At 70.6% G+C, this 55,102-nt stretch carries 60 protein-coding genes and 2 pseudogenes; 27 read left to right on the forward strand and 35 right to left on the reverse strand.

Going from position 1 to position 55,102, the window contains the following annotated elements; translation table 11 throughout:
- From AB0J64_RS39565 to AB0J64_RS39575, 3 genes are all read right to left on the reverse strand, one after another.
- Window positions 1-446 (reverse strand): polyketide synthase (locus AB0J64_RS39565; RefSeq protein WP_364039351.1); only part of this gene is annotated, 446 nt, incomplete at its 3' end.
- A 147-nt stretch (window positions 447-593) separates the two neighbouring features.
- Entirely contained in the window at window positions 594-794 is a 201-nt protein-coding gene (locus tag AB0J64_RS39570; RefSeq protein WP_364039525.1) for a 3-oxoacyl-[acyl-carrier-protein] synthase III C-terminal domain-containing protein, read from the reverse strand.
- Window positions 795-835: 41 nt separating this feature from the next.
- On the reverse strand, window positions 836-1,765 hold the full coding sequence (locus AB0J64_RS39575) for a hypothetical protein (RefSeq protein ID WP_364039354.1): 930 nt from the start codon (window positions 1,763-1,765) through the stop codon (window positions 836-838).
- A 163-nt stretch (window positions 1,766-1,928) separates the two neighbouring features.
- On the opposite strand from AB0J64_RS39575, the gene AB0J64_RS39580 reads away from it, so the two are divergent.
- Complete coding sequence (locus AB0J64_RS39580) at window positions 1,929-2,291, forward strand: SPW repeat protein (protein ID WP_364039357.1); 363 nt, start codon at window positions 1,929-1,931, stop codon at window positions 2,289-2,291.
- A 66-nt stretch (window positions 2,292-2,357) separates the two neighbouring features.
- Here the strand turns inward: AB0J64_RS39580 and AB0J64_RS39585 are convergent, their stop codons facing one another.
- Entirely contained in the window at window positions 2,358-2,789 is a 432-nt protein-coding gene (locus AB0J64_RS39585; protein ID WP_364039360.1) for a hypothetical protein, read from the reverse strand.
- Window positions 2,790-2,966: 177 nt separating this feature from the next.
- Here AB0J64_RS39585 and AB0J64_RS39590 point away from each other — a divergent pair, with 177 nt between their 5' ends.
- Both AB0J64_RS39590 and AB0J64_RS39595 read left to right on the forward strand, forming a co-directional pair.
- The gene (locus AB0J64_RS39590) at window positions 2,967-3,413 is read left to right on the forward strand and encodes a hypothetical protein (RefSeq protein ID WP_364039362.1); all 447 of its coding nucleotides are present in this window, start codon (window positions 2,967-2,969) and stop codon (window positions 3,411-3,413) included.
- A gap of 18 nt (window positions 3,414-3,431) precedes the next feature.
- Window positions 3,432-4,661, forward strand: a complete 1,230-nt coding sequence (locus tag AB0J64_RS39595; protein ID WP_364039365.1) for a hypothetical protein — start codon at window positions 3,432-3,434, stop codon at window positions 4,659-4,661.
- Window positions 4,662-4,669: 8 nt separating this feature from the next.
- On the opposite strand, the gene AB0J64_RS39600 is transcribed toward AB0J64_RS39595, so the two are convergent.
- Genes AB0J64_RS39600 through AB0J64_RS39615 form a run of 4 tightly spaced genes read right to left on the reverse strand, consistent with a single transcriptional unit; the run spans window position 4,670 to window position 8,124 of the window.
- The gene (locus AB0J64_RS39600; protein ID WP_364039368.1) at window positions 4,670-5,266 is read right to left on the reverse strand and encodes a hypothetical protein; all 597 of its coding nucleotides are present in this window, start codon (window positions 5,264-5,266) and stop codon (window positions 4,670-4,672) included.
- Window positions 5,257-6,648 (reverse strand): hypothetical protein, encoded by a 1,392-nt coding sequence (locus AB0J64_RS39605; protein ID WP_364039371.1) that lies wholly within the window; start codon window positions 6,646-6,648, stop codon window positions 5,257-5,259. Before AB0J64_RS39605 ends, AB0J64_RS39600 begins: the two co-directional genes overlap by 10 nt.
- A 43-nt stretch (window positions 6,649-6,691) precedes the next feature.
- On the reverse strand, window positions 6,692-7,546 hold the full coding sequence (locus AB0J64_RS39610) for a zf-HC2 domain-containing protein (protein ID WP_364039374.1): 855 nt from the start codon (window positions 7,544-7,546) through the stop codon (window positions 6,692-6,694).
- Window positions 7,543-8,124 carry a sigma-70 family RNA polymerase sigma factor gene (locus AB0J64_RS39615; protein ID WP_364039377.1) on the reverse strand — a complete coding sequence of 194 codons (582 nt, stop codon included), beginning with the start codon at window positions 8,122-8,124 and terminating at the stop codon, window positions 7,543-7,545. The genes AB0J64_RS39610 and AB0J64_RS39615 overlap by 4 nt, the downstream gene beginning before the upstream one ends.
- A gap of 119 nt (window positions 8,125-8,243) precedes the next feature.
- Here AB0J64_RS39615 and AB0J64_RS39620 point away from each other — a divergent pair, with 119 nt between their 5' ends.
- From AB0J64_RS39620 to AB0J64_RS39640, 5 genes are all read left to right on the forward strand, one after another.
- Window positions 8,244-9,527 (forward strand): PA domain-containing protein, encoded by a 1,284-nt coding sequence (locus AB0J64_RS39620; RefSeq protein WP_364039380.1) that lies wholly within the window; start codon window positions 8,244-8,246, stop codon window positions 9,525-9,527.
- Window positions 9,528-10,164: 637 nt separating this feature from the next.
- Window positions 10,165-10,443 (forward strand): hypothetical protein, encoded by a 279-nt coding sequence (locus AB0J64_RS39625; RefSeq protein WP_364039383.1) that lies wholly within the window; start codon window positions 10,165-10,167, stop codon window positions 10,441-10,443.
- Window positions 10,440-10,562 carry a hypothetical protein gene (locus AB0J64_RS39630; RefSeq protein WP_364039386.1) on the forward strand — a complete coding sequence of 41 codons (123 nt, stop codon included), beginning with the start codon at window positions 10,440-10,442 and terminating at the stop codon, window positions 10,560-10,562. The genes AB0J64_RS39625 and AB0J64_RS39630 overlap by 4 nt, the downstream gene beginning before the upstream one ends.
- Window positions 10,552-11,070 (forward strand): TIGR04222 domain-containing membrane protein, encoded by a 519-nt coding sequence (locus AB0J64_RS39635; protein ID WP_364039389.1) that lies wholly within the window; start codon window positions 10,552-10,554, stop codon window positions 11,068-11,070. The genes AB0J64_RS39630 and AB0J64_RS39635 overlap by 11 nt, the downstream gene beginning before the upstream one ends.
- A gap of 180 nt (window positions 11,071-11,250) precedes the next feature.
- Complete coding sequence (locus AB0J64_RS39640; RefSeq protein ID WP_364039392.1) at window positions 11,251-11,964, forward strand: class F sortase; 714 nt, start codon at window positions 11,251-11,253, stop codon at window positions 11,962-11,964.
- Between the two features lie 170 nt (window positions 11,965-12,134).
- Here AB0J64_RS39640 and AB0J64_RS39645 read toward each other — a convergent pair whose 3' ends face one another.
- From AB0J64_RS39645 to AB0J64_RS39670, 6 genes are all read right to left on the reverse strand, one after another.
- Entirely contained in the window at window positions 12,135-13,739 is a 1,605-nt protein-coding gene (locus AB0J64_RS39645) for an NAD(P)/FAD-dependent oxidoreductase (protein ID WP_364039395.1), read from the reverse strand.
- 652 nt (window positions 13,740-14,391) lie between these two features.
- Window positions 14,392-15,324 (reverse strand): DnaB-like helicase C-terminal domain-containing protein, encoded by a 933-nt coding sequence (locus AB0J64_RS39650; protein ID WP_364039398.1) that lies wholly within the window; start codon window positions 15,322-15,324, stop codon window positions 14,392-14,394.
- Between the two features lie 119 nt (window positions 15,325-15,443).
- Window positions 15,444-16,925 carry a PQQ-binding-like beta-propeller repeat protein gene (locus AB0J64_RS39655; RefSeq protein ID WP_364039401.1) on the reverse strand — a complete coding sequence of 494 codons (1,482 nt, stop codon included), beginning with the start codon at window positions 16,923-16,925 and terminating at the stop codon, window positions 15,444-15,446.
- A 14-nt stretch (window positions 16,926-16,939) separates the two neighbouring features.
- Window positions 16,940-18,295, reverse strand: a complete 1,356-nt coding sequence (locus tag AB0J64_RS39660; RefSeq protein WP_364039404.1) for a hypothetical protein — start codon at window positions 18,293-18,295, stop codon at window positions 16,940-16,942.
- A gap of 228 nt (window positions 18,296-18,523) precedes the next feature.
- Entirely contained in the window at window positions 18,524-18,823 is a 300-nt protein-coding gene (locus tag AB0J64_RS39665) for a hypothetical protein (protein ID WP_364039406.1), read from the reverse strand.
- A gap of 111 nt (window positions 18,824-18,934) precedes the next feature.
- Entirely contained in the window at window positions 18,935-19,741 is an 807-nt protein-coding gene (locus tag AB0J64_RS39670; protein WP_364039409.1) for an SAM-dependent methyltransferase, read from the reverse strand.
- A gap of 169 nt (window positions 19,742-19,910) precedes the next feature.
- Between AB0J64_RS39670 and AB0J64_RS39675 the strand changes: the two genes are divergently transcribed.
- From AB0J64_RS39675 to AB0J64_RS39725, 11 genes are all read left to right on the forward strand, one after another.
- The gene (locus AB0J64_RS39675; protein WP_364039412.1) at window positions 19,911-20,525 is read left to right on the forward strand and encodes a TetR family transcriptional regulator; all 615 of its coding nucleotides are present in this window, start codon (window positions 19,911-19,913) and stop codon (window positions 20,523-20,525) included.
- A gap of 64 nt (window positions 20,526-20,589) precedes the next feature.
- Window positions 20,590-21,000, forward strand: a complete 411-nt coding sequence (locus AB0J64_RS39680; protein WP_364039415.1) for a hypothetical protein — start codon at window positions 20,590-20,592, stop codon at window positions 20,998-21,000.
- Entirely contained in the window at window positions 20,997-21,296 is a 300-nt protein-coding gene (locus AB0J64_RS39685; protein WP_364039418.1) for a transcriptional regulator, read from the forward strand. Before AB0J64_RS39680 ends, AB0J64_RS39685 begins: the two co-directional genes overlap by 4 nt.
- A gap of 229 nt (window positions 21,297-21,525) precedes the next feature.
- Window positions 21,526-22,089: an RNA polymerase sigma factor gene (locus tag AB0J64_RS39690; RefSeq protein WP_364039421.1), complete on the forward strand. Its 564-nt coding sequence runs from the start codon at window positions 21,526-21,528 to the stop codon at window positions 22,087-22,089.
- 2 nt (window positions 22,090-22,091) lie between these two features.
- Window positions 22,092-23,189, forward strand: coding sequence for a CU044_5270 family protein (locus AB0J64_RS39695; protein WP_364039424.1), 1,098 nt, complete (start codon window positions 22,092-22,094; stop codon window positions 23,187-23,189).
- 35 nt (window positions 23,190-23,224) lie between these two features.
- A complete protein-coding gene (locus AB0J64_RS39700; RefSeq protein WP_364039427.1) occupies window positions 23,225-23,557 on the forward strand; it encodes a hypothetical protein in 333 nt (110 codons plus the stop codon).
- Between the two features lie 257 nt (window positions 23,558-23,814).
- Complete coding sequence (locus tag AB0J64_RS39705) at window positions 23,815-23,937, forward strand: hypothetical protein (RefSeq protein ID WP_364039430.1); 123 nt, start codon at window positions 23,815-23,817, stop codon at window positions 23,935-23,937.
- Window positions 23,937-24,221: a YbaB/EbfC family nucleoid-associated protein gene (locus AB0J64_RS39710; protein ID WP_364039433.1), complete on the forward strand. Its 285-nt coding sequence runs from the start codon at window positions 23,937-23,939 to the stop codon at window positions 24,219-24,221. The genes AB0J64_RS39705 and AB0J64_RS39710 overlap by 1 nt, the downstream gene beginning before the upstream one ends.
- A gap of 8 nt (window positions 24,222-24,229) precedes the next feature.
- Window positions 24,230-24,748, forward strand: coding sequence for a CPCC family cysteine-rich protein (locus AB0J64_RS39715; protein WP_364039436.1), 519 nt, complete (start codon window positions 24,230-24,232; stop codon window positions 24,746-24,748).
- Between the two features lie 112 nt (window positions 24,749-24,860).
- On the forward strand, window positions 24,861-26,027 hold the full coding sequence (locus AB0J64_RS39720) for a hypothetical protein (protein ID WP_364039439.1): 1,167 nt from the start codon (window positions 24,861-24,863) through the stop codon (window positions 26,025-26,027).
- Window positions 26,028-26,201: 174 nt separating this feature from the next.
- Window positions 26,202-28,322 (forward strand): molybdopterin-dependent oxidoreductase, encoded by a 2,121-nt coding sequence (locus AB0J64_RS39725; protein ID WP_364039442.1) that lies wholly within the window; start codon window positions 26,202-26,204, stop codon window positions 28,320-28,322.
- Window positions 28,323-28,340: 18 nt separating this feature from the next.
- Here AB0J64_RS39725 and AB0J64_RS39730 read toward each other — a convergent pair whose 3' ends face one another.
- On the reverse strand, window positions 28,341-28,946 hold the full coding sequence (locus AB0J64_RS39730) for a TetR family transcriptional regulator (protein WP_364039445.1): 606 nt from the start codon (window positions 28,944-28,946) through the stop codon (window positions 28,341-28,343).
- An 81-nt stretch (window positions 28,947-29,027) separates the two neighbouring features.
- Here AB0J64_RS39730 and AB0J64_RS39735 point away from each other — a divergent pair, with 81 nt between their 5' ends.
- Window positions 29,028-30,203, forward strand: coding sequence for an FAD-dependent oxidoreductase (locus AB0J64_RS39735; RefSeq protein ID WP_364039448.1), 1,176 nt, complete (start codon window positions 29,028-29,030; stop codon window positions 30,201-30,203).
- Window positions 30,204-30,302: 99 nt separating this feature from the next.
- Here AB0J64_RS39735 and AB0J64_RS39740 read toward each other — a convergent pair whose 3' ends face one another.
- The gene (locus AB0J64_RS39740; RefSeq protein WP_364039528.1) at window positions 30,303-31,421 is read right to left on the reverse strand and encodes an NADH:flavin oxidoreductase; all 1,119 of its coding nucleotides are present in this window, start codon (window positions 31,419-31,421) and stop codon (window positions 30,303-30,305) included.
- A gap of 305 nt (window positions 31,422-31,726) precedes the next feature.
- Between AB0J64_RS39740 and AB0J64_RS39745 the strand changes: the two genes are divergently transcribed.
- Window positions 31,727-32,530, forward strand: coding sequence for an enoyl-CoA hydratase-related protein (locus tag AB0J64_RS39745; protein WP_364039451.1), 804 nt, complete (start codon window positions 31,727-31,729; stop codon window positions 32,528-32,530).
- On the opposite strand, the gene AB0J64_RS39750 is transcribed toward AB0J64_RS39745, so the two are convergent.
- Window positions 32,517-33,377: an SAM-dependent methyltransferase gene (locus tag AB0J64_RS39750; RefSeq protein ID WP_364039454.1), complete on the reverse strand. Its 861-nt coding sequence runs from the start codon at window positions 33,375-33,377 to the stop codon at window positions 32,517-32,519. The two genes, AB0J64_RS39745 and AB0J64_RS39750, sit on opposite strands and share 14 nt — an antisense overlap.
- Before the next feature lie 116 nt (window positions 33,378-33,493).
- Window positions 33,494-33,757, reverse strand: coding sequence for a hypothetical protein (locus AB0J64_RS39755; RefSeq protein ID WP_364039457.1), 264 nt, complete (start codon window positions 33,755-33,757; stop codon window positions 33,494-33,496).
- On the opposite strand from AB0J64_RS39755, the gene AB0J64_RS39760 reads away from it, so the two are divergent.
- The gene (locus tag AB0J64_RS39760; RefSeq protein ID WP_364039460.1) at window positions 33,750-34,445 is read left to right on the forward strand and encodes a TetR/AcrR family transcriptional regulator; all 696 of its coding nucleotides are present in this window, start codon (window positions 33,750-33,752) and stop codon (window positions 34,443-34,445) included. The two genes, AB0J64_RS39755 and AB0J64_RS39760, sit on opposite strands and share 8 nt — an antisense overlap.
- A 287-nt stretch (window positions 34,446-34,732) precedes the next feature.
- Here the strand turns inward: AB0J64_RS39760 and AB0J64_RS39765 are convergent, their stop codons facing one another.
- Both AB0J64_RS39765 and AB0J64_RS39770 read right to left on the reverse strand, forming a co-directional pair.
- On the reverse strand, window positions 34,733-36,079 hold the full coding sequence (locus tag AB0J64_RS39765) for a fumarylacetoacetate hydrolase family protein (RefSeq protein ID WP_364039463.1): 1,347 nt from the start codon (window positions 36,077-36,079) through the stop codon (window positions 34,733-34,735).
- A complete protein-coding gene (locus AB0J64_RS39770; RefSeq protein WP_364039466.1) occupies window positions 36,076-37,257 on the reverse strand; it encodes an epoxide hydrolase family protein in 1,182 nt (393 codons plus the stop codon). Before AB0J64_RS39770 ends, AB0J64_RS39765 begins: the two co-directional genes overlap by 4 nt.
- A 171-nt stretch (window positions 37,258-37,428) precedes the next feature.
- On the opposite strand from AB0J64_RS39770, the gene AB0J64_RS39775 reads away from it, so the two are divergent.
- Complete coding sequence (locus tag AB0J64_RS39775; protein ID WP_364039469.1) at window positions 37,429-38,367, forward strand: LysR family transcriptional regulator; 939 nt, start codon at window positions 37,429-37,431, stop codon at window positions 38,365-38,367.
- 142 nt (window positions 38,368-38,509) lie between these two features.
- On the opposite strand, the gene AB0J64_RS39780 is transcribed toward AB0J64_RS39775, so the two are convergent.
- From AB0J64_RS39780 to AB0J64_RS39805, 6 genes are all read right to left on the reverse strand, one after another.
- Window positions 38,510-39,325: a GNAT family N-acetyltransferase gene (locus tag AB0J64_RS39780; RefSeq protein ID WP_364039472.1), complete on the reverse strand. Its 816-nt coding sequence runs from the start codon at window positions 39,323-39,325 to the stop codon at window positions 38,510-38,512.
- A 23-nt stretch (window positions 39,326-39,348) separates the two neighbouring features.
- A complete protein-coding gene (locus tag AB0J64_RS39785) occupies window positions 39,349-40,860 on the reverse strand; it encodes an alpha/beta fold hydrolase (protein WP_364039475.1) in 1,512 nt (503 codons plus the stop codon).
- 130 nt (window positions 40,861-40,990) lie between these two features.
- Complete coding sequence (locus tag AB0J64_RS39790; protein WP_364039478.1) at window positions 40,991-41,722, reverse strand: GNAT family N-acetyltransferase; 732 nt, start codon at window positions 41,720-41,722, stop codon at window positions 40,991-40,993.
- Between the two features lie 305 nt (window positions 41,723-42,027).
- The gene (locus AB0J64_RS39795; RefSeq protein ID WP_364039481.1) at window positions 42,028-43,185 is read right to left on the reverse strand and encodes an alpha/beta fold hydrolase; all 1,158 of its coding nucleotides are present in this window, start codon (window positions 43,183-43,185) and stop codon (window positions 42,028-42,030) included.
- A gap of 65 nt (window positions 43,186-43,250) precedes the next feature.
- Complete coding sequence (locus AB0J64_RS39800) at window positions 43,251-44,246, reverse strand: AraC family transcriptional regulator ligand-binding domain-containing protein (RefSeq protein ID WP_364039484.1); 996 nt, start codon at window positions 44,244-44,246, stop codon at window positions 43,251-43,253.
- Window positions 44,247-44,642: 396 nt separating this feature from the next.
- Window positions 44,643-44,930, reverse strand: a complete 288-nt coding sequence (locus tag AB0J64_RS39805) for a GNAT family protein (RefSeq protein ID WP_364039531.1) — start codon at window positions 44,928-44,930, stop codon at window positions 44,643-44,645.
- 11 nt (window positions 44,931-44,941) lie between these two features.
- Between AB0J64_RS39805 and AB0J64_RS39810 the strand changes: the two genes are divergently transcribed.
- Both AB0J64_RS39810 and AB0J64_RS39815 read left to right on the forward strand, forming a co-directional pair.
- Window positions 44,942-45,193, forward strand: a complete 252-nt coding sequence (locus AB0J64_RS39810) for a hypothetical protein (RefSeq protein WP_364039487.1) — start codon at window positions 44,942-44,944, stop codon at window positions 45,191-45,193.
- A gap of 310 nt (window positions 45,194-45,503) precedes the next feature.
- A complete protein-coding gene (locus AB0J64_RS39815; protein WP_364039490.1) occupies window positions 45,504-46,460 on the forward strand; it encodes an aminoglycoside phosphotransferase family protein in 957 nt (318 codons plus the stop codon).
- A 52-nt stretch (window positions 46,461-46,512) separates the two neighbouring features.
- Here the strand turns inward: AB0J64_RS39815 and AB0J64_RS39820 are convergent, their stop codons facing one another.
- A complete protein-coding gene (locus tag AB0J64_RS39820; RefSeq protein WP_364039493.1) occupies window positions 46,513-47,088 on the reverse strand; it encodes a TetR/AcrR family transcriptional regulator in 576 nt (191 codons plus the stop codon).
- 222 nt (window positions 47,089-47,310) lie between these two features.
- Between AB0J64_RS39820 and AB0J64_RS39825 the strand changes: the two genes are divergently transcribed.
- Window positions 47,311-47,718 carry a nitroreductase/quinone reductase family protein gene (locus AB0J64_RS39825; RefSeq protein ID WP_364039496.1) on the forward strand — a complete coding sequence of 136 codons (408 nt, stop codon included), beginning with the start codon at window positions 47,311-47,313 and terminating at the stop codon, window positions 47,716-47,718.
- 104 nt (window positions 47,719-47,822) lie between these two features.
- Here the strand turns inward: AB0J64_RS39825 and AB0J64_RS39830 are convergent, their stop codons facing one another.
- From AB0J64_RS39830 to AB0J64_RS39850, 5 genes and pseudogenes are all read right to left on the reverse strand, one after another.
- A complete protein-coding gene (locus tag AB0J64_RS39830) occupies window positions 47,823-48,548 on the reverse strand; it encodes a transposase family protein (protein ID WP_364039534.1) in 726 nt (241 codons plus the stop codon).
- A 7-nt stretch (window positions 48,549-48,555) separates the two neighbouring features.
- Window positions 48,556-49,482 (reverse strand): annotated as a pseudogene (locus AB0J64_RS39835) (IS3 family transposase); the annotation flags it as partial.
- 46 nt (window positions 49,483-49,528) lie between these two features.
- The gene (locus tag AB0J64_RS39840; protein WP_364039537.1) at window positions 49,529-50,035 is read right to left on the reverse strand and encodes an IS30 family transposase; all 507 of its coding nucleotides are present in this window, start codon (window positions 50,033-50,035) and stop codon (window positions 49,529-49,531) included.
- Between the two features lie 12 nt (window positions 50,036-50,047).
- Complete coding sequence (locus AB0J64_RS39845; protein WP_364039499.1) at window positions 50,048-50,593, reverse strand: helix-turn-helix domain-containing protein; 546 nt, start codon at window positions 50,591-50,593, stop codon at window positions 50,048-50,050.
- Window positions 50,594-50,806: 213 nt separating this feature from the next.
- Window positions 50,807-51,133: a hypothetical protein gene (locus tag AB0J64_RS39850; protein ID WP_364039501.1), complete on the reverse strand. Its 327-nt coding sequence runs from the start codon at window positions 51,131-51,133 to the stop codon at window positions 50,807-50,809.
- A gap of 94 nt (window positions 51,134-51,227) precedes the next feature.
- Between AB0J64_RS39850 and AB0J64_RS39855 the strand changes: the two genes are divergently transcribed.
- Entirely contained in the window at window positions 51,228-51,671 is a 444-nt protein-coding gene (locus tag AB0J64_RS39855) for a hypothetical protein (protein WP_364039504.1), read from the forward strand.
- An 89-nt stretch (window positions 51,672-51,760) separates the two neighbouring features.
- Here the strand turns inward: AB0J64_RS39855 and istB are convergent, their stop codons facing one another.
- The 3 genes and pseudogenes from istB to AB0J64_RS39870 form a co-directional block, all read right to left on the reverse strand.
- Window positions 51,761-52,552, reverse strand: a complete 792-nt coding sequence (istB, locus tag AB0J64_RS39860) for an IS21-like element helper ATPase IstB (RefSeq protein ID WP_364039507.1) — start codon at window positions 52,550-52,552, stop codon at window positions 51,761-51,763.
- Window positions 52,553-52,563: 11 nt separating this feature from the next.
- Window positions 52,564-54,201: an IS21 family transposase gene (gene istA / locus AB0J64_RS39865; RefSeq protein WP_364039540.1), complete on the reverse strand. Its 1,638-nt coding sequence runs from the start codon at window positions 54,199-54,201 to the stop codon at window positions 52,564-52,566.
- 265 nt (window positions 54,202-54,466) lie between these two features.
- Window positions 54,467-54,751, reverse strand: a pseudogene (locus AB0J64_RS39870) (transposase); the annotation flags it as partial.
- Between the last annotated feature and the right edge of the window lie 351 nt (window positions 54,752-55,102).

Consider the following 55,102-nt stretch of genomic DNA (forward strand, 5'->3'; position numbering starts at 1 on the left):
CCGGTCCACGCCTCGATGTCGGGCAGGTCCTCCAGCAGCCGATGCCCGTAGTCGCCGGTGCAGACTCCCACGTACACGCCCGTGTCCGTGCCGGCCAGCGCGCCGGCCGGTATCCCGGCGTGTTCCAGCGCCTCCCACGCGGTCTCCATCACCAGGCGTTGCTGCGGGTCCATGAGCTCCGCCTCGCGCGGCGAGAGCCCGAAGAACTCCGCGTCGAAGCCCGCCACGTCGCCGAGGAAGTGCCCGCGCGACAGCGTGCGGCGGACGGCCGCCGCGTAGGACGGGCCGCGATCGGCGTAGTCGCGCCAGCGCTCGGCGGGAGCCGGCCCGCTCGTGTCCCGCCCTTGGCACAGCAGATTCCAATAGTCGTCCGCCGAGTCGGCGCCGCCGGGAAGCCGGCAGCCGATCCCTGGCACGGCGATCGCTTCAGACCGTCGATCCCTCACGTTTCTTCTCCCTCGTTCGCGGCCGCGCGGGCGACCCGGAGGTCTCCACGCAGCGGCCGGGATGATCACGCCGGGGCCGCGGGCGAGCATCAGGGGATGGTCGCCGGGCTCTGGACCGCCGTCGCGGACCCCAGGCCGGTCCGGCCCTCAGGCGGCGTACTCCGCGGGAACGTCCAGAATCCGCAGCACGGCGCAGGCCAGGGTGGTGCCGGCGCCGAACCCGAGCAGCAGCACGTGGTCGCCGGGGGCCAGCGCTCCGGTGCCGAGCAGGTGGTCGAGGGCGACGAACTGGTCGCTGACGCCGAGGTGCCCGATGCCGGCAGGCGGACGCCCGTACGACCAGTCGATCGACGGAGTTCACAAGGCGCTCTGACTCGGCCTCCGGTCGATCAGGGAGCGGTGCGGTCCAGCCCGGCGGGCGGGCCGTCGAGGGCCAGGAGGCCCGCCTCCCGCAGGGCGGTCGTGACGGTCTCAACGTCCTGGCCGTGGACGGCGAGATGGCGCCCCGCCAGCTCGGCGTGCGACACGGCGTGAATCGCGGTACGGCCGTCCTCGGCGATCCAGATCTCCTCGTAGAAGAGATCGTCCATGCGTGGGGCGACCTCGATGAGCCAGTCGTGATCATAGACGAACGCCGGAAGGGGATCGGTGACACCCGCGGGGACCTGCCACCAGGCCACGGGGCGGGGAACCTCCCTCCCGGGGACGCCCGGCCGGACCGTGACCCAGTCCTCCTCGCCGTAGACGGGCCGCGCCGGACGCATCACCTCCGCCAGTTCCCGCTCGTCCTGCGCGGTTCCCATGACCATCGGGTCGTGACGGAGCTCCCTGGCCACCTCTTCGGCGTATGAGGCGGCGGCTCGTACGTCTTCGTTCTCGTGCCGCAGCGCCTCCTGGAGCAGCTCCGCCGTCCCGGGCTCCAGCTCCGCGCCTCCGGCGGCCATCACCAGCGGCACCAGGATCCACGGCTGCCCGGCGAGGTCCTGCCGCGCCTGGGCGCGCAGCTCCTGTTCCGTCCACACGCGGTACCGCTCGCCGATGACGGTCCGGGCCGCGACGGCCCGTTCCTCGGAGTCCGCGCGTACGAGCAGCGCCTTCGCCCCGGTGTCGGGGTCGGCCGCCTCGATCAGGACGAGGCCTCGGGACTCGTCGGCGTAGACGTCGGCCACCGGCCCGCCGCCGAACCCGCCGTGGCCGATGCCGGTCAAGGTCGTGCCCGTCCGGGTGGCGACCTCGGCCAGCAGCCCGTCGTCCACCGAGTCGTTCTTCCCGACGGCCAGCGCGCACCAGAACGGCCCGCTTCGCACCACAGTGATCATGGACGCCACCCTTCCACGCATTGCGGGGGACACGACAACCAGTCACGTTTTTGTGCGGCGACAGATTCGTCGGATGAACGGGCCAACCTACCGTGAGACATGGCGAAGCCTCCCACCCAAGAGGCTTGGCCGACAATCGGCTTCACCCCAAAAGGAGAATCACATGAAGCCTTGGACACGGTGGCAGGACTGGACGAACCTGGTGGCCGGCCTGTACCTCGCACTCGCCCCGATCTGGACGGCCAGCGACACCGGCGCCGCGACGACGCTGATCGTGCTCGGCGCCCTGATCGTGTGCACGGCCCTCTGGGCCCTGATTCAGCCCGCCTCGGCGGCCGGCCAGTGGACCAACGCCACCTGGGCGGTGCTGCTGATCATCGCTCCCTGGGCCATCTCCTACAGCGGGCTCGGCGGCGCGGCGTGGACGTCGTGGATCGGCGGCATCGTCGTCGCGTGCCTGGCCCTGTGGGCCCTGCCCGCCGCGAAGAGCGCCGCGGGCGGCACGGCCGTCTCCGCCGGGCGGTGATCCCACCGCCGCGGGAAACTGTGACAGCGAACGGCCCTGCCGTTCGCTGTCCGTGTGTTCGCGTTCTCAGCCGCAGTGCTTGTGGGTCACCGTCCGGGTGACCGTCGCCATGACCCCGTAGACGTCGATGCACTTGCCGGGCGCCTTAACGAAGACAGGGCCCGCGTAGTACTTGTACATGGCCTGGTCGAGCTCCGCCCAGTTGTCGCCCTTCGTCGTCCCGGACACGCGAATGCCGACGCCCTTGTAGTTGCTCCTTCCGTAGAAGTCGCCGACCCCTACGGCGACGGCGCAGTTCTTCTGCGTCCTGGAGCTGTAGTACACCTCGATGGACCCGCGGTGCTTGCCGCCATACATGATCTTGTAGACGCCCACCCGCGCATAACTGGCGTCCTTGCAGAGGTTGCTCGCGGCCTGCGCCGGCGCGGCGCCGAGGGGCATCCCGGCGAAGGCCACCAACGCGCCTGCCACCACTCCGAACGTCCTGCGAAACCTCACGAGTCTTCTCCCTGTGCCACGCGACATAACCGGCCAGAGACGCTACGGGCGCGGCGGGCCGGAGCGAATCTGTCACGTGACTGGAGCTGAAGGTCCTCGACACCCAGTCGAATGACAGATTCGGCTCCCTGAAGGGCGCGCCTAGGGTGTCGATCTCGGAGTTCAGAGGGAGGCAGTATGGGCATCCAGCTCGACCGGAACTGGCCGGGAGCGTCGGACGACGACGAGAACGCGGACCTGTACACCGAACGCCCTGAGGTGCGGCGCATCGCGGGAGAGCTGCAGGAGCTGCTCAAGCGGCTCACCGTCTCCTCCACCGCCGCGACGAGCGGCGGCTACACGCCCGGCGCGCCGGGCGTGGGCGGGTCGCTGCCGGACCTTCAGCGGAACGGCGCGCTCAACCAGGAGCAGATGGGCCAGTGGCCCGCCGCCGTGCAGTACGGCATGGCCACCTCCTCGGCCTACTCGGTGCTGGTCGGCGAGCCCGGCAGCACGTCCGGCCTGTACGCGGCCCTGACCGGGCAGGCCGAAGCCGTGCTCGACACCCTGCTGGACATCGCGCGTACCTCGCACAAGGCCGAGCAGGCGAGCGAGGAAGCGTCCCAGCGCTGGGCCGGGGCCTGAGGCGGAGGAGGAGAACCCATGGCTGAGCCCGAGATCCAGACCACGAACCTGCAGACCGGCGGCCAGAAGATCAACACCTTCGTGCACCAGTCCGACCTCATGGATAGCATGGTCCACGACCAGCTCGGCGAGATCAGGAAACAGATCGACGCCACGGATCCGGTCTCGGTCCGGCGCGCTGGCCGCTGCTACGAGGCCGCCGAGCCGCTGATCAACGACTTCGCCGCCGGGCTGAGAACAAAGGCGGCCGAGCTGGCCGAGCACTACCAGGGACCGTCGGCGTACCAGACGCAGCTCCAGCTGCGCAGCCTGCACGCCAGCGCGCTGGAGCTGGCCGCCAAGCTCGGGAAGATGGGCAGGTCGCTCACCGCGTACGGCAGGACACTCGAATGGGCGCAGGCCAACGTGGTCGAGAAGAGGGGACAGGACTCCCGCTCCGACCACGACACCGACTGGGCCGACCACATTCCGTTCTTCGGCATCAAGCGGGCCGACAACCGCGCCGCCGACCACCTGCGGGAGGTCAACAAGCGGATCGCACAGCACTACGAAGAGCTGCCCGTGGAGGTGCAGCAGGCGTTGCCGATCCCGCTCGACGTCCCGATGCCGGACTTCGACAACGGCGGGCCGAAGATGCCGGGACTGCCCGCCGGACCCGGGACGGGCTACGGGAACGCCTCGCTGAACACGAGCCCGGCACCCGGCCTGCCTGGTGGCTTCCCGGCGGACGGGTCGTACCCGGGTGCGCAGTACCCCGGCGGGCCCGGCACCGCGACCACGGGCGGCGGCACGAACACGGGTTCAAGCGGCAGCGGCGCCTACGGCGACCTCGACCCCGGCACCCTCACGGGGCCCACGCTCGGAGCCCAGAACGGCATCCCGCCGGCGACCTTCGACGCCGGTGGCTCATCGGGGCAGCGCGGCGCCACGGACCTGGCCGGCTACGACCCCCTCACCGCGTCCGCCACCCCGAACGGCGCGGCCTCCACAGTCCCGGGGGCCGGTGGCTCCGCGACCGGCATCGGCGGCGGCAATGCCTACGGTGCCGGCATGCCGCCCAACGTCACGATGCCTTCCGGTGCGAAGAGCGCGGGCGGCACGAGCGGCATGCCGTACCTGCCGGCCGCGTCGGGCAAGGCGAGCCGCGACGAGGAGCGCGATCTCGAGCGGACCACGTACCTCCTCGCCGACGATGACGACTGGGGAGCCGACGTCCGCAACAGCACCACACCGCCCGTGATCCGCTGAGCACCGAACTACCTCCGCGACTCCCGGTTGGAGAGAGCGAGACAGCCCAGCCACAGCGGTACGCAGGCCAGCCGGCCGGACAGGGCGGCGTCTCCTGCGGCGAGGCCGGGCAGGGTCCGCGCCAGGACGTCCGGAAGGACGCCGAGGAGCGGGATGGTGGCGGCGATGACGATGAGCAACGCGGCCCCTCCGGCCAGGCCGGCCGCACGGTGGCGGACGGCGAACCCGGTGACCACCAGGCCGATGAGGAGCAGGACGGCGGCCTCGACCACCACCTCGCGCAGCGGCATGCCGCGAGCGGTGATCACATGGACGGCGGCCCACGCCAGGGTGGCCGGGATGACGGTCATCGCCGTCCGTAGCCATTGCCGCAGCCGGCGTGGCACGGGTGCCGCCGCCGTGTCCGGGTCCATGGCGTCCGCCAGGCCGAAGGCCGCCGCGCCGCCCAGGAGCAGTGCGGACATCCGCTGGACTCCCAGCGCGATCTCGGGGAACAGCAGGCCCAGTGGCGCCATCAGCCCCACGGTGACGGGGACGGTCAGGGCCAGGGGTTTCCAGTCGATGGCCCGGGTCAGTGGCCGGATCAGGAGGAGGCTCACCCGCACGTCCGCCTCCCGGGCTGTCCGGCGGTGACCGTCCGCTCCGGCTGGAGACCGAGCAGCGGCAGGGCCTGCCGCGTGGTGGTTCCCGGATCGACGAGGGTCGCCCAGTGGGCCCGGATCCGCTTTCCGGCCTCGAGGAGGCCGAGCAGGCGCCGGGCGAGGGCGAGGTCGCTCGTACCGGCCTGGACGGCGTCGCCGAGCTGGGCCGGCGGGTCCAGGCGGACCGTCTGACCCATGAGCCAGAGTGCCACCACCGCGCGGGCCTGCCCGCTCGCGTCACAGACCGGCTCGCCGCCGGCGGGCTGCCGTTGGGCCGGCCCGTCCACGAGCGCGGCGGGCCGCCGGGGGGTGAGCCCGGTCATGAGCGCGGCGGCCTCCCCCGCGAGCCGCCGCTGGGAGGCCTTCCCCCAGACCGTACCCGCGTGGACGGTTCCAGGCGCGGCGGGTACGGAGTCGGATTGGCGTACCTCGGTGAGCCGGGCCCTGGCGGCGGGCGGCGCGGCGGCGAGCACCGGACGCAGGGTGCGGGCCCATTCCGGGATCCAGGCGAGGTAATCCTCGTAGGCGCAGTACCGTACGCCGTCGAGGTCCCGGCAGTGGCCGGGCGGCGGCGCACCGCCGATACGTCCTCCGGTCCGCGTCATGACGACCGCCGACGGCACGGCGACGGCCAGCGCGGCGACGGCCGCGACGAGCTGCCACCGGCTGGTCCCGTGCTTGCGCAGGGCCAGCGCGCCGAGCGCCACGGCCAGGCCCGCCAGGTAGGCCAGATGCCAGCCCGTCGGCCGGGACGCGGGCCGCAGGGGCAGGTCGATCAGCGGGTTGACCGGAGCGAGCCATTCGCCGCCCGGCAGGTAGTTCCAGAGGATGTTGCCCATGACCTGGAGTCCGGCCCCGAACGTGATCGTCAGCGGGCCGGCGAACAGGCTCGGCACCCACCGGCCCGCGGCGGTCCCCAGCGCGGCGGCGAACGCCGCCACGCCCACTCCCGTGAGCGCGTCGAACAGGTCGGGCCGCCCTGCCGCCGTCCCGCTCGCGGCCCACCGGCCCAGCAGGCAGGTCACGGTCACCAGGGCCGCCGTCGCCGCCGCGACGGTGGAGGCCGCCAGCAGCACGGCGAGCGTACGTCCGCCGGCCTGGACGGGCAGCGCCCCGAGCGTCACCGGCATGCCGTGCCGCTGGTCTCGCGAGACGGCCAGGCAGGCGGCGTACGCCGTCCCGGCGGCCAGCAGCAGCATGACGGTGGGCAACTCGGCCGTCTCCCGGCCGGCGTCGAAGGCGAGATCCTGGTTCCAGAGCAGGCACACGAGCAGGGCCGGCACCGCCGTACCCCACAGCAAGGGGCTGCGCACCAGGCGCCGCGACTCGAAGAGGAACAGCGCCATCAGAGCTCCGCACCAGAATTCAGCCGATCGAGTACGGTGACGATCATCGGGGTCCCCCCGGGTCGAGGCGGCGCAGCCGGACGAACACGATCGCTGCGAGGATCAGAGTGGCGCAGCCGTACAGGGCTTGCGCGGCGGGCCGGAAGACGGTGAACGCATCCCCGGCGGACCCGCGGGCGAACAGCACCGCGGCGAGCCAGGCCCCGGCGGGTACGGCCGCCGCGACCGGCATCGGCACGCGGCCCGACAGAGCCAGGCAGCAGGCGGCCAGGAACAGCGCGGGCAGCAGCCAGGTGACCGTCATGCCGGGGATCAGCGGCGTCGCGGCCCCGGTCAGGACGACCGCCGCCGCCAGGACGGCGCACGCCCGGACGAGCAGCAGCCGCGGCCCGGCGGCGGGGGTGGCGGCCAGCAGTTCGTACGCGGGATCGACGTGCCTGCCGTACGCGAGGGCGATGCCCGCCAGCGGCAGCACCGGGGCGACGACGAGGAACACCAGCAGGCCCTCCCCGTGCGCGGACCACAGCCGGGCCACCGTGACGGCGAAGACCAGGACGAAGATCACGGACAGCAGCCAGGAACGGCTGAGCGTGGGGGTGGCGGCGAGCAGCCTGGACACGTGCTCCGGGACGCCCATCCGGACGAGGGCGCGTTCGAGCAGCGTCAGTTCCTGGCGGCCGACGACGGCGGCGATCGCCTCCCGGCTCTCGGCCAGCCACACGGGGTCGGCCGGGACCGCCGCCCGGCAGTGAGCGCACGTGGCCAGGTGCGCGTCCACGAAGGTCGCGCGGGCCGGGTCCAGGCCGCCGCTCAGGTAGCGGGCGAGCAGGTGCCCGGGAACGTGCCGGCTCGTCCGGCCTGGCCGGTTCGCGGGCGCGCTGCCCGGCAAGTCGTTCATGCCAGCTCCTCTCTCAACCGGGCCTTGGCCCGCATGACGCGGGTCTTGACGGTGCCCTCGGGAATGCCGATGAGCCGGGCGGCCTCCTTGACGGTCAGGCCGTCGATCACCGTTGCCACGATGGCCTCGCGCAGCTCCGGGGGAATCCTGGCCAGGGCGTCGCCGAGGTCGCCGTGCTCGATGCCGAGCAGGGCCGGCTCCTCCGCCGAGCCGGCGGCGGCCAGGACGTCGGCCGACCGGCTGCCGCCGTCGATCCAGCGGCTCTCCTTGCCGCGCAGCGCGGAGACCAGCCGTCTCATGGCGATGGTCCAGATCCAGCCGGCGGCGTCCGCCCCTTGGGGCCGGTAGCGCCTGGCCGACTGCCAGATCGCGACGAAGGTGTCCTGGATCGCGGTGCTGACGACGTCCGGATCGCCGCAGCGCCGCGACAGGCGGCCCCTGAGTGTGGGCGCGTACCGGTCGTGCAGGATCCACAGCGCCTCGATCCGCCCGGCGGCGATGGCCGTGATCAGCACCGCGTCGGTGCTGTCCGGGTCCGTCACCGGAGGCGGTTCACGCCGCCCGAAGAGTACGCGCATGGTCCGGTGATCGCATCGCGGCCCGTTCCGGGTTCACTCCTGGCCGGGAGAACCGGAGCGGCATGGTTCGGCGATGAGAGGAGGTGTCCTTCAGGTACACATCCGATTCGAGGTATTTCGTGGGAGTTCGTACCACTTTGGCGCCCACCGGGCTGACCGCGGTGCTGCTCGCCTGCTGCACGACCATGCCCGCCACCGCATCCACCACCACGCCCGCCGTCGCACGAGCGGGCGTGGTGGATGTGCAGGCTGTGCAAGGCCACCTGAGACAGCTTCAGAAGATCGCCGACGCCAACGGCGGCCATTGCGGGTCGTTGTCCGCCGGGGCGGAGCAAACGGCCGAGTACATCGCCGCGCGGCTGCGCGAGTCCGGCTACGAGCCGGTGATCCAGCGCTTCCCTTATGTGCGGCTCGAAGAGCGCAGCGCGTCCGTACTCGAGCAGACGGCACCAGAGACGCGGCAGTACACGCGCGGCACGGACTTCGGCACCCTGCCCGTCGCGGGAACAGGCGACGTGACCGCCCCGCTGACGGTGGTGAAACCGGGCCCGGCGGACTGCCGGGACGACTGGACGGCATTCCCCAAGGGGACGGTCGCCCTGGTCGAGGTCGGGAGCGGCTGCGATCCGGTGCGCAAGGCGCGCGACGCCGAGACGGCGGGCGCGGCGGCGGTCCTCGTGCACCGTACGGGGATCACCGCCGCCCGGGAGCGATCCGACCCGGGCGACGGCACCGACACCCCGGAGATCGCCATCCCCGCCCTCGTGGTGTCGCCGCAGGTCGCCTCCGCATTCACCGGAGCGGGACCGCTGACCTTGCGGGTCAAGGCCGATCAGAGGTGGTTCCAGCGGGGCACGGCGGTCAACGTGCTCGCCGACACCGGGCAGGGCAGCGCGGACTCCACGGTGATGGCCGGCGCGCACCTCGACTCCGTCGAGGGCACCGATCCGCCGGCAGGGTCCGAGCAGATCGAGCGGGTCCTGACCGGCTACTTCGCCCGCGAGGGGTTGCCGACCACGCCGGTACGCATTCACGGCGGCTCCGATCACCGGCCCTTCGCCGCGGCGGCCATCCCGTGGGCGGGATGGAGACCGGTACGGACGAGCTCAAGACCGCGGAACAAGCCGCGATCTTCGGCGGGAAGGCCGGCGAACCCTACGACGCCTGCTACCACCGCGGTTGCGATGATCTGCGGAACGTCAACGCCGGGCTCCTGGGCGAGATGGCCGGTGGCGCCGCGTACGCCGTCCGGCATTTCGCGACCACCACGCCGGTGCTGCACCCCTGAGGGCCGTCGCGGAGGGCGGGGTCTGGCGGTGACGCCGACCGGGCGGGAGAAGGACACGGGATGTCCGGCCGTCGTCCGGCCCCCGCCCTCCGCGATTACACGATCGACGCCTTGAACCGTCCGACGTCTCTCGCGGCCAATCCGAGATTTCAGTCGCTTCAGTCGCTGCGGCTGTCTCACGGACGTCCATGGGAACGACTCGCCGCAGGTCACAGACCTCGGCCAGCCACCAGGAGACCCGACCAGCGACCAAAGCGACCCACGCTCGCGGGTCCCGCAGCTTCCTCTCTCAGAGAGGCGGCATGCCGAGCCATACGAGGACGTGAGTCGCTCCGATCACCTGAGCGAACGACTTGCTCTGCCGTTATTCGGTCCCAGTCGCTTACTTTAGGGCCGCACCCCCGGTCGGCGAATCCGTCACCTGACTGGCCACATCGGACCGGTCAGGACCCGTACCGGATGAAAGCCCTCAGATCTGGCAGCGATATCGCGTTCTGTGGCAGCTTTACCGCTCGCCGCACGGGCCTGACCTGCGCCATGCTGTCGCTGTCGAACGAGTCGGCCGCTTCACGCGCTACGGGGGATCGCGGTGCGTACGGCGGTGAAGCATCGGGGTTCGTGGCCGCCCTTGCCTCCACCGGTTCCGCTGTCGTGCCTCGCGGCCGATGGACCGGCCGGCTGCACGTCATGTCCGCCATCCGCGATCCGAACGGGCGGCATCCGGCTGCCACGGTGATCGGGAATGGAGAGGCATGTACGCATTACGCCGCATTGTCACGGCGGTGACCTTGGCGGCCGGAGCCCTGGCGGTTCCGGCCGTGCCGGCTTCGGCGCACATACTGGACACGGATCCGGTGGCGGCCTACGGGCTCGAGGAGGGCGCGGGCGGCACCGTTCACGACGTGTCGGGCAACGGCCACGACGGTACCGTCCAGGACGATGTGCGCACCTACAACGCCGCTCTGACCCCGCGGCAGATCAAGAGCATCGTCGGCACCCCCGTGAGCCCAGCGACGGAAAGAGTGCGATGATGCGCGAGCACGCGCCGGTGGCCACGCTCGCCACCGGCCCGACGTTCACCGCGGTCCGCGCCTCGGCGACCGCGTACCAGGCAGGGGAAGGCGAGAAGGCGGTGCGCTGTGGACCGTAACGAGCTGGCCTGCCTCAGCGGTGGTCCCCGCCGCGTGGCTCTGGCCGCCCTGGCGACCCTCCTGCTGGAAGGCCGGATGCGCCTGTCCCACGCGGGGAAGCTCTACGCTGTCGCGGGAGCCACCGGCGACGACCCCGTCGAGGAGGTCGCGATGGGGCAACGTTCCACCCTCCCTGAGGCGCTCGCGACGGTGGCGGAGCATGAGGTCGTACGGGCGGTGGAGGAGGATCTGGTACGCCGAGGGCTGCTCACGCGCGGATGGCTCGGCCGTTTCCGCCGCGCGACCCCGGCCGGCCGGGCGCTGATCGAGCAGGCCGGGACCGCTCGCCGGGGCAGCGGGCTGAGGATCGCGCTCGACGGCCTGGCCGGGATCTCCGACGAACGGGTCGGACGGCAGTTCGGTGGGAGCGGCAGGGCGCCGGGCTCCCTGCGTGGCCAGGGCACGGGGGGCTGGGACGCTTCCGGCAACGCGCACTCCAGCGACGGAAGCGGGGGGAATCCCTGGTAGGAGGCACTGGCCAAGGATGATCCACTGACGAGAAGTCCCGGGGTGGGCGCCGGCGCCGGTGCCGGTGGCACGATGGGACCAGACGGGCGGTGGTTCATCCTGACCGGTGCCTGCCTGGTCGCCGCCGCCGCGATCGGCAGGCCGGCGACACGGCACCGTTCCCAGAAGAGCTGAGGCGACATGGCGAGTCATCACCCGGGCGGCGACGGCCTGAAGATCGTCCTGGTCCTGACCGCCGTCGTGGGCGCGGTGGCGGTCGCGGCGGGCCTGCTGATCGTGCTGAGGTCGCCCGGCGAGTACGGCCTGCCGAGCAACAGGGACGCCCTGGCCCTGCGTCCGCAGCCGGGCGGCCCGGAGAAGCCGGAACTCTTCCAGGCGCGGGCCGACGCGCCGCCGCCGTTGCCGCAGACCACCCCGGCGCCTGCCATGCTGCCGTCCACCCCGGTCAAGATCGTGATCAGGCGGCTGGGCATCAGTGCGCCGATCAGGTCCGTGGGCCTGGCCAAGGACGGCACGATCGAGGTCCCTCCCGCGGACAACGTCAACCTGGTCGGCTGGTACCGGAACATGTCCACCCCCGGCGAGGCGGGTCCGGCCGTGTTGCTCGGGCACAAGGACACCCGGACCCGGGACGCCGTGTTCGCCCGGTTGCCGGAGATCAGGAACGGCGACACCATCGAGGTCAAGCGCCAGGACAGGACGACCGCGGTGTTCACCGTCGGCGGGGTGGAGCAGGCGGCCAAGAAGACCTTCCCGACGCAGCGGGTGTACGGGCCCAGGGAGAACGCGCAGCTCCACCTGATCACCTGCGGCGGCGACTACGACCGCACCGTCGGGCACTACACCGACAACGTCATCGTCTACGCCACGATGACGAGCTCTTATCGCAGCTGAGCGCCTCCGCTGTGACGCGTGACCGGCCCTCCTCATCTGGGCCGGGCCACGGCGCGCTCCAACCCCGAGGACGCTCGACGCCACCGGAACCACCAGGTTGGTGACGTGCGCGAGCCGGGCCTGCCCGGTGCGGTTGGGCAGTGCCATGTGGCCGGTGCGCCGCCCCGGCGTCAGGGGCGAAGGCGGCGAAGCCTTGCCCGGACGCTGCCCGTCGAAAGGAGTTGCCGGGCCACGAGGTGTCCCGAGCCACCTCCAAGACCAGCACCGGGATGGGTGAAGGCGCCTATGTGCCAGAGTTGGGCAAGGCCCGTCCGATGGCCGGTGCCGGTTCCGGGACGCCACAAGAAGCTCTGGTCGAGCTCGGCGGCCCCGCCGTACGGGTCGCCGGCGACCGCGTTCGGGTTCGCGGCGAGCAGGGCGGGCGGCGGCAGGGCGGCGCTGCCGCGGACACTGCCGCGAAGACCGGGGGCGAACTGTCCGATCCGGTCGATCACCCGGTCCACGTACGCCGCCACGACCTCCTCGCTCCACGCCTCGGCCACGTCGATCTCGCCCGCGGCGTCGCCACGTGGAGCGAACGGCAGCTCCTGGAGCTGAATCCACAGCGTGCCGGCGCCCTCCGGAGCGCGGCCGGGGTCGAGGACCGCCTGCTGTCCCACGACGACCGTGGGCACGGCGGGCAACAACCCGGCCTCGGCCTGGGCACAGGCTATGCCGGTGCTGTCGGCGCCGTTCGAGATGTGCACCAGCGGCACCGCGTTCAGGCCGGCTTCGCTCCACCGCAGCGGCTCGTCGAGGGCGAGGTGGATCTGCATGGCGGCCCGGCCCGGCCGGTGCAGCCGCGCCGCACGCCGCCCGCTCCCGGGCACGGCGTCACGGTCCAGCAGCCGTTCGTAGAGATCGCCCGTAGAGGTGGAGGCCAGCACCGCCTTGCGGGCGGCGATCCGCCGGCCGCCGGCGTGGACGGCGACCGCCCGGCCGCCGGCGACCTCGATCCGCTCGGCGGCGACACCCGTACGGACCTCGACGCCACGGTCGGCGAGCAGGCGCTCGAAGGCCGCGACGAACTGCCGCGCTCCGCCCTTCACCACCGGAAGACCGATGCCGTGCATGGTGGCCGCCATCACCGGCAGCATCAGGCCGCCGCCGGCGTGGTCGGGGCCGAGCCCGGCATGCAGCAGCCACGGTGTCCAGAGCTGGTCGGCCTCCCATCCGGTGAAGCGCTCGCGTACGAAGCCGCGGCCGCTCTGCACGGCGACCCGGGCCAGCTCTGCCGCGCCGCTCACGCCCAGGCTCCGCAGCGCGGCCGCGCCGAGCCGCGCGAGGTCCCGGGCGCGCAGCTCCGAGCCGAGCACTCCGAACACGACGCCCGCACGCCGGTCGAACTCATCGAGCATGGTGCGGTACGCGGCCTGATCGGCGGCGTGGGCCAGCCGGGCGACGGTCGCCTCCGGGTCCCGGTCGGCGATGACGACGCCGCGCTCGGAGATCGACGCGGTCACGGCGCCGTCCGTGTTGACGTACTCCAGGCCGCGCTGGTGGAGCGCCGCGCCGAGCTCGGCGTACGCGCCGCCTCCGACGAACAGCGGATGCCACGACGAGAACGTGTCGTGGACGTGTCCCGGGACGGTGAGCTCCTCGGAGTCGATGAACCCGCCGAGACGGTCGCGCCTTTCGAGCAGCACCACCCTCCATCCCGCGCCCGCGAGCTCGGCCGCGGCCACCAGGCCGTTGATTCCCGCTCCGATCACCACAGCATCGGCTTCGTCGCTCATCGTTCACTCCCGCGTCGTCATCGTCCGGCCACATCCGAGCGGAGGCTGCACCCGCGCGGCGCGGGCGGTGTCCGGGGCCGTCTACTGCCACGAGCAGCGTACGATCGCCCCGCCCGGCCAAGGTGGATTCGACGGCGTCATGGATGGGGGCTGCAGCGATCTCTGGTTCTGCGGGCGGCTCCTGGCCGCCCCGTCGCTCACCGTCGTCCCGCAGACGGCGCGGTCACGGTCGTGTCACGGGGGGTGGCGGTGTAGGTCCGGCCGCCGACCTCGCCGTTCATGATCACACGATGGACGGCCTGGATCGTCCAGCGTCTCCCGCCAGCCAATTCCAGATTTCAGTCGCTTCAGTCGCTGCGGCTGTCTCACGGACGTTCATGGGAACGACTTGCCGCAGGTCACAGACCTCGGCCAGCCGCCAGGAGACCCGGGCAGCGACCGAAGCGACCCACGCTCGCGGGTCCCGCAGCTTCCTCTCGCGGAGAGGCGGCATGCCGAGCCATACGAGGACGTGAGTCGCTCCGGTCACCTGAGCGAACGACTTGCTCTGCCATTGTTCGGTCCAGTCGCTCAATCTAGGGCCGCACCCCGGGCCCGCGAATCCGTCACCTGACTGGCCACACCGGATCGGTCAAGGTCCGCATCGGGCCGGTCAGGACACGGACGGGTCCGCGAAGCGGCCGTAGCGTTCCTCGAAGGTCACCGTCACGGTGGCCTTGGGCCCGTGACGATGCTTGGCCACGATCAGGTCCGCCTCGCCGGCGCGAGACGACCCCGGCTCGTACGCGTCCTCCCGGTGCACCATGATGACGACGTCGGCGATGTGGCCGACGGCGTCGGGGCGCCGGAAGTCCGTCAGCGGCCCCGGGCGGCGATCGGCCCGCTCCTCCGGCCGGCCGCCGAGCTGGGCACCGGCCACCACCGGCACTTTCAGCTCCATCGCCAGCTCCTTCAGCGCGCGGGCCGCCTCGGTGACCGGCGGGTCCCGCGACTCGTCGGAAGGCCACGGCCGGACGTCGTCGAGCCCGTCCACGACGACCAGCTCGAACTTCTCGTCGGTGGACAGATCGGCGATGTACGACGTCAGGTGCGTGGCCGTCCAGCCCGCGGGCGTGATGACGGACAGGGGCGCGCCGGCCAGCTCCGCCGTCCGGCGTACGACGCGGGCGGAGTCGTCCAGGCCCATCGTCCCCGCGCGCAGCTCACCGAGGGGGACGCTCGTCTCGGCGGACAGCAACCGCAGAGCCAGCTCGTGGCCGGGCATCTGATATCCGGCCAGCACGACCGGCCTGCGGCGGCGGAACGCGGTGACGCGGCACAGGTGCAGGAGCAGGGACGAGGTGCCCATCGACGGGCGGGAGGCCACCACGGTCAGGGTGCCGGGGCTCAGGCCGCCGCCGAGGAGGGTGTCGAGCTCCTGGAAGCCGGTAGGGGTGCTGAAGGTGTTCTCCGCGCGGGCGTACATCGTGGCGAGGGCGGCGGGGAGCAGCACGCCCATCGGGACGGCTTCGTCCAGCGGGTCGCGTCTCTGGGCGTCGATCAGGTCCGGCGCGGGTGTCCGGCCGTCCTCATCGGGCACTGGCATGAGGTTTCCTGGTGGGTGTGCGGGGTGGTCCCCTGCGTCGGGGCTGGTGAGAACGTCCGTCTCGCCGACGATAGGCAACCCCGGCGGCACGGCGAATCTGTCATCAGACCGGCGAGTGGTCAGCTTCCGCGTGTGTCGACGTAGGTGACGGCGTTCTTGGCTCCCGCCGTGGTCCACGGGACGATGACGACCGCGCCGTCGTACTCGAAGACCTGGGCCTTGTCGGCCTCCGTGCCGTACTTCTGCGGCAGTACGGCCACCGGCGAAGCCCTGCCGGTGGCGGCGTCCAGCCGGACCAGGCGGGGAGCCAGGGCGCGCCAGTCGCCGGTCTCGAGCGCGAGCAGCCCTTCGCCGTCGGCCCTGATGTAGGTGAGGATCGTGTCGTGGGTGCCGGACGACTCCCACACCCGCTCGCCGGTCCGCAGGTCGAAGGCCAGGGCCCTGTTGCGGGAGCGCAGGCGGCGCGGCACCTCCTGCGGGAACGTGGCCAGATACAGGCGGTCCCCGTGGACGGCGTACCGGCGCCGGGGAAGCATGCCCCGGACGAACGCCACCGAGTTCATCGCCAGCAGGTCGATCCGGTCCGTCGTGAACGCGCTCACCTTCGCACCGTCGCCGTCGAAGACGGTGAAGGCGTTGCGGTCGCCCACGTCCCTGTGCACGATGATCGGCTCGGCCGAGAGCAGGCCGTCCATCAGGCGGAGCTTCGCCACGGCGACCCTGACGCGGGTCCGGCCGGTTTCCGGGTCGAGCAGGCGGAGCTCGTCCCGGCCGCCGCCGGAGCAGTCCAGCAGCACGGCCAGGCGTCCCGGCGCCGCCGCCGCGTCCTGGAGACGGCATTCTCCGGGCGGGGACGCCTTCCACCGCCGCCGTCCGTCGGCCAGCCCGTAGCCTGTCAGCACGTCGCCGGACCCCGTGACGACCAGGCCGTTCGTGCTCATGACGCGCGGAACGGTCAGATCGTTCGACAGTCTCGACCTCTCGGCCGGGATCTTCGTCCTCCACCTGATCCGGCCGGTGGCGGTGTCGAGTCCGGCGAGGTGGTCGCAGACGGAGGCGCTGCCGTACGCGATCGCGCCCCTGCCCTGCTGGAGCTCCTGCGTGGCGCCGCACAGCTGCGCTCCGGGCGCGGGGACGCCCCACGCGCGCCGCCCGGTGCTCAGGTCGTAGGCGAGGATGCCGTCCTTCTGCACGCGGATCACCGTGCCGCCGTTCAGCCAGCTCGCGAACGCCATCGCGGAGGTGTAGTCGGTGCTGTCGGCGTCCGGGAAGGGGACGGCCCAGTCGGAGGGCCTCGCGGCGGTGGCGCGGGGGCCGCGGCCCGGGGTGCCGCCGATCGACACGTAGTACGCGGTGGCGGCTCCGACGAGGAGGAGCACGGCGGCCACGCCCGCGATCAGCGCGACCGTCCGGGGCCGGATCGCCGGGCGCGGTGGCGGTTGTGGTGGCGGTGGCGGGGGGCCGCCGGGCGGGGGCGCGGCGGGCTCGTGCGGGTTGTGACGATGGGACGCGGTGGATCCGTTGGCCGCTGTGAACGGTTGCCGGTGCGGTGAGGAGTAGCCGTTCCGCTCGCCGGGGCCGCCTGGCCGTGGTTCGCTCATCGCATGGTCTCCGATCAGGCCAGTTGCCTGCGGACGTACGCCGCCCAGTCGCGTTCGAAACTCGTCTCGCTCACGCCGAGCGTCTCCAGCAGCGCCGCCTGGCTCTCGTCGCCCGAGACCCGGTAGGCGGCGACCACGCCCTGGACGAGCTTGCGCTCCCCGTACCGGCCGGCGATGTGACGCATGGCGAGATGCCCCATCAGGTAGTTGACGCCGGTCATGCCCTTGTAGTCCCAGAAGGTGTTGTCCGGCAGCCTGACGGGCGGGCGGCCTGCCAGATAGGCCCGCCCCTGGGCGTATCGGAGGTTGCTCCGGATGGGCTTACCGCGGTTGGCGACGTACTCGGCGAAGCCTTCCACGATCCACTTCGGCTTGCCGAACAGCGAGTACTCGGCGTTGTCCACGCCCGCCAGCAGGGCGTGCGCCAGCTCGTGCGTGACGACCTCCCGGATGCCGGCCGTGGTCCCGAAGAAGGGGGAGGTGGTGTCGACGACGATGCGCGTACCACCGATCTCCGTGCCCTTCCAGCTTGGCATCGGAATGGCGACGCCCGCCTCGTTCGCTTTCTCCTTGCGGAACAGGTTGCCGAGCTGGGCCGGGCCCTTCGCCAGCGCCACCACGTACCCGCCGGGAACCGGCGCGCCCCGCTCACCGGCACCGCTCCAGAACCGGCGGACGTCGCTCGCGGCGGCGGCCACGATGAGGGCCGTGCGGGTGGCGAGCGCCGCGTCCTCCGGGCGCGCCAGAACCAGGCTGCCGTTCGCGCGTACCACCGAGATGTCCGGCCACACGTCCCAGGGGGCCGGGTAGTACATGGTCTTCGAGGCCCCGCTGAGCGCCGGCGGCGGCGCTCCGCCCACCCGGGTCACCACCAGCGGCGCCGTGGCGGACGCCTTCTCGATGGTCCACCGGTACCACTCCGCGACCGGGCGCAGGTCGATCCCAGAGAAGCGGTGCACGAACGCCACGTCCTGGATGAAACTGACCGCTCTTCCGAAGTTGTCCTCCGCGCGTCCCTGCCGGCGCAGTACCTGGTAGGAGACGTCCGTGAGCGGCACCTTGCGGAGGTTGGCGAAGACTCTGCGCTGGTCGCGCAGGAGTGCGGCGTTCGTCCGGTCGAAGATCGACATGAACGCTTCGAGGTCGCCCTCGGCCAGCGCCCTGCCGTGCTCCTCCACCAGCTTGCCGACGTCCGCGTCGGTGACCACCACGGTCGCGGGATCGCCGCCGCCGGACGGCCGCGCGGCTCGCTCCGGACTCTCAGCGGCGTGGCCGCGCAGGACCAGACCGACGGCGGCGCCCAGGGCGATGACCAGGGCGAGCGACGTCAGCCCCAGGACCACCCACAGTCCCGTCTTGGAACGAGACACCGGCGACTGGTGCTTGTGCTGATCTCTCGGCTGCTGCTGTGTCATGTCGATCCGGAAGAGGCAAGGTCATGGGGAGACGACCTTACGGATCGCCGCTCACCTGCGAATCCGTCATCCGACCTGTTCGCGGCCTCCGGATCGGGCTCTGCGAGGTCGGCGCGGCTCATTGACAACGGCCGCGGTCACAAAGGCCCGCCCCGTTGGCCGCTCCCTGGCTCTACACCGCGGTCATGACGCGTGAAGCGGAAGAGGGGCGTCGCGGATCTTCCTGTAGAGCCACAGGTAGTAGGTTACGTCCTCATCCGTACATTGCCATGGCTCCCCTGACCGCCTTCCATCACTCAGGCATGTTGCGTAGCCCGCTGCCGTGTGGGGGTAGGTCTTGTGCTGTACCCACTCCCAGACCTCCATGTTCGCGGAGGCCGACGCCGATTCGGCCTGGGCCGGGGCCGCCACCACGCCGGCACCGCTCGCGGCAATCGCCACGGCCGCGGCGAGAACGCCGATACCTCGTCTGATCAACTCCACCGTTCGCTCCTTTGCAGATGTCGGGTGTCCGCTGAGGGAACAGCCAGCCTAGAAATCCGGTCCGCCACCCGAATCTGTCGAATGACCGGTCGTCCACCGCGGATCGCCCATTCAGGGAACGCGCCCGATTCCGCAGAGAACGTCGGCGCCTCCGGGACCGGCGAGGGAGGCGTCGAGAGCGTTCTCGGCGGTCGCCGACACCAGGCCGGGCTCCACCAGCTCCAGCCCGTCGAAGAGGCCGGCGATCGTCTCGCGGCTGCGCGGGGTCACGTTGCCGGTGCTGGTCCTGCGGTAGACCTCGCGCCCCTCCCCCACCGCGTGGCCGTCGAGCCCTCCCGCCGTGACGTGCGAGATGACCAGATAGCTGCCGGACGGCAGGGCTTCACGGACGACGCGGACGATCTCCCGTACCTGATCGTCGTCGGGAATGAAGTGCAGCACCGCCATCAGCAGGACGGCCATCGGCCGCCGCACATCGAGGTGCCGGACGATCTCCGGATGGGTGAGGATGGCCTTGGGCTCGCGCATGTCGCCCTCCACCACGATCGTGTCCGCGGTCTCCGCCAGCAGGGCGCGAGCATGGACGAGCACGATCGGGTCGTTGTCGACGTAGACCACGCGGGCGCCGGGGGAGATCCGCGCCGCCACCTGGTGGACGTTCTCCTGGGTCGGCAGGCCGGTGCCGATATCCAGGAACTGCCGGACGCCGTTCCCGGCGATCTCGCGAACGGCCCGCCCCATGAACGCCCGGTTGGCCCGCGCGACCTCCTTGGCGTTGGGCGAGAGCCGGAGTACCTGTGCGGCGGCCTCACGGTCGGAGGCGAAGTTGTCCTTGCCGCCGAGCAGATAGTCGTAGATCCGGGCCACGCTCGGCACGGCCGGGTCCACCCCGGCGGGGGCGTGCTCCTGCTCAGTCACTGGAGTTACCTGCTTTCACACAATCGACTGGTCTCGAAGGACGAGGCTAGGAGGGGACGCCGTCCGCCGAATCTGTCAACCTGCCGGTATTGGACTCCCCCACAAGTCCTCATACGGGGACTTGTAAGTCTTTGTGGGAGGATATAACTCAGGTCACCGAGGGGGAAAGATGCACAGAACTGGACGTCGGCCGGGCACCTCGACCACCCGTGACGAGATCATCTCGGCGGCGGCGGCGGCCTTCACCGCCATCGGCTACGAGGCCGTGAGCGTGCGCAAGGTGGCCGCCGACGCCGGTGTCGACCCGGCCCTCGTCCGGCGCTTCTACGGCGGCAAGGAGCAGTTGTTCAGCGCCGTCGTCAACTCGGCGTTCGGGCCCGAGCAGGCCGTGACCATGCTGCTGGACGGCCCGCGTGGCAAGCTGGGCGAGCGCCTGGCCGCCTACGTCCTCGACCTGCTCGGCGACGTACAACAGCCCGGCCCGCTCCTGGGGCTGATGCGCTCCGCCGCCACCAGCGACCACGCTGCCGCGCTGATCAGGGAGTTCCTGGCCAACGACATGCTGGGCAAGCTCACCCAGCAGCTCGGCGTGGACCAGCCCGAGCTGCGTGCCGCCCTGGCCGCCGGCCACCTGGTCGGGATCGCCATAACCCGCTACGCCGTCCGCGTGGACGCGCTGGTCGCTGCCGATCCCGACGAGCTCATCGCCTGGATCGCCCCGGCCCTGCAGCGCTATCTCACCGGCCGCGCCCCCTCCGGCTTGCCCGATCACGCAAGGGCTTGAGCTCGCGATCCGCTTCAAGTGCTTGCCAACATGGAAAGTACTTGCCAAGCTGGCACATATGGAGATGAGCCGAGCGGATGCCTTGACACAGGCTGAGCGCATCAGGACGGCGGTGGGCCGGCGTTCGCGCTGGGTGATCCGCTACCAGCTCGTGTACGGGACGGCGTCGTTGGCGATGGTGCTCGCGTTCGGCCTGCTGGACGGCTGGCTTCGCGGCGCGGTCAGCATGGCGATCTGGATCTCCGTCATCGCCGTGCTGGCCGTTTACGCGGCGCGGCAGCCGATCGCCCATCGCGGAATGGCCCTCACGCACGGGGTGATGATCGGGGCCTGGGCCGTGCTGTACGGGCTGGTGCTCGGCTTCGGCATCACGTTCTTCCCGCACGACGCGGCGTGGTGGGTGGCGGGCGCGGTGCTGGTGGCGTCGCCCGGTTACGTCGCGGCCTACGTCACTTCCCGGAAGGTACGGGCGTGAGCCATCCCCGGCACGCGCTGGTCGGGGTCATCCACGCCCCCGTCCGATTCTCGATCATGGCAGCGCTGGCCGCGTCCGAGAAGGCGGAGTTCGCCGTCCTGCGCGACGTCGTCGAGGTGAGCGACTCCGTACTGTCCAAGCAGGCCGCCACGCTGGAGCAGGCGGGCTACGTCAGGATCACCAAGGGGCACGTCGGCAAGCGCCCGCGTACCTGGTTGTCACTCACCGCCGAAGGCCGCCGCGCCTTTGCCGCGCATGTCGAGGCCTTGCGCGCGATCACCGAACACGCCGGCTGAGCGACACCCGCCACCCGGCAGGACGTCCAGGCCGGGCCGCTTCGCGCCGCCGCGCCGCACCTCGCCTGACGTTCCGTGCGGCGGCACTGACCGCCACCCTTCTGCGTACGCGGTACCTCGCGAGCCGGGCGGCGTGAACAGTCCCGGGCCGGTCGGTGAATAGGGGTGACGGACTCCCCCGTGAGGAAAGGCGGCCGATGACAGCAGGAGCCATGGCGAGAGCCGTGACATGACCCAGGCGACCGACGCCGCGCTCATCGAACGCTCCCTGACCCAGCCGGACTGCTTCGCCGCGCTGTTCGACCGCCACTACGCGGCCATCCACGGCTACGCCGAGCGGCGGCTGTCGCGCCCGCTGGCCGACGACATCGCGGCCGAGACGTTCCTGATCGCCTTCGATCGGCGCGCCACCTACGACCGGTCCCGGCCGGACGCGCGCCCCTGGCTGTACGGGATCGCCTCCAACCTGATCGCCCGCCACCATCGGGCCGAGGTACGGCAGTACCAGGCGCTGGCCAGGGCGGAGGTGAGCGAGGTCGGCGAGGACCATGCCGAGCGGGTCGCGGACTCGCTGGACGCCTCCGCCGCCCGTGGCCGGCTGGCGGCGGCGCTGGCCGGGTTGCCGGCCGGCGACCGGGACGTGCTGCTGCTGGTGGCCTGGGCCGAGCTGACCTCTGACGAGGTCGGCAGGGCGCTCGGCGTGCCCGCCGGTACGGTCCGCTCCCGGCTGCACCGGGCCCGTACGAAGATCCGCGCCGTGCTGGATCCGGCACTCATCGAGAAGGAGCGTTGACCATGGGCGACTGCTCGCGAACCGATCTGGAGGCGCTGCGCCGGGCCTGGCCACAGCCCCGCCCTCCATCGCCTGACGCCCATGCCACCGCCCGGGAGGCGCTCCTGCGGCGTGCCACGTCGGCGTCCCGGGAAAGCGTCCGCGCGGCTCTGACCGGTGAGGGACGACGGGCTGGCAGCGCGGGCTCACTCAGAGCGGGACGGCGGCCCGCCGTGGCCCGGACGATGGCCCTCACGCTGGGCATGCTGGCCGCCGTGGTCTGGGCGGTCGTGCTGGCGGTCACTCCTCCGGCGGCGGAGGCGCCGCGCACGGCCCTACCGGGAACGATCATGCCGGTCTCCAATGCGCAGGTGCTGCTCGGCCGCGCCGCCGAGGCCGCCGGCAAACGCGGGTTCACCGCTCCACGCCCTGACCAGTGGATCTACATCGAAACGCGCACGCAAGGCGCCCCGCAGCCGGCTCCGGGCACGACCCAGAGCCCGCGAACACCTCTGGAAACGCACGTGGGCCGTTCATGGACCCGGGCCGACGGCAAGGAGGTGGCCTTCTACGAGAACGGGAAACTGGTGCGCTCACCCACCGGCGGCGGCATCCCTCCCACCGACTACGCCACGGTGGCGGCGCTTCCCACCGATCCTGACGCGATGCTGGCCTGGATGTACGCCGCCGTGGACGAACTGCCGCCCGGTTCGGACGAGGAACGGCACATCCGGGCCTACCGCCTGTTCGGCTCGTTGCTGGCGCAGAATCTGGTGCCTCCGGCGCAGGAGGCGGCCATCTACCGGGCGATGGCCAAGATCCCCGGGGTGACCGTCAACCCGGACGCGGTCGACGTCGACGGGCGCCCGGCGGTGGCGGTGGCCCGCAGGGAGGACTGGGTGGACCACGAGCTGCTGCTCGACCGCTTCACCTACACCTATCTGGGCGAGCGCGCGATAGCCAACGCCGACCACGCCTCTCCGGGTGCCGGCACCCGCGTGGAGGGGGATCGGAAGATCGTCAACATGGGGCCCTCCCACACCATCACAAAGGGAACCATCATGACGCTCAACGTCCGCCTGGACATCGGGATCACCGATCGGCCCGGAGCGAAGCCCTGAACGGCGGACACCGGCGCGGACGGACGCTGGCCGCGGTGTCGCTGCTCCTGGCGCTGCCCTCGGCCGCCAACTTTGCCGGCGGGCTGACCTGGATCTGGACGCCGGCGCTCCCCTTGCCGCTGCTCGACCTGCTGGCGCGGGCGGGCCTGCTCGACGCGTGGCTGGTGGTGGATCTGCTCACCGCCGCCGGCGGGCTCGGCGCCGCCGGAGTGGCGGCGCAGGCCGGACGGGAGCGGGCCGCCGGCACACTGATCCTGGCCGCGGTCTCGGTGACCAGCCTCGCCGCCGCCGCGATCGGAGGCGGCTGGCTCCCCGCGTCGTACGGGCTGGCGTACGGCGTGGCGCTGATCTCGTTGCGCCGCATGTGAGCCGCACGACCGCGCCGAAGCGTTGCCCGGCCCGACACGGTGGCGGACAATCAGCATGATCAGCTCACATATCCGTCATCTGACCGGTCCTCGGCGAAAGCAGCCTTGGACGGCATGATGATTTCGTAGGGTCCGCAGGGTGAAGTCGAAGCTCCGGAGCGCGACGACGTCGTCCATCGCACAAGCACTCGATCAGCGGGCGTGGCTGCCCGCACACCCGCCGAGAGGCGCCCTGCGCGCCGCCGGAGGTCGATGAGATGGAACCCGATCGACCGGACGTGGCCGGTATGCGCGCCTACGCCGACGAGCTACGCACCACCTTCCTCCGGCTGCAGGAGCAGGGAGACGAACTCCGCCGCCGGGCACAGGCCGCCAGGTGATGGAGAAGTCACGCGACGGGCTGATCTCCGTCACCGTGGATGCCCGCGGCGATCTGATCAGGCTGGACATCGACCCCAGGATCTACCGCCGTCCCGACGCGAGGCTGCTTGCCGACACCATCGCAGAGACCGTGCACCGGGCGGCGGAGACGGCCCGGCAGCGGGTGCTGGAGGTCTTCGCCCCGCTCATCCCCGCCGAGCAGATGCGCGCGGTCATCGACGGCGATGCGGCGGCCGTCATGCGGCTGTTCGCCGACCAGATGGCCGGACGGAAGGGAACGTGACGTGGAGCGTGGACACGGAGACCACCGTGCATTTCACCCGGGACGCTCGCACACAGCAGCGTTATCTGCAGACGGCCGGCCCATCCCGCGAGAGGGCCGATGACCTGATGCGGGACATCGCTGCCTGGAGCGCCGTGCGCCTGCTCTCACAAGCCGGGGGCGGCGTCTCCGCTGCACGCAAAGCCGTTGCGGTCCTGCGGCAGTCCGGTCCCACGATGGGCGAGCACCCCAGTGCGGGGCAGATTCGCGAGCGCAAACGCTGGATCATGTCCGAGGTAGCCAAGCGGAACGGGGCCTGGCTCCCCTTGCCGCGGCGCGATCGGCCCTACACGTGCCCGTGCTGTTTCCACCCCACCCTTGAGCAGCGGGGTTGCTACGAGATCTGCGAAGAGTGCTGGTGGGAGGACGACGGACAGGACGATGACGACGCGGATCTCGTCAAGGGCGGCCCCAACGGGCCGGAGAGCTTGACCGCCGCGCGACGGCGTTACCGCGAATCGCAGGGACTGCCGCCGCTGGAGCTGTGACGAAGGGAAATGCCGGCCGGACGCAGGGCCCGGTCGGCAGGCGACCATCACCCTCGTCAGGCTGCGCCCCCGACCCCATGGATAACGAGAACCAGGCGAAGGGCAAGACGTCTTGAACTTCACGATCTGCCGATTCCTCGGACACGATTGCCACGACAACGCGGTTTCGCCCGACTGGCGCGGCGAGATGCAGGTGGCGGCCCACGCTCACCTGCTCAACCGCTGGCTCGACGAGGACGGGGACCTCGCACACAGCAGGCGCCTGATGGTGGACGTGCGGGATCTCGACGGCCCCCTGGACGCCGGCTCGCTGGTGAAGTGCGGGCTCTTCCCCGCCCTCGCGCCGGACGGGCCGACGCGTGAGCCGGTGAGCTGCGAGCCGGCCGGCGTTCACGACGCCATCCTCGCCGTCCGGCAGGCCGTCCTCGCGCAGCCGCCGACGCGCCGCCTCGACGTGCTGTCCGCCGCGCTGGGCTGGGCCATCCTCGATGTCGCGGACGAGGCGGCGTTGGTGACGGTCGCCGATCCGGCCCGGGACGAGACGCACGCCGTGTTCTCGTCCGGCTCCAGCGCGATCCGCGTCAGCGTCACCGGCCCGGCGAGCCCGGGGAACGGCCGCGACCCGGCCTGCTCGTTCGCGGGTCACTGGTGCGAGGCGCACGCTCCCCTGCCGGACGGCGACCTGGCGAGGGCCGAGGCGCGGCTGCGCGCCGTCTGCGCCGGGACGATCCTGCGGGCGCCGCTGGACCTGGCCGGTTACGCGGCCTTCCGGGTGGACCTGGCCGCGCACACGTTGCCGTCCGGTCTCGACGTGACCTCCATCCGCCGATGGTGGAGGAGCACTGCGTGGAGCAGGCGCTACGGCGAGGAGTACCTGGAGGACGAGTTCCCCGGGCCCGGGGATCGGGACGGCGGCCCATTGGAACTGGGGGATCCCACGGCGGAGGGGTGGGTGCTGGGCATGGGCCCGCGACCTCTGACGACGACCGCGTTCCTGGCCGAGGTGGAGGCGTTCGGTGCCACCTGCCGCCAGGAGGCCGCAGGTCACGCGGCGGGCGAGCTCGTCCCGTACCTGCTGCACGAGCTGCTCGACGAGCCGCTGTGGCGGGCGGGCGGGCCGCAGGGCCGGCTCCTGGTGTGGGCGGACGCCGACGCGGGCGGCCGCTTCTGGCGGACGCCCGGCGGGGACCTCGACCGGTACGGCGAGGCCCGCAGGCTGCTCGTCGTGGGGCCGGCCGAGGCGTTGTACGTGGTGTTCAAGGACGAGAAGAACTGCTGAGTACGCCGTGCGCCTATGACGGCCCTCCAGCCACCGACGTGCGCGAATAGGTCATGTGACTAGTTGTCGCCGTTAGGTCGATATACGGCGAGCACCGCCGCTTACGCTGACAGCGAGTGCTGCCCGGGAAGTGGCCGGCGGCGCGGGGATGCCGGTGATAAGGAGTCAACGTCCATGGTGGAGATGCGAACGCGGGCCGCCGCCTGCAACCTGTGCGAGGCCATGTGCGGGCTGAACATCACGCTGCGAGGCGATGAGATCGCCGACATCCGCGGCGCCGACGACGACCCCTTCTCCAAGGGCCACATCTGCCCCAAGGCGGTCGCGTTGCAGGACATCCACGACGACCCGGACCGGCTGCGCCTGCCGGTCAGGCGCACCTCGTCCGGCTGGCGGCAGATCGACTGGGACGAGGCCCTCGACCTGGTCGCCTCCCGCCTGGCTGGCATCCGGGAACAGCACGGGGCGGACGCGGTGGCGGTCTATCTCGGCAACCCGGTCGTGCACAGCCTGGGCGCCCTCACGCACGCTCCCGGCTTCGCCCGCATGCTCGGCACCCGCAACCGCTTCTCCTCCAACTCGGTGGACGTGCTGCCCAGCCAGTTCGTGTCCTACCTGCTCTACGGCAACCAGTGGCTGATCCCGGTCCCGGACATCGACAGGACCGGCTACTTCCTCGTCTTCGGCGCCAACCCCGCCGCGTCCAACGGCAGTGTGATGAGCGCGCCCGGCATCACCCGCCGCATTCGCGAGCTGCGCGGCCGGGGCGGGCGGATGGTGCTGTTCGACCCCCGGCGTACCGAATCGGCGAGGCTGGCCGACGAGCACCACTTCATCCGCCCGGGAACGGACGCCGCGGTGATGCTGGCCATGGTGCGGACGATCGTGGACGAGGGCCTGGCCAGGCCGCTCCCGTACGTGGACGGTCTGGAGAGCCTCCGCGCCGCGCTCGGGGAGTTCACGCCCGAGCGGGTGGCGGAGGTCTCGGGCGTGCCCGCGGAGACGATCGTCCGGATCGCCCGCGAGTACGCCGCCGCTCCCTCCGCCGCCTGCTACGGACGGACCGGTGTGTCCACCCAGCGGTTCGGCACGCTGTCCCAGTGGGCGATCCAGATCCTCAACCTGGTGACCGGCAACTTCGACCGTCCCGGCGGTGTCCTGGTCACCCAGCCCGCCGTCGACATGATCGCCGGCGGCCAGCTCAACCCCGGCCACTACGCCAAGTGGCACAGCCGCGTGCGCGGCCTGCCGGAGTTCAGCGGAGAGCTGCCGGTGGCCGTACTGGCAGAAGAGATCTTCACCCCCGGCGAGGGACAGATCCGGGCGATGTTCACCGTGGCGGCCAATCCGGTGCTGTCGACCCCGGCGGGTCACACCCTGGGCCGGGCGCTCGGCGAGCTGGACTTCATGGCGTCGGTCGACTTCTACATCAACGAGACGACCCGCCACGCCGACGTGATCCTCCCGCCGACCGACCTGCTCGAACGCGACCACTTCGACCTGTTCTTCTCCATGTTCACGATCCGGGATGTCGCCCGCTTCACCCCCGCGGTGCTGCCCAAGCCCGACGAGGCCCGGCATGACTGGCAGATCATCGGCGAGCTGGCCCGGCGCTATCAGCAGCTCCTGCCACCGGACGAACGCAAGGACCAGCCCGCCCTGAGCCTGACCCCCGAGCAGATCCTCGACTACGGGCTGGCCGCCGGGCAGTACGAGCTGTCCGTGGCCGAGCTGCGCCGTCATCCGCACGGCCTCGACCTCGGCCCGCTGCGTCCCAGCATGCCCGCGCGCCTGCAGACCGACGGCAAGCGCATCGACCTCGCGCCGCCGCTGCTGATGTCCGAGCTCCTGCGCGCCCGCAGCGAGCTGCTCACGCCCCGGCCCGCGGACGAGCTGCTGCTCATCGGACGCCGCCATCTGCGCGACAACAACTCCTGGCTGCACAACTCCGCCCGCCTGGTCAAGGGCCGGCCGCGCCATCACCTGCTCATGCACCCGTACGACATGAAGGCCCGCGACCTGGCTCACGGAGACCTGGTGAGCGTACGGTCCGGCGCCGGCACGGTCGAGGTCGAGGTGTCGGCGAGCGAGGACGTCATGCCGGGCACCGCGAGCCTGCCGCACGGCTACGGGCACGCCCTGGCGCGCGAGACGCTGTCGATCGCCGGCACCCTGCCCGGCGCCAGCGTCAACGACCTCACCGACCCGCACTATCTCGACCACATCAGCGGCACGGCCGCGCTCAACGGTGTCCCCATCATCGTCGAACCAGCCGGCGCGCTCGCCCACCCATGATCAGTGCCGGAACGTCCCTCACGCGCCGCCGCCACCGGTAGCCGCGGCCGGCCGGCCGGCGGGTGGGCACGAGGCGTCGCCATCGACCAGGTAGCGCTGGATCGTCGGCCCCACCCAGTCGACCAGTTCCTGTCTGCTCATCTCCATCATCGGCTGAAATTCCAGGACGAACCGACACAGAGCCACGCCGAGGATCTGGCTCGACGCCAGACCCGCACGTTTCTCCGCCGCCGCCGGGTCACCGGAGAAGGCGGCCGCGATGGGAACCAGTTGCATGGCGAAGATGGAGCGCATGCGCTCGGCCACGGAGGGATGAGTGCTTCCCGTCCGCAGCAGGATCTGCAGCGTCTCATTGCCCTCCCATCGGCTCAGGAACGCCTCGACGAGCGTCGCGCCCACCGAGTCCCGCGGGATGGCCCTCATCTCCGGCAGAGCCAGATCGACCTCGCAGGCCGCGGCGAACAGGCGCTCCTTGTTGCCGAAGTACCGCATGACCATCGACGGATCGATGCCGGCGTCCGCGGCGATGGACCTGATGGTGGCTCTTTCGTATCCCTCCGCCGCGAACCGTTCGCGGGCGGCGGCCAGGATGAGCGACTTTGACGCAGCAGACGACCTCTTCATGCCCACAAGTGTAGGCCAACATTCGTTGACAGTCGCGGGAACCAGGAGTTACGGTGAACCCGCCCAAGATGCCAACACCCGTTGGCAAGAGGAGGAGTCATGGAGAGCACGGACGTCCTGATCGTCGGAGCCGGCCCGGTCGGCCTGACCTCGGCCATCGTGCTAAAGCAGCTCGGCCACGATGTCACCGTCGTTGACGCGCAGGCAGAAGGGGCCAACACCTCTCGCGCGGCCGTCGTGCACGCGCACACGGTGGAGCTCCTCGACCGCTACGGCGTGGCCGCGGCTCTGACCGCGCGGGGTGTCCACACTCCCGTGTTCACCATCCGCGACCGGGACCGGCTCCTGATCCCCGTTCCGTTCAAGGACCTGCCCTGCGCCTATCCGTACACACTGATGATCTCCCAGGCCGACACCGAAGCGCTGTTGCTGGCCCGCCTCAGGGAACTCGGCGGCGAGGTGCTGCGCCCCGTGACCCTGACAGGACTGACGCAGGATGCCGGGAGCGTCACCGCCACCTTCAAGGAACGAGACGAGATCCGCGCCACCTACCTGGTCGGCGCGGACGGTATTCACAGCACGGTACGCGAACAGGCCGGCATCGGCTTCAGCGGCGGCACCTACGCCGAGTCGTTCACCCTGGCCGATGTCCGCCTCAGCGGCGGCGTCCCGCAGAACGAGGTCATCCTCTACTTCTCCCCCGCGGGGCTGGTCGTCGTCGCCCCTCTGCCCGGCGGGCTGCATCGCATCGTGGCCACGGTCAATGAGGCCCCTCGCGAGCCGGACATCGCGTTCGTCCAGGGGCTGCTCAACTCCCGCGGCCCCGAGGCCAGGCCCGCCGTGGTGCACGAGGTGATCTGGGGATCACGTTTCCGCGTGCACCACCGCATCGCCGACTCCTTCCGCGACAGGCGGATCTTCATCGCCGGCGACGCCGCCCATGTGCACTCCCCCGCCGGCGGGCAGGGCATGAATCTCGGCGTCGAAGACGCCATCACCATCGGGGAGATCCTCGCCCGCGTGCTCGACGGCGCATCGGCCGACCTCCTCGACACCTACGCCGACACCCGGCGTCCTGTCGCCCAGAAGGTCGTCGCCTTGGCCAGCAGGCTCACCGCGCTCGCCACCGCCGGCTCCACCCGGCGCCCCCTGCGCAACCTCGTCCTCGGCCTGGCGGGCAAGCTGCCGCCCGTCCGCCGTCGCCTGGCCTGGCAACTGTCCGGCCTGGACCGCCGCCGGTTCGTGCCGAAGCGTTGAGCCGGACGTCGCGACTCCGGACGCTCCCATCCGCCGCAGAGCCTGCCCTCGCAGCTCACGTCCGGTGGTCGGGACGGCGCCGTCACCCCGCGCCGGCGGTCAGGTCGCGGCCCGCGCCGCCTGCAGCCATCGGCGGGCGTTGCCCAGCGTCGCCATGGGCTGCAGCATCCGCTCGTCGTACGCGTACAGGTCCAGGCCCTGCGACAGACGGTGCGGGAGGTCGGGATTGGCCAGCGCGCCTCGGCCGACGGCCAGCAGATCGGCATGGCCCTCCGCCAGGACCTGACCCGCTTGCGCGAGATCGTGCATGCCGCCGTTGGCGATGACCGGAAGACCGCTCACCTGGCGGGCCAGACCGGTGATGGTGACGCCGCTGTCCAGACGGGCGCTGTCCATCCAAGTGGGCCCCTCACCCGCGATGTGCAGATATGTGGCACCGGCCCGCTTCATGGCGGCGAAGATGATCTGCGCGTCGGCGGCGCCGCCAGGCCAGCGATAGACGGAGTCGTTGACCTTGCTCTGCGACAGCCGTACGCCCAGGCAGAACTCCGCGCCGACCTCGGCCCGGATCCCGGCCACCACCTCCGCCGTCAGCCGGATGCGGTTGGCCACCGAGCCCCCATAGGAGTCGGCGCGCCGGTTGGTGTAGTCGGTGAGGAACTGGTCCAGCAGATAACCGTTGGCCCCGTGCACCTCCACCCCGTCGAAGCCGGCCTCTCGCGCCCGGACAGCGGAGTCCGCGAAGCCGCGGATCGCCGCCTCGATGTCGGTCTTCGTCATCTCCTTGGGCGTAGGCCACTCGCCGGACCCTCCGTACAGCGGCATCATCTCCCCCCGCGGCGCCACGGCGGACGGCGCGGCCGTTCCAGTGCGATACCGGTTTCCCTGCGACAATGCGCCGGCGTGCATGAGCTGGAGCACGATGCGTCCTCCGGCGGCGTGCACCTCGGCGGCGACCTTCTGCCACGCCGACACGTGCGTGGCGGACACGATGCCCGGCTGATTGAGGTATCCCTGGCTGTGGAGGGGGTCGGTGTAGGTGCCTTCAGTGATCACCAGGCCGAACCCGCCCTTCGCGAAGTCCGCGTAGTAAGCGGCCATCTCGGGCGTCGGCGTGCCGTCGGGGGCGGCCGACACGCGGGTCATCGGCGCGACGGCGAGACGGTTGGACAGTTCGAGGCCGCCTACCCGAACGGGCAGCAACGCATGATGAGTCATCACGAGCGTACTTTCTTGTGCGATTTGCTGTGCGAGTTCTTGCCGCTTGCACACGCGATGCCTTTCTTCGCGCGATGCGGTGCTGTGCCGCGGATAAAAGTTAATCTGACGGGTTCGCTGTGCGAATCTGTCACTTGACCTGCTTCTAGAGTCGGCACCCGTGTGATCGTCGCGTCATCTGCCGCCGAGACGCGCTCGACCAGGATCCGAAAGCCAGACCAGTCATGTGACAGATTTCATGAGAGCCTGCCGCCCATACCGTGTGGGCGGCACGCAGAACCGGCGACGCGAGAAAAGGCAAAGAAATGGCCTACGACGATTATGAGACAATTCGCTTCGAGCGGTCCGGGGATATTCTCACCGTTTTCATCAGCGACCCGGCTGCCACCCCGGACTCGGACTTCCTCATCCTTGACGAGTTGGCCCGCCTCTTCCACGACCTGCGCAACGAGAACGAGGCCCGCGCCATCGTGCTCACCGGTGCGGGCCAGGAGTTCTATTCGGGCCTGTACGATGCCGCCGGCAGCCTGGAGGGGATGAAGAACGCCGGCGTGGGCATGGTCGACATGGGCGGGCGGGGAGCCCGGCGGACCGTCTGGGACCTCCTGGACGTCGAGGTTCCCATCGTCGCCGCCCTCAACGGAGACGCCGGCTACCTCGGCGCCACGATCGCCCTGTTCTGCGACGTCATCTTCATGTCCGAAACGGCGACCATCTCAGACCCGCACGTCCACCTGGGAATCGTCGCCGGGGACGGCGGCGTGGGGGCATGGCCGCTCGCCATGGGCCCTGCTCTCGCGAAGCGTTATCTTCTCACCGGCGACCCTGTCACCGCACAGGAGGCCGCACGCATGGGACTCGTCACGCATGTCTGCCCGGCCGATCGGGTGCTGGCCGAGGCCACCGCGTTCGCGCACCGCCTCGCCGCCCGTGCGCCGCTGGCCGTGCGGGGGACGAAGATCGCGATCAACCATCTGATCAAGGATACGATCAACGGCGCCTTCGAGCGCGGGCTGAACCTTGAACTGATGACCTTTCTCAGCGAGGACATGGTGGAGGCGCTCACGGCTGCCCGCGAAGGCCGGACGCCCAAGTTCACGGGTAAGTAGCGCCTGCTCGCAGACGGGCGACGCCTCCGTAGACGCCGGACACCTCCGGCGGGAGGTCGCCGTCGTCCGTGCCGTCGGGCCGCCATTGGGGCACGTACACCAAGCCCGGCTCCACCAGGGTGAAGCCGTCGAAGAAGCGCTGGATGTCGCCGTGCGTGCGCAGCACGAGCGGGTCGGAGGCTCGCCGGTACTGTTCCTCGGCCGTCTGGATCTGGTCCGGCAGCAGCAGCTCGTCCAGGCCGTCCATGGAGCCGTGGCTGATGGCGAGGAAACTGCCGGGCGCCATCCGGTCGCGTACGGTGGCGATGAGCCTGTCCGGGGCGTGCTCGTCGGTGACGAAGTGCAGGACCGCGTTCAGGACGAGGGCGATGGGCCGGTGCCAGTCCAGGAAGTTCCGCACCTCGGGATGGTCGAGGATGTTTTCGACCTGCCGGAGGTCGCCGCGGATCACCCGTACCCGATCGTTGCCGGCCGCCAGCGCGCGGGCGCAGGCCACCACGGTCGGGTCGTAGTCGATGTAGGTGACGCGCGCGTCCGGGTTGATGCTCTGGGCGATCTCGTGCACGTTGCCGGCGGTGGGAAAGCCCGAGCCGATGTCGAGGAACTGACCGACGGCGCCGCCGTGCGGGTCGGCGAGCCACCGCACCGCCCGCTGCAGGAACGCCCGGGTGGCCCGCATGCCGACGGCCGTGTAGGGGCTGCTGGCCAGCATCGCCTCGGCGGCCTCGCGATCGGCCGGGAAGTGGTCCTTGCCGCCGATGACGTAGTTGTAGATGCCCGCGGACGTCGGGCGGGTGGTGTCGATGCCCGCCGGGACCCACCCTTCCGTCTCAGCCTTCTCCGTCACCCTCGACTCCTGGCAGTCCGATTTCGTGATCGTTGATCTCCATTGACGGTGCTCGCCGGACTCGTGATATGTCAAGGCCTCAGCGCAGTGAGGACTTCGGACAGCTTCCACGGGGGTTAGATCCGGGCCTCCACGGCCCAGGCTCGCAGCTCGCGCACGGCTTCCTCCCGGGTGGCCAGACCTCGTTCGGCGTGCACGTCCTGCAGGTGGCGGATGGCGGCCCCGACCATACGTCCCGAAGGGATCGCGAGCACCTCCATGACGGCCCCGCCGTCGAGGATCACGGGCACGTCGTGCCGCCGCTGATACCGGGCCGCTTCCGCGGCGGCTCGCTTTGCCTCCTCGCGCTCCGCTTCGCGCCGTTCGTACCAGGTGACCACACCCGCAGAATCCACCGGAACACCAGGTCATCAGCCCGAAACCGGCCTGCGGGCCGACGCCGAACGCAACCGGGAGCGCATCCTCGCCGCCGCCCGCCGCCTCTACGCCGCCCAGGGACTCTGCGTTTCCATGGCTGCCGTCGCCCGCGAGGCCGACGTCGGCAAGGCAACGCTGTCGCGCCGCTTCGCCACCCGGGAGGACCTCGTCACCGCGGTCTTCGCCGACCGCATGGACGGCTACGCCGCCGCCGTCACCGAGGCCCTGGCCGACCCCGACGCCTGGCACGGCTTCACCGGCTACATCCAGGCCGTGTGCGCCATGCAGGCCGCCGACCGCGGCTTCGCCGACGTACTGACCATGACCTTCCCCGCCGCCAAGGCCCTGGAGGCCCGCCGCGCAGGGGCCTACGAGGGATTCCTCCGCCTCATCGACCGGGCCAAGGACACCGGCCACCTGCGCGCGGACTTCGTACCGGAGGACCTGGTCATCCTGCTCATGGCCAACGCCGGCGTCGTCGCCGCCACCGGGGACGACGCCCCCGATGCATGGCGCCGCCTGGTCGGCCACATGCTGCGCTCCTATGCCACCCCCGGCGCACCCCTCCCGCCACCGGCCGGCGCTCCCGCGCCCACCGCCCTGTATCGCGCCATGGTCCGCCTCTCGCGCACCGGCGGGGATGTTTCCTGACGGGCGCCGCGTGGCCCTCCCGGCGGCGAAGGTGTTGCCACGCGGGACGAGGCCGACGGGGTCAGCCGGCAGGGCGCCAGGCCGGGTCGGGGCCGGCAGAACCGCGCTGAGCAGGCCGATCGTGGTGGTTGCCCCCGGACGGTGTCGCTCACCCCGGGTACGCGTGACGCCCGGTCGTGGCGAGGGTGGAAAACCCGGCTTCCTCAGCCAGGGCCGCCCAGTGTGGAAGAGCCGAGGCGGTGACGTCGTGCACCTGATTCGGCCGGGGCCGATCCGGCTGGCGGGGTTCAGGCGCCCTTCTCGACCAGCGCCTTGAGCAGGGGCAGGGTCTTCTCGATGCCTTCGGCGTCCCGCCGCCCCCAGGCGGAGCCCGCCACGCGCTCTCCCCACGGCGAGGTGGTGAAGTCGCAGGTCTCGGTGACCAGGGTGCCGCCCTCGACCTCCTGGAGTTCGTAGCGCCAGCGGTGCCGCCCCGGGTGGGCCCAGGCGATGCGGCGGTTCTCCTCGTACTCCACAACGGTGTTCGTCACCTCGTACGGCACGTCGAACAGCACCATCGAGACGGTGAAGTCCGCGCCCGGGGTCAGGCGTCCGGGGCCGGTGACGAGGTCCGTGACCGTGCCGGACCCGTCGAAGCGGGCGTGCCGGCGCGGGTCGGCGATCACGTCGAACACGGCCGCGGGAGGAGCGGCGACCACGATGCTCCGTGCGATCATCATCTCGGGTGCGAGCTTGTCGCCCTTGCCGGCGATCCGCGCCTCCACCGCGCCGAGCCGCTCCACCTCCACCCGTACCGTGTCACCGGGCGTGAGGTAGTCGCGGTGCTCGGACAGTTCGAGGATGCATCCGGTGCCGACGGCGCCGCCGGCGATGATGTCGCCGGCCCGCAGCGTGGTGTCCCGCGAAGCGTGCGCCAGCAGTTCGCCGAACGACCAGTGGATCTCGCTCCAGGTGCCACCTCCGTACAGCTCGCCGTTGACGTAGCCGTTCATCGTGAGCGCGTAGCCCTTGCCCGACCGGCAGGGCTCCAGCTCGTCGGGCGTGACCAGGTACGGGCCGAGGCTGGTCGCGGTGTCCTTGCTCTTGGAGGGGCCGAAGACGAAACCCATCTCCCGGGCGGCGAGGTCGCGCGCGCTCCAGTCGCAGTAGACGAGGTACCCGGCGATGTGGCTCTCGGCCGTGGCCGCGTCGAGGTCGGAGCAGTCGTCGGCGATCACGGCCGCGACCTCGACCTCGTAGTCCCAGGCCCGCGTCCCCGCCGGGACGGGGATGTCGTCGCGCGGGCCCCGGATGGCGGCCGGGTTCGAGAAGTAGAAGATCGGCTCCTCGTACCAGAGCGGGCTGATCGTGCCGTCGCCGCCGGCGGCGGCTCCCGCGTTGCCGACGTGCCGTTCGAAGGCCGCGAAGTCCCGGACCGACGGGGGCACGGGAATCGGTGCCAGGAGCTCCGCCCAGGCCAGATCGACGATCTCGGCCGGGTTCGACGTCACCAGGGCGGCGGCCGCCTCCAGCCCTTCGCCGGAACGCAGCACGTCCAGCAGCGTGTTTCCTGGAGTGTGTCCGAGGATCTTGCCTCCCCACACCAGCCCGCAGCGCTCCGATCCGTCGGACGATCGGTAACTGACCCACTTCATCGTTCAGGACTTCTCGATCTCTCGGCCGGCCGCGGCACCGCCCGCGCGAACGTGCGTACTTCCTCGACGAACAGCGCCGGCTGCTCGAACGCCGCGAAGTGGCCGCCGGCGGGGATGTCGTCGTTGAAGTAGCGCAGGTCGTGGTAGGCGCGTTCGGCCCAGATCCGCGGGGTGCGGGTGAGCTCGCCGGGGAAGGCGCTCACGCCCACCGGCAGGTCCAGCTCGGTCAGGCCGAGGAGCTCGCGGGCGTACTCCCAGTACAGGCGGGAGGACGAGGCGGCCGTCCCGGTCAGCCAGTACAGGGAGATGTGGTCGAGCAGCTCGTCCAGAGTGAACGCGCCGGGGGCGGCCCAGTCCAGGAACTTCTCGTAGATCCAGGCGGCCTGCCCGGCCGGGGAGTCGGTCAGGGCGTAGCCGATGGTCTGCGGCCGGGTGCGCTGCAGCAGGTGATAGCCGGAGTGCACGTGGGCGAACACCTCACCCTGGGCGATGGCCGCGGCCTCTTCGGGAGTCGGCTCGTCGCTGACCGGCGGCAGGGCGAGGAACTCGGGGAAGTTGAGGTGGACAGCGCGCAGGCCGGCCGGGCGCTGCTTGCCCATGCGGGTGGCCACCACGCCGCCCCAGTCGCCGCCCTGGGCCAGATAGGAGTCGTACCCGAGGCGCTCCATCAGCACCGCGTAGGCGGCGGCGATCCGGTCCGGGGTCCAGCCGCCGGCGCTGGGTGCCTCCGAGAAGCCGTAGCCGGGCATGGACGGGATGACGACGTGGAAGGCGTCCCGCGCGTTCCCGCCGTGCGCGACCGGATCGGTCAGCGGGCCGATCACCTTCAGGAACTCCAGGAACGAGCCTGGCCATCCGTGCAGCAGCAACAGGGGCGTCGCGTTCTGGTGCGGTGAGCGGACGTGCGTGAAGTGGATGCCGAGGCCGTCGATCGTGGTACGGAACTGGCCGAGGTCGTTCAGGTGCCGCTCGATCCTGCGCCAGTCGTAGCCGGTGGCCCAGTGATCCAGCAGCTCCCGCAACCGGACGAGCGGCACGCCCTGGCTGCCGTCCGGCACGGTCTCCGGGCCGGGCAGGCGCACCCGGCTCAGCCGTTCTTTGAGATCGTCCAGCGCGCTGTCCGGGATGTCTATGTGAAACGGCAGGACGCCGTCCTGGAGATCTGTGTCTGCTTGCATGGTCTTCGGTTTCTCTCTGATCAGGTGCCGGCGCCCGGCCGGGATTTCCGGCGTCGAAGCTCGGCTTCAGGAGATTCACCATGGGGCCGCACCGCCCGCCGCGTCCAATGAAAGTTCCGGAACGGGTAATACGATTCGCGTATAACCACAGGGGGGGGTAGCCTGCCCGATGTGGCTGACGAGTTCCCCGCCCCCATCGACCTCGACCTGCGGCTGGTGCAGTGCTTCGTCGTCGTGGCCGAGCACCGGCACTTCGGCCGTGCGGCGGAGGCGCTGCACACCACACAGCCGTCACTGAGCCGTCAGATCCGGCGTCTGGAGCAACAGCTCGACGTCCGGCTGCTCGACCGCACGACGCGCGGCACCCGCCTGTCCGAGGCCGGGGAGGTCTTCCTGCCCCTGGCCACCGCGCTGCTGCGCTCCGCCGGCCAGGCCATGGCCCGCACCCGGGCCGCCGCCCGGCCGCGGGTCATCACCATCGGCTACACCCGCGGCCTGTTCATCACCCCGGCCGTACGCGCATTGCGGAAGGCGGAGCCGGAAGCGGAGGTCAAGACCCGCCTGCTGGCCTGGAACGACTCACGATCGGCACTCCTGGAACACCGCGCCGACGCGGTCGTGACCCGGCTGCCGTTCGCCACCGACCAACTCCGCGTCACGGTCCTCTACGACGAACCCCGCGTCCTGGTGGTACCGCTCGATCACCCGCTCGTCGGCCGGGAATCGGTCACGCTCGACGACATCGCCGACGAGCCGATCCCCCACGTACGACAGTCCGATCCCCTGCTGAACGCCTACTGGCGCATGGACCCCCGCCCCGACGGGCGCCCGGCACCGGACGGCCCGCTCGTGGAGGACCTCGAGGACAAGCACGAACTCATCGCCGAGGGACAGGCCGTGGCCATCGGCCCGCCCCTCGACCACGCCACCGGCCTGCACCCTGGACTGACCACCATCCCGCTGAGTGACGTCGAGCCGAGCCAGGTCGTCCTCGCCACACGTACAAATGATCGAAGCCGCCTGGTCGCGGCCTTCCGCAAGCACGCCGAGGCCCAGCTGCGAACGCATCGGAGCCACGCCGTGCCGGCATCAGCCGTCACCGGGGCTTGACGGTCGATCCTCGGCTCCCGCACCGCCCACCTCGCTCCCGAGGAGCGTTTCGGGCACGGCCTCGATCGTGTCCTGGATGCCATCGCCGCGCTCGTCGCGGGACAACCCCGCGATCAGCCCCCAGGCCCATGATCGCGTGAGTTCAGCCCAGGTCGGGGTGCGGGATGTAGCGGTCGGGGCGGAGGACGGCCAGTGCGGCCTCGTCGGCCATGAACGTGTCCATGTCCGCGATCCGCCACCCCGCGCCCAGCAGCACCGGCACGAGCGGATGCGTCCCCGGCACCGCCACCTGCGCCGCGGGTGGAGCGGCGGCGGTCAAGGTGGCGAGGACGGCCTGGGCGCAGTCCTGCGGCGTGATCCCTCCGGCCGGCCCTACCGTCAGCCGGTCCCCCGACAGGCGGGCGAAGGCGTAACCGGCGTCCGTCGCGTGCACCGTGACACCGGGGATCGCGGCGTACCACGTGAGCGTCTCCGTACGCGCTCCGCCCGACACGGCGGCGTCCAGCGAGGCCACCTCGTCCGGCCCCACCGTCCTGACCGGCGGGCCGGGCGGGACTTCGAGCGGCCCGCCGGTGAGGTAGAGCAGCGGGCACCACGGCCGCAGCCCGGACCGCGCGTACAGGGCGACCGCCCGGGGATCGGACGAGGCGAACGTCACCCTGGGCCCGGCCCCGCCGAGCAGCCGCGCCAGCAGGGCGCGGCCCACCCCGGACGACTGGTGGCCGGGCAGCACGAACAGGTCGCCCAGGTGGGTGACGTCGCCCCGGCGCAGGGTGCCGCCGAAGCCGGCGGCCTGCCCGGACGCGGCCGAGGCGACGAGCAGGGTGCCGTGGCGGCGCTCGGCGTCGAGGAAGTCACCGCCGTCGGGCCAGCCATCCAGGAGCCCGAAGTGCCGGGCCACCTGCCGGACGGCGGGCATGTCTCCCTCGGCCGCGGGCCGTACGCTCATGACGGGCATGACCTGATGATGCCGCAGCCGGGTCAGTGCGCGGGGCGGCGGACCACGTCGCCCGCCGGCAGCGGGCCGGCCTTCTGGGTGGCGGCGGACGGGTACTGGGCCGGGCAGTGCGTTCCGGTGGCCGGGGGCCTGCGGATGATCAGGTAGGTTTCGACCAGTTCGCGCGCGCAGGTGCTGTTGCGGAACTGGCCGTGGCCGACGCCGTCGTACTCCAGGACGACCGAGCGGGGGATCTGGCCGGCCGCCGCGTAGTTCCATGCCTTGGGCGTGCCGACGTCCGCGCGCGCCTTGACGACCAGGGTCGGCGCGGTGGGCGTGATGTCGAGCCTGTGCTGGGGGTTCGACACCTTGCCCTGCCAGTTGAGGCAGGTCAGTACGTCGCTCCAGAACGGTGACAGCCGCGTGTGCGGGGCCAGCTTCCTGAGCTTGCGCTGGTAGGCGTCGAGTTCGGCGAAGCCGCTGACGTTCCAGGACCAGTCCGAGCACCAGATGACCGGGTAGGCGTAGTTGACCGGCTCCGCGAGCGCGGCGGCGCGGGCGGCGGGCTGCTGGGAGGCGAGCGCCTTCAGCCGCTCGGCCAGCGGGAACCAGTTCGCCGCCGGGTTGTACATGGCGTCGAACAGCTCCATGCGCAGGCTCTCGGCGGACAGGGCGCCACCCGAGTCGGGGTCGGCGAGCTCACCGGCCTCGGCCTTGGCGAACAGGCCGTCCCAGACGGCGGTCACGTCCTGGTCGTGCAGCGCGCAGGCGGCGGTGTCCCGGCACCAGGCGGCGAACTCCTCGAACGACTCCTCCAGGTCCTCGGTCGTCGTCTTCAGGTAGGCGTAGGGCGAGGTGATGCTGTGGTCCATGTTCGAGTCGATGGCCATGGCCCGGAGGTTGCCGGGGAACAGCTCCGCGTACTGCTGGCCGACCTGGGTGCCGTACGAGATGGCGAAGAAGCTGATCTGGCGCTCGCCGAGCGCCGCCCGGATCGAGTCCACGTCGCGCGCCACCGTCGTGGTGTCGACGTGGTCGAACAGCGGGCCGGTGCGCTCGCGGCAGTTCTGCGACAGCTTCGCGTTGAACGCCAGCCAGGCCCGGTACTCCGTCTCGTCGGCCGGGTAGGTGGCGGGCGTCCGGTCGACCACGTCCTCGTCGCACAGGATCGGGGTGCTGCGGCCGACGCCGCGCGGGTCCACGCTGACGATGTCGAAGTACTGGCGCAGCGGGCTGCTGTCGGGGATGGCGGCCCGGTTGAGGATGTACGCGTTGATCCCCGACCCGCCGGGCCCTCCCGGGTGGACGAACAGCACGCCCTTCCGCTTGGCCGGGTCGAGTGCCTTGAGCCGGCCGATCGCGAGATCGATGGCGGGCCCCGCCGGGTCGGCGTAGTCGAGCGGCACCTTGATGGTGGCGCACTCGCCCGTGTACGTGGTCCCGCAGGTGGCCCAGCCGATCGCGGACGGCTCCGCCGCCGCCGGCGTGGCAGCCCCCGCCAGTTGCCACGTCAACGCCAGCCCCGCCAGCGCCGCGGTGAACAGTTTCGACCTCACATGCTTCCCTTCCGCTGCCCATGAGCTTCTCGGAAGCGCGCGCCGGCGGACCGGCGGGCTTTCCGGGCGCGTCACGCGCCGCTCGGCTGACGGGCCGAAACTAGGGCCGGGGACGGGTGCGGCGCATCCGTCACATGACCTGGTCCGGGCTTCCGGCCGGGGGCGAGGTGAGCTTCCACAACCAGCCGAGAGGGCGCAGGCCCAGCCGCTGGGCGACGCGCTGGGAGGAGTGGTTGCCGGCGCTGGTGCTGTAGAACAACAGGAGCCCCGGCAGGAGTTCCGACCAGGCCGCGGTGGTGGCGGCAGCGAAGCCCCGACCGCGGTACGCGGGCGAGGTCCAGGTCCCGGCCTCCGCCCCGGACGGGGTGAGGCGGGAGGTGTGGCAGAGGGCCACCACCTGACCGCCGTCGGCGATCATCGCCCAGGGGGCGCCTTCGTCCCCGGCGACGAGGTCGTCCCATTCGTCGGCCCCCCAGTCGTCGGGCCGGGCCAGCGACCATGCGAGCCGGACGTGATCCGCCGAGTCCGACCTGAGAACCTCGGCCGCGACGCCGGCCCGCACGGGCGGGTCCACGAGATAGGTCGGCCCTCCCGAGATCGACACCGCTTCGCCGCCCAGGAGTTCCCGGCAGTCGTCCAGCACATCCGGAGGCGCGCCCGGGCCGGAGATCAGCGAGAGCAGTCGCGCGGCGGTCTCGCCGGGGACGCCGCCCGCGACGGCCGCGGTCATGCCGTCGGCCGCCACCCCGATCACCAGGCTCTCCGGGCCGGGCAGCCGGCCGCGCTCGTCGAGGCGCCAGATGACGCCCAGCTCGGCCCTGAGCAGGTCGACATCCCGCGTCCCGCCGCATCGATCCGTCACGAGTGCCCGCACCTCAGGCTCAGAAGGGCTGGAGAGGTTGTGGCCAGGCGGCGTCGTCCCACCACGGTGTTTCCGCCTGGCCACGAATCCCGGCACGACCGCCGCGATGTCCACGCGGTCTTACGTGCGGCGGCCGGGCACCGGACGTTCCGAAGGTATGAGACACGCCAGAGGGCCGAATCTGTCAGGTGACCGGTGTCTCACGGGCCGGGCGGCTCGTGCCCTTGGTGACAGCAGGCGACGGCGGCGGAAGAGCGACCCAAGCGACCGGTTGTTCCGTATCGGTAGACATACAGGCGAGCCGATCACGAATGTTTCACCGGGAGGATCCGGTCGAGCCAGTCGCACACCTCCTGGGCCAGCCGGGTCGGGTTGTTGATCTGGCAGTGGGCGTCGGCGCCCGTGGCGGCGTCGAGCTCCAGCAGCGTCTTGCGAGGCGACGGCAGCGCATGATGCCAGCTCCGTACCTGCTCGACGAGAGCGGGCGACTCCCCGAGGCCGACGACGGACAGGAACGGGCACGTGACCTGGGTGGGGTCGGCCGTGAAGGTGGCGAGCAGGCGGGCGAACTCGACCGGCCCCGCCAGGCCGGAGCGCCACAGGTACATCTGGAAGCTGTCCTTCATCGCCCCCTCCGCGGCCATCCGCTCCACCACTTCCACGGGCAGCAGCGACCCGAAATCGGAGATGGGCGTCGTGGCGGCCGCCGCCGCGATCCGCCGCTCCGACATGACGGCGCGGCTGACCATGTAGCCTCCGCCGGAGAAGCCGATGATGGCGAGCGTGGCGGGGTCCTGGCCGTAGGCGTCGATCAGATGGTCGACGACGGCGCCGACCGGGCGCTCGGTCTCGGCCATCAGGTGCAGGCCACGCAGCGGGGTGCTGCCCTGGCCGGGCAGGTCCGCCATCACCGTGGTGTAGCCGCGCCGCCAGGCGTTCAGGCCGATCAGGTGGTACATGTCCTCCCGGCCGCTGTCGCCGCCGCCGATGACGATGAGCGTGGGGGCGCCGGGTCCCGCGTCGAGCCGCAGCCCCGGCAGGGACGCGCCCTCGAACGGCACTTCGAGGTACTCCAGGGGCAGGTCCAGCAGCGTGACCGCACGCTCGAACGCGGCCTCGTACTTGCCTATCAGCCGGTTGAATCCGTCGCCGCGCCCGGCGAACTGCCACGCCTGCCGGTAGCAGTAGTAGGCCTTCATCATGACCTCACCGGCGCTGCGCCGCCGCCCGTCCACCTCCCAGCGGTCGGCCAGGTCACGCTGGGCGTCACCGTAGCGTTCGAACTCTTCCGTCCAGCTCGCGGTGTCGCCGTCGGAGATCCGGGAGGCGACGTGGTGGAGCTCGCCGGCGTCGAGCCCGCCGGTCTTGGCGGCTCCGGCGGACCACTGGAAGATGAAGTCCATGTCCCGGTCGTCGAAGCGGTACCGGATCGGATTGCTGCGCTGCACCGTCTCGTCAGTCATGCCGCCGACGCTAGGCCCGGCACCTTCGCGACGATGAGGACGGAACACGCCGGGAGGGGGACCATTCACGCAAGGGAGCTTCGATACTCCTGAGGTGAGCTCCCGTGGACGCGCCTGAAGGCCCGCCGAAAGGAGCGCGCGTCGGCGTAGCCCAGCCGGGCACCGATCGCCGCGACCGGCATGCCGCCGCCGGACAGAAGCTCCGCGGCCAGGCCCGCGCGCGCCGTCTCCAGTTCCCGCCGCCAGCTCGTCCCCTCCTCGTTCAGCAGCTGCTGCAGCCTGCGCGGGCTGATCGCGAGGCTGTGCGCGGCCGCCCGCAGGGTCGCCCGCTCGTGGTCGAGCCCGGCGGCGAGGAACGAACGCACCCGATCCCGCCACGGCCCTGCCTCCGGCGACCGCAGCCGGGTGACGGTCCGGCGGAGCAGGTCCGCCAGAGCAGGATCGGCGCCGGGCAGCGGGCGTTCGAGGTCGCGGCGGCGGAAGGTGAGCGTGTTGGCGTCCTGCCCGAACTCGATCAGCTTCGTGCCGTACGCCGCCGCGAGATCACGGTGGCGGGGCGGCGCGGGCATCGCCATCCCGATCCTCACGGGCCGGACCGGGGCGCCCACCGCCGCTCTCGCGAGGGTCAGCTGCCAGCCCAGGGCGGCGCTCGCGGGATGCCGGTTCTCCTCCATCGCCGGCATCCGCCGGGTCAGGGTGACCAGGTCGCCGCTCGTGCCCATCTCGTACGACCCGCCGGTCGTCACGACGCCGATGTGCCGTACGACGCTGCCGAACGCCTCGGCCAGCGTGCCCGACGACAGGAACAGGAAGTCGAAGAGCGCGAACCGGCCCGGCTCGTACGACAGCCCCAGATTCACCCCGAAGTCGGGATCGCCGACCGCGCGGGCGGCGCGGTTCCACAACTCTGTCACGGCCTCGGCCGGGACACGGGAGCCCGGCTCGGGATCCGCCGCGACGTCCAGCCCCGTCTCTCCGACGAGGCGCCTGGGGTCTGTGCCCGCACGGGCCACGGCCGTCAGCAGGACGTTGACCACGGACGCGGTGAGGCTGCCCGCCATTCCTTTCCCCCCATTCAGCCGGACACCAGGTAGCGCTGCACGGGTCGCGGCCCGGTCATAGCCATCGGCTGCGAAGAATCATGGCTTTGGTCTCGCATGATGACCTTCTCACCCCCACAAGTGTAGGCCAACATGTGTTGGCTGGGACGAGGCCGATACCACGGGTCTGGCCGCGACGAGTAGTGCCGCACTGAGCCGCGGCCGTGCCCGCCGGAGGGAATCCTTGACCTCAGCCGTCGTGGTGAACGGCCTCGGTCGCGGCCACGAGCCGGTTCCGCCCACGCGAAGGGAAGGGCGGTGCGGCAGGCAAGGGCGGTTCAGCAGGCAAGGCGGCGCGGCGGGCGAGGGCGCGATAATCCGGCCGGGCGAAGTCGGCCGTGGCGAAGAAACGTCTCCCTACTTCTGCGCGGCGGCCGGTACGTCCCGGCGGCGGGTGAATACGCGCGTGATGCCGCCGTTCTCCTCGGTGATGTCCCGGACGTGCTCGAAGCCGATCCTGTCCAGCACCGCCAGCGAGGCGCTGTTGGCCGCCGCCACGGTGGCGTGCACCTCCTTGAGCCCCAGGGTGTCGAAGCCGTAGTCGACGATCGCCCTGGCCAGCTCCGTTCCCAGGCCCGAGCCCCACACCTCGGGGGTCAGCGCATAGATGATCTCGTGGCCCTGGACCGTGTCGGTGCGCTTGATCTGCGCGAGGGGTGCCGTTCACCGTCCTCGGTGACCGGCTCGCCATCCCGGGCGCGGTCAGCGTCCAGCAGTACGCGAGTGCCATCGGCAAGGCATCCATGGCTGACGACCCGCCCACGCCGGCGATGGAGCTGCAGTTCATCGAGGGCGCCCCGGACGGCTACTGCGATGCTGTGACCGGAGTTTGTACGGTGCCCGGGGCGGCAACCCCCGAGTTCGCCACCGGCTCCGAGATCCGCGACGGCGGAGCGTGGGGCTGTTGAGCGTCCGCAGGGGCGGCACCTGCCGCGGTTCGCCGGGCGCAGGCAGATTGCCTGCGCCCGGCAGCGTGTGACCGGCTATCACTCCCTGGGGAACGATCACTGAGAGCACAAGGAGTCGGTATCTCTTTCGGCGCACATGACCGGTCCCCAAGAAGCCCGTTGACGCTAGGCGTTGAGACTAGGGGCACTTGCCGAAGCTGTGAATCTGTCAAGCGACTGGTCCGAGCTCCACACGAGGGGTCCTTCGCGCTGCCAGAAGCAGTGCCGGACACCGTACGGGGGGCCGCCCGGCTGGTGATCTAATGCGCAGATGGAGATCTCCCCGAACGGCGAGACAGCGGTCACCGACCCGTGGCCCGGATATTTCGACGATCTCGGGCACCCGGGTGCCCGTCGTATAGGCGCGGGCGTCGAGGGTGTCGTCTACAGGCTGGGCGGCGGCGTGGTCGCCAAGGTGTGGACCGGCCGGCCACCGTCCGACGTCATGCACCAGGTGTACGCGGACATCGCGCGGCATCGGCTGCCGTTCGCGACTCCCGAGATCATCGAGATCCGCCGGCACGAGGGTGTCGCGGTGACGTACGAGAAGGAGTTGCCCGGCGTCCCGTTGCGCGCCGATTCCGCGCACGAGCAGTACGAGCGCGAGCTGCCCGGCCACCAGCGGGACGCGTTGCTCACCGTTCTGCGCGGCCTCGCCTCGGTACCGGGCACCGACGCCATGCGCCGGTTGAGCGTTCAAGGTGACGATCGTCCGTTGTGGCAGGGTCATGACCGGTTCCAGGACGCGCTCGCGGCGCTGGTCGTCCGGGCCGTGACCCGGTCCGGCGCCCTGCTGGCCCCGTACGTGCCGGATTTCAGCGCGGGAGCCGACCGTACGCTGACCGCTCTGAAAGCGCTTCCGGACACCCCGGTCACAGCGATCCACGGCGATCTCGTCCCGCCCAACATTCACGTCGATGCCGCGGGCAGGCCCGTCACCGTACTCGACTTCGGTTTCTACACGACCGCGGGAGATCCGGCCTTCGAGGCGGCGGTCACCGCGGCCATCTGGGACATGTACGGGCCCCATGCCGAGGAGCACACTGCCGAGCTCACCCGGCTGTTCGCCCGGGAGCTCGGCCACTCGCCTGCCGCCCTCGCTGTCTACCAGGCCGTCTACGCGCTCACCACCTTCGACCTGTTCGGTGTGGACGACAGCGAGGGGCATTTCCGGTGGTGCGCCTCCCAGCTACGCCGCAACCCGGTGTTCCTCGGCCGGGCTTCGTGATCTGATCGGGCCGGGTGGCGTTCGCCACCGTTCGCATGCGCGGCAGGGGCCGTCAGCGTACCGGACGGTAGCGGTCGAGGACGGCGTGTACGGCGCTGCGGATCGCGGCGGCGGGATCGTCCGGTACGCCGGTGGTTAGGGCCGTGAAGAGAATGCCTGTCGCGTGCGTTTCGAGCAGCATGGCGTCGTCGCCGGAGATGCCGATCCCGGCGGCACGGCACTGGCGGACGATGAGGTCGCGCCGGGCGCCAAGCGCCTTGGCCAGGATGCCGCGCAACTGCGGGCTGCGGTTGCTCTCCAGATGCAGCTCGAACATGGCCAGCGGCTCGTGCCGGTTCTGCGCGAGCGTTGTGATCATGGCGGTGGAGAGCGCTTCCCCGAGGTCGCCGGGAGCGAGCGGTCGTACGGTGTAGCCGGTGACGCGAGCGTCAAGACGGCGGGTCACCTCCTCGATCACGCCGCTCATCAGCGCGTCCCGGGTGCGGAAGTAGCGTGAAGTGGTGCCTGGCGGGAGGCCCGCGGCGGTGTCGACGGCGCGGTGGGTCAGTCCGCGTGAGCCCAGCTCCGCGAGGACGGTGATGGCGGCGCCGGCGATGTGTTCGCGGCGTCGCGGGTTGGGCGGTGGCACGGTCTTGTCGCTCTCCCGTCTTCCTGCGCTACGTGCACGTCACATCATTTCAGCGGACGTCCCCCGCACTCCTTCCTTTCGCTACGGTTGGAGCGCTACATTCATAGCGAATCATGAAGGAGTCAAGATGCCGCCGCCTCCCCCTGCCCTGTCCGGGCCCTACCTGCTCGTCACCGTGAGACCGTGACCGGACCTCATCCGCGCCCACGCTGGCTCAAGCCGATGAACGCGCTGGTCACCGCCTTGCAGCGACTGGGCCTTCCGCTGGGAGAAATGCACCTCCTGACGGTGACCGGACGCAAAAGCGGCGTGCCGCGGACCACCCCCGTGGCGCCCATCACCCTGGACGGGAACCGATACCTCATCGGCGGTTTCCCCGGTTCGCACTGGGCTGCCAACGCGCGCGCCGCGGGCCAGGGCATCCTCTCCCGAGGCCGCCGCAAGGAGCACGTCCGCTTCGTCGAACTGTCCACTCAGCAGGCCCGCCCGGTGCTACGCGCCTACCCGGCCGCCATGCCGGCCGGGGTGGCCATGATGAGCCGCGTCGGAGTGGTCTCCGAAGGGACGCCTGACGAATACGAGGCTCTCGCCGGCCGCTGTGCGGTGTTCCGGCTCGAACTCTTGCACTGATTGAAGCCTGCTGGGCAAGAGCCGCCTGCCCCTGGGACACCGGGAGCAGGCGTACGCCCCCTGGACCCCTCTAGTACCAACGCCGTTCAGTTAGGGCTTGCCGATCAATAACATGCTGGGTTGATCTGGTCTGGTGTGAGCGCGCCGATGTCAGTTGCGTGCTGAATGAACGCGGTGGGGGTTGCCAGGCGGAGTCCGGTGGGCTGTGGCGTGTAGCCGATCATGGTAAGCAGAGGGCGAGTCAGCCGGATGATGTTGTGGGCGCTCTGCTGGGTGATGCCGAACAGCTTCGCCAGGGTGCGCTGGGGCACGGAGAAGCGCTGGTAGACGATAGTGAGCGCGGCGCGGTCAGTGAGGTCAAGGACCGCTTTGCGTCCGGTGCCCGACGCGGCTTGCCGGATGCCGCCGCGACGGTGGTGTAACGCTGCTTCCCGTTGAGCGTGGCGCGCCACGTCCAGCTTCGCGATCAGTTCGTTCCAGTGGGTCTGGTCCAGGCCGGTGAGGGCGGCATGCTGCAGCCATGTCCGGTCCGGGTGTTCGTGCTGCCCAGTCTGATCATCAGGGCTGACAAGCTGGTCGGCGGCGATGGGATGCAGGGTGTAGTTCCAGTCGCCGTGCCAGTCGTGCCGGGTCAGGGGCAGGGCCTTCATCTGCTGGTCGCTGACCGTCACGCCGGTCTCATAGCCGCTGGCGTCGAGCTCGGCGCGAACGGTCATCCCGGTAGCCGTGGTGGTCGCAGCGATGGCGTTGACGATGACTTCGTGGCTGGTCAGCGGCCGTCCTCGCCAGTTCATCGTGATGTGGGAGAAGTGAACCGGCCCGACTTTGATGGAGACCTCAACGGTTGATTCTGGCGGGTTCCCTGGGTTGGTGTTGAGCGTAGTAGAGAGCCTCGTACTCCTCTGGTGGCAGGTGTCCGATTGCTGAGTGCAGGCGGGTGGCGTTGAACCAGTCGACCCATTCGGCGGTGGCCAGCTCGACGTCGGCCAGGCTTCGCCAGGGCCCTCGGGGCTTGATCAGCTCGGTCTTGTAGAGGCCGATCTGCGATTCCATCAGGGCATTGTCGAGCGCGTCGCCGACGGTGCCGATGGAGGCGTCGATCCCGGCCGCCAGCAGATGCGTGGTGAACCGGAAAGACGTGTATTGACTACCGGCATCGCTGTGGTGGATCAGCCCCGGCTCGACCGGCCGACCGATGCGCTCGCGCCGCCACAGGGCCATGTCCAGGGCGTCGAGTACGAGCGTGGTGTGCTTGGTCAGCGAGGCGGCCCACCCGACGACGGCCCGGGAGTAGACGTCCACGACGAAGGCGACGTAGACGACGCCGCACCAGGCCGCCACGTGCGTGAAGTCAGCCACCCAGGCGGCGTTCGGCCGAGTCGCGGTGAAGTCGCGCTGGAGCCGGTCGGCCGCCCGCTCGTGACCGGGGTCGGCGACGGTGGTACGCACCTTTTTGCCGCGCCGGACGCCTTGCAGGCCGAGGGCGCGCATGCGCCGTTCGACAGTGCAGCGGGCCACCCGGTGCCCTTCGCGCTGGAGTTGATGCCAGATCTTGCGGGCGCCGTAGACGCCGTAGTTGGCGGCATGGATGCGCTGAATGTGCTCGTCCAGTTCGGCGTCGCGCAGGGCGCGGGCCGAGGGTGGGCGGTTCTTGGCGGCGTAGTAGGTGCTGGTGGAGATGGGGCAGCCGTGTTCGGTCAGGACACGGCAGATCGGCTCGACACCGAACACGTCGGCGTGCTGGTCGATGAAGGTCACGAGTGCGTGTGTGGCCGGTCGAGCTCGGCCGCGAAGAAAGCCGGACTTAGATTCAAAGAGTCAAAGCAACACATTGGGCCGGCGTTCGGTAGCCAAGGCACTTGCGGGGACGGTTGTTCAGTCGGGCGGCCAGGGCATCAAGGTCGGCTTGGCTGTACAAGCTCAGGTCGATGCCTTTCGGCAGGTATTGCCGGATCAGTTTGTTCGTGTTCTCGTTTGTACCCCGCTGCCATGGGCTGCGTGGCGCCGCGAAGTAGACGTCGACGCCGGTCGCTTCGGTCAGCAGCCGGTGGCCGGCGAGTTCCATGCCGCGGTCCCAGGTCAGGGTGCTGCGCAGGCGAGCATCCATCCGTGAGAATGCCTGCTGCAGGGCAGGGATGACCGTCGTGGTGTGACGGCTGGGGAGCGCGACCATGGTCAGGTAGCGGGACTTGCGGTCGACCAGCGTCGCGATCTGGCTGTTCTTGGCTCCGACGATGAGATCGCCTTCGAGGTGGCCGAGCTCGGTCCGGGCGTTGGCTGCCTCAGGCCGTTCCTCGATCGGCCGTGCCCCTGTGATCTGGGAGCGCCACTAGCCCTTGACCGTGTTCTTCTTGTTCTTGCGGATGGGACGGCGCGTGCGCAGCTTGGTGCACAGCTCACGCGGGATCAGCTTCCAGCGGGTCGTGTAGATCGCGCGGTAGATGCTTTCGTGGCTGATCCGCATGAGCGGGTTGCCGGCGTGCATCAGCCGCAGGTGTCCCACGATCTGCTCCGGGGACCACTCGTTGTCGAGCAGGTCGATCACCAGCTGGCGCAGTACCGGGTTGTCCTGCAGGGCGGACGGTTTCGGGCGACGTGCCTGCTCTTGAGCGCGTTGCTCGGCGGCGACCGCACGGTACTTCACCCGGCCGCCGTTGCGGGCGACCTCCCGGCTCACCGTGGATGCCGGGCGGCCGATCGACACGGCGATCGAGCGTAACGAGGCTCCAGCTTCGAGACCGCGAGAGATTGATTCCCGCTCCTCGGCACTCAACCGGTCGGTCCGGCGCACCCGCGCGGCCGGCGCGATGCCGCCATGGTGCTTCAGTACCGTGAAAACCGACCCTGGAGGCTTGCCCAGTGCCCGGGAGATCATGCTGATGGACTCCCCTGGCTTTGAACGACCCTTCCGGCCCCAAGGGAACGAGTCTTCTGGCCCCAGTAGGCGATCTTGAACGCGACCGACGAACGACTCTTTTGGCCCCAGGCTCGGCACTACGTCATCAGTGGGGGAGGCACTACCGCGGGCGCCTACGGTGGGTGCAGTCGCTCCGTAACGCGTTCGTCGACCACTGGGTGGGGCCTACATCTACGCCGGCCAGGCGGTGGGGCTCGTGCGCGAGCGGCGCACGGCCGCGACGTGGTGGCCGAGTTCGACGGGGGCGGAAAAGCTGTTGCGCCGCTTCGCCCCCGGCGGTGTCTGAGCGGGTCCGCTCCGCTTCGTGCTCTTGCTGCCAAATTTCCGGAATGTCAGGTGCGCCAGGTGGCGATGGGACACATTGATCACCATGTCTGCCTCCTTTATGCCTTTTAAGAGGGTCGCGCTGGTGATCTGTATGGTCGTGTCAGCCCTTTCGGGATGCACCGCGTCCGGCGGCGGCTCCATCGCCGCCTCGGCGAAGCCTTTGTCGGCCATGCCGTTGTGCCGTGCCCCTCAGGGGGCCGCGTTCGACCAGCGCGCTGAGCATGCGATGTCCAGGCCGGGAGACGACGCGATCGAAGGAGTCCGCGTGGATCAGCTGCCCGGCGGCCTGACGCGTGGACTGGCCGTGCGCAGTGGTGGCGCCGATCCGGCGAGCGGCCCGAGACTGACCGTGTCGGGTCCTCCTTTGTCGTTGTGGACGTACAGTTACCGGTGGCGAGATCCTTCCCAGCGGCTCAGGTATCTGGAAGTCGAAGTGAGCTGCGGGGATGCCGCCCGCGACCTTCCTACGATCAGCGCGCTGCATGCGCGCAGCTCCACGGCCTACGCCTCCAGCTGTGGGTACGGGATCGAGACCGACGAATCACGGCGGTCCGTAAAGGGGAAACCCGCGGTGGCGTGGAGCCAGAGCTCGCAGTGCCATGCGGTGATGTGGCTGGAACGGCCGGGCGCGGTGATCAAAGTCGAGGCGAGCGAAGACCTGCGGGCCGAGCTGAGCGGCGTGGTCGACGGCATCCGGGTGACGGGCTGACACCTTCAGCGCGAGTAAGTGGAACCTGCTCCGATGCAGGGTGCGGACAATACCCCCAGGTTATTTCACAGATGGACGCAGATTGATCGTCAGCCCACGGAACGCTGCTCCGTGCGGGCGCGGGTCTGGGCCAGGCGGTAGGAGTCGGTGCCGGTCTCGATGATGTTGCCGCCGAAGGTGAGCCGGTCGACGATGGCGGCGCAGAGGCGGGGGTCGGTGAAGGTCTTGGTCCAGGAGGAGAAGGATTCGTTGGAGGCGATGGCCATGCTGTTCTTCTCCTCGCGCTCGGTGAGCACCTGGAACAGCAGTTCGGCCCCGCGCCGGTCGAGTTCCATGTATCCGAGTTCGTCGATGCATAGGAGGTCGACGCGGCCGTAGCGGGCGATGGTCTTGGTCAGCAGCTTGTCGTCGGCGGCTTCGACGAGCTCGTTGACCAGCTTGGTGGCTAGCACGTACTTGACCCGGAACCCGGCCATCGCGGCCTCGGTGCCCAGCGCGATCAGCAGATGGGATTTGCCGGTGCCTGAATCGCCGATCAGGCAGAGCGGCAGGCCCTTCTTCACCCATTCGCAGGTGGCGAGGGTGTGGATGGCGGCTGGGTCGATGTTGGGGTTGGCTTCGAAATCGAAGGTGCGCAAAGCTTTGTCGCGGGGGAAGCCCGCGGCTTTGATCCGGCGTTCGGAGCGGCGGCGGTTGCGGTCGTCGCATTCGGCCATCAGCAGCTCGGCCAGGAATCCGCGGTAGGTCATCTGGTCGCGGGCGGCGGCGTCGGCGAGTTCGGAGAACTGGCCGCGCAGGGTGGGCAGGCGCAGGTTGCGGCAGGCGGCGTCGATGGCGGCATCGGCGGCCGGTTCGGTCAGGCCGCGGTGACGAGTGGTCATGGCTGGACTCCTTAGCTGGTGGAGCCCTCGGCCGGCGGCCGGGGGTGGCGCAACAGCTGGTCGTAGGCGGCCATCGAAGGCAGCGGCCGGTTATCTGGTGGCAGCGCGGCCAGCCGCCGCTGGGTCAGTGAGATCACCCGGCCGGGCCTGCGCTCATCGGCGGAGGGCTGATCGTGCTGCTCAGCGGGTGGTTGAGCATCGGCTGCCCGGCGTGCCTCCAGCGCCACCGCGTCGGCGGTCAGGGCCCCAGCACGCAGTGCGGCGGCAATCCCGGCGACGACCTGCTCATGGGTCATGTGCCGGTGCAGCAAGAGCACTTCGATCAGAGCGCGGGTGCCGGCCGCGTCGCCGTGCGCTCGCCGGGCGGCCTCCCACCACGCCTCGTGCACCGGGGTGAACTTGCCCGTCGCCCGAGCCTGCTCCAGCGCGGTCGCGCCAGGCAGCGCGCCCGGCTTGCGCAGCAGTCCCTCCAGGTAGTGATCCAGATCCAGGCGTACCTGGCCGCGTGAGCCGAGCCGCTCGTGCCGGGCAACCTCGGTGCGGCCGTCGTAGACCACCAGCTCACACGCGTGCAGCAGAACCCGGACCTGACGGCCGATCAGGCGCACCGGCACCGAGTAGCGGTTCATCCGCACCGTGATCTGGCTGTAGCGGTCCACCCGCGGGGTGAACAACCGGCCCGTCTCGAAGTGATCGTCCGGCAGCGGCTGCAGCAACGGCTTTTCAATGGCGAAATACTCGCCCACGGTGCGCGCCCGCTCGCCGATCCGCCGCTGCTCGTCTTCCTCATCCCATAAGTCGATCTGCGCGTTCAGCTCCGCCAACGTGGCGACGACGGGCACCGGGACCAGCCGGTTGCGGCGGAAGCGCCCAACCTCTCCCTCCACTCCGCCTTTCTCATGAGCGCCGTCGATGCCCGGCCGGCAGTAGAAGACCTCGAGCCCAGCCCATGACCTGAAGGCGGTCCATCGGTCGGTCTCGACTCTGGCTCGTGTGAAGCCGAGCACTTGGGCGACGGCGGAGCTGAGGTTGTCATAGCGCACCTTGCCGCGCGGCACGCCGCCCAGTTGCTGGAAGGCGTGCACGTGGCCTTCGAAGAAGGCTTCCTGAGCTTGGGAAAGGAAGACGCGGTGGATGGCCTTGCCGGAGAAGGAGAGCCGGAAGACGAACAGATAGCACAGCGTGCGCACCCCGCCGAGCATGATGTAGACGTCCCCGAAATCGACCTCAGCCTCCTCCCCAGGACGGTGGTTCTGCGCGACGAACACGGGCGGCGGCCCGCGCCCCTCCTCGATCACGATCTCCGGCTTACGGCGTTTGATGTAGTCACGGATCCGGCCGTAGGACACGTTGTCCATGCCATGCTCGGCGACCAGCCGGTCGAAGATGCGTTTGGCGGTGTGCCGCTGCTTGCGCGGCGCATCCAGATCCGTGCGCAGGATCGCATCGATGATCGATTTGTAGGGGTCGACTACCGAACGGCGGGGCGGCATTGCCTTGCGCTCCGCAGGCCAGGGCGAGGTCAACGCCTCCCGCACCATCCGCCGGTGCACTCCGTACCTGCGAGAGAGTTCATGGATCGACAGCTTCTCGATGCGGGCGTCCCTGCGGATCGCCGCGAGAAGCTCGACCTTGGACCTCGGCTGCATGCGGGTCACCCGACTCTCCAGAGCACATCGATGCTCTCACCACAAGCCAGCCGCTGGGGCCACTTCTGACGAACACCCTCCCACCCGATTCCTCAGGCAGGGCCAGAGATCTCGTTCAACTGGGGCCAACGCTCCCGTTCACAGCCACTCCCCGGCGCGCCACCGTCGCCACAAGTCTTCTTTCATCGCGTCCGACATTCCCGGCCGACCCATCCGAGCCACGATCCACCCATCCACGAGCAGTGTTGCGTTGATCGTTTGAATCTAAGGATGCGGCCTTCAGGATCTCGTTGGCGCGGCGGAGTTCGGCGTTCTCGCGGCGAAGCCGCTTCAGCTCGGCCGACTCGTCGGTGGTGCGGCCGGGCCGGCTGCCCTCGTCGATCTGGGCCTGGCGGACCCAGGTGCGCAGTGTCTCCGCGGTGCCGATACCGAGCTTGGTCGCCACCGCGTTGATCGTGGCCCACTCGGTCGGGTAATCCGGCCGCACCTCGGCGACCATCCGAACCGCTCGACGGCGTAGCTCGGCGGGGTAGGGAGACTTACCTGGCATGGACTCGATCCTCTCAAGAGATCAAGTCTCCACCGAAACCGGGGCGATTCACTGCTCTTTGTTCGGGAGAGCGCGATCGTCGACCTGTACACCGCTGATTCCATGGGGGTCAGCTCTATCTGTGACGGACTGTGTTCCGACCATCGCATAACGATCGGCATGGTCTCGATCCGGATCCAGGTCTGACCACGTCGCCACCCGCAGATGGTGGGAGAATGCGCGCCACGTTGCTCGACGCGCAGCGGTGTCCTGCTCCTTCCTTCAACCTCCCTAATAGGCGCGGACACGCCACGCGCAATGAGGATGTGGGCCCGCCCTGACGGTGAACTGTCAAACGACCGGCGGCCTACA

It is taken from the genome of Nonomuraea sp. NPDC049695 (assembly GCF_040674955.1).
Taxonomy (GTDB): domain Bacteria; phylum Actinomycetota; class Actinomycetes; order Streptosporangiales; family Streptosporangiaceae; genus Nonomuraea; species Nonomuraea helvata.

What these genes read in the sequence shown, in the direction of transcription:
- AB0J64_RS39575 (WP_364039354.1), bottom strand. Translation starts at nt 1,765, where the DNA reads ATGATCACTGTGGTGCGAAGCGGGCCGTTCTGGTGCGCGCTGGCCGTC.
- AB0J64_RS39580 (WP_364039357.1), top strand. Translation starts at nt 1,929, where the DNA reads ATGAAGCCTTGGACACGGTGGCAGGACTGGACGAACCTGGTGGCCGGC.
- AB0J64_RS39590 (WP_364039362.1), top strand. Translation starts at nt 2,967, where the DNA reads ATGGGCATCCAGCTCGACCGGAACTGGCCGGGAGCGTCGGACGACGAC.
- AB0J64_RS39595 (WP_364039365.1), top strand. Translation starts at nt 3,432, where the DNA reads ATGGCTGAGCCCGAGATCCAGACCACGAACCTGCAGACCGGCGGCCAG.
- AB0J64_RS39605 (WP_364039371.1), bottom strand. Translation starts at nt 6,648, where the DNA reads ATGGCGCTGTTCCTCTTCGAGTCGCGGCGCCTGGTGCGCAGCCCCTTG.
- AB0J64_RS39610 (WP_364039374.1), bottom strand. Translation starts at nt 7,546, where the DNA reads ATGAACGACTTGCCGGGCAGCGCGCCCGCGAACCGGCCAGGCCGGACG.
- AB0J64_RS39615 (WP_364039377.1), bottom strand. Translation starts at nt 8,124, where the DNA reads ATGCGCGTACTCTTCGGGCGGCGTGAACCGCCTCCGGTGACGGACCCG.
- AB0J64_RS39625 (WP_364039383.1), top strand. Translation starts at nt 10,165, where the DNA reads ATGTACGCATTACGCCGCATTGTCACGGCGGTGACCTTGGCGGCCGGA.
- AB0J64_RS39630 (WP_364039386.1), top strand. Translation starts at nt 10,440, where the DNA reads ATGATGCGCGAGCACGCGCCGGTGGCCACGCTCGCCACCGGCCCGACG.
- AB0J64_RS39640 (WP_364039392.1), top strand. Translation starts at nt 11,251, where the DNA reads ATGGCGAGTCATCACCCGGGCGGCGACGGCCTGAAGATCGTCCTGGTC.
- AB0J64_RS39645 (WP_364039395.1), bottom strand. Translation starts at nt 13,739, where the DNA reads ATGAGCGACGAAGCCGATGCTGTGGTGATCGGAGCGGGAATCAACGGC.
- AB0J64_RS39650 (WP_364039398.1), bottom strand. Translation starts at nt 15,324, where the DNA reads ATGCCAGTGCCCGATGAGGACGGCCGGACACCCGCGCCGGACCTGATC.
- AB0J64_RS39655 (WP_364039401.1), bottom strand. Translation starts at nt 16,925, where the DNA reads ATGAGCGAACCACGGCCAGGCGGCCCCGGCGAGCGGAACGGCTACTCC.
- AB0J64_RS39675 (WP_364039412.1), top strand. Translation starts at nt 19,911, where the DNA reads ATGCACAGAACTGGACGTCGGCCGGGCACCTCGACCACCCGTGACGAG.
- AB0J64_RS39680 (WP_364039415.1), top strand. Translation starts at nt 20,590, where the DNA reads ATGAGCCGAGCGGATGCCTTGACACAGGCTGAGCGCATCAGGACGGCG.
- AB0J64_RS39690 (WP_364039421.1), top strand. Translation starts at nt 21,526, where the DNA reads ATGACCCAGGCGACCGACGCCGCGCTCATCGAACGCTCCCTGACCCAG.
- AB0J64_RS39695 (WP_364039424.1), top strand. Translation starts at nt 22,092, where the DNA reads ATGGGCGACTGCTCGCGAACCGATCTGGAGGCGCTGCGCCGGGCCTGG.
- AB0J64_RS39705 (WP_364039430.1), top strand. Translation starts at nt 23,815, where the DNA reads ATGGAACCCGATCGACCGGACGTGGCCGGTATGCGCGCCTACGCCGAC.
- AB0J64_RS39710 (WP_364039433.1), top strand. Translation starts at nt 23,937, where the DNA reads ATGGAGAAGTCACGCGACGGGCTGATCTCCGTCACCGTGGATGCCCGC.
- AB0J64_RS39725 (WP_364039442.1), top strand. Translation starts at nt 26,202, where the DNA reads ATGGTGGAGATGCGAACGCGGGCCGCCGCCTGCAACCTGTGCGAGGCC.
- AB0J64_RS39730 (WP_364039445.1), bottom strand. Translation starts at nt 28,946, where the DNA reads ATGAAGAGGTCGTCTGCTGCGTCAAAGTCGCTCATCCTGGCCGCCGCC.
- AB0J64_RS39740 (WP_364039528.1), bottom strand. Translation starts at nt 31,421, where the DNA reads ATGACTCATCATGCGTTGCTGCCCGTTCGGGTAGGCGGCCTCGAACTG.
- AB0J64_RS39745 (WP_364039451.1), top strand. Translation starts at nt 31,727, where the DNA reads ATGGCCTACGACGATTATGAGACAATTCGCTTCGAGCGGTCCGGGGAT.
- AB0J64_RS39765 (WP_364039463.1), bottom strand. Translation starts at nt 36,079, where the DNA reads ATGAAGTGGGTCAGTTACCGATCGTCCGACGGATCGGAGCGCTGCGGG.
- AB0J64_RS39770 (WP_364039466.1), bottom strand. Translation starts at nt 37,257, where the DNA reads ATGCAAGCAGACACAGATCTCCAGGACGGCGTCCTGCCGTTTCACATA.
- AB0J64_RS39780 (WP_364039472.1), bottom strand. Translation starts at nt 39,325, where the DNA reads ATGCCCGTCATGAGCGTACGGCCCGCGGCCGAGGGAGACATGCCCGCC.
- AB0J64_RS39795 (WP_364039481.1), bottom strand. Translation starts at nt 43,185, where the DNA reads ATGACTGACGAGACGGTGCAGCGCAGCAATCCGATCCGGTACCGCTTC.
- AB0J64_RS39800 (WP_364039484.1), bottom strand. Translation starts at nt 44,246, where the DNA reads ATGGCGGGCAGCCTCACCGCGTCCGTGGTCAACGTCCTGCTGACGGCC.
- AB0J64_RS39815 (WP_364039490.1), top strand. Translation starts at nt 45,504, where the DNA reads ATGGAGATCTCCCCGAACGGCGAGACAGCGGTCACCGACCCGTGGCCC.
- AB0J64_RS39825 (WP_364039496.1), top strand. Translation starts at nt 47,311, where the DNA reads ATGAACGCGCTGGTCACCGCCTTGCAGCGACTGGGCCTTCCGCTGGGA.
- AB0J64_RS39845 (WP_364039499.1), bottom strand. Translation starts at nt 50,593, where the DNA reads ATGATCTCCCGGGCACTGGGCAAGCCTCCAGGGTCGGTTTTCACGGTA.
- AB0J64_RS39850 (WP_364039501.1), bottom strand. Translation starts at nt 51,133, where the DNA reads ATGGCCGACAAAGGCTTCGCCGAGGCGGCGATGGAGCCGCCGCCGGAC.
- istB (WP_364039507.1), bottom strand. Translation starts at nt 52,552, where the DNA reads ATGACCACTCGTCACCGCGGCCTGACCGAACCGGCCGCCGATGCCGCC.
- istA (WP_364039540.1), bottom strand. Translation starts at nt 54,201, where the DNA reads ATGCAGCCGAGGTCCAAGGTCGAGCTTCTCGCGGCGATCCGCAGGGAC.